At 72.7% G+C, this 56,893-nt stretch carries 53 protein-coding genes and 1 pseudogene (2 of these 54 cut by a window edge); 33 read left to right on the top strand and 21 right to left on the bottom strand.

Going from position 1 to position 56,893, the window contains the following annotated elements; genetic code table 11:
• From ACF089_RS19580 to lepB, 4 genes and pseudogenes are all read left to right on the top strand, one after another.
• Positions 1-3,979, top strand: the 3' portion of a protein-coding gene (locus ACF089_RS19580; protein ID WP_392028077.1) for a putative T7SS-secreted protein. 836 nt of this gene lie to the left of the window's left edge; 3,979 of the gene's 4,815 nt are visible here — the last part of the coding sequence; its start codon lies off the left edge, out of view; the stop codon is at positions 3,977-3,979.
• A 161-nt stretch (positions 3,980-4,140) separates the two neighbouring features.
• Positions 4,141-4,521, top strand: coding sequence for a hypothetical protein (locus tag ACF089_RS19575; RefSeq protein WP_392028075.1), 381 nt, complete (start codon positions 4,141-4,143; stop codon positions 4,519-4,521).
• 294 nt (positions 4,522-4,815) lie between these two features.
• Positions 4,816-5,011 (top strand): annotated as a pseudogene (locus ACF089_RS19570) (ATP-binding protein); the annotation flags it as partial.
• A 252-nt stretch (positions 5,012-5,263) separates the two neighbouring features.
• The gene (lepB, locus tag ACF089_RS19565; RefSeq protein WP_392028073.1) at positions 5,264-5,929 is read left to right on the top strand and encodes a signal peptidase I; all 666 of its coding nucleotides are present in this window, start codon (positions 5,264-5,266) and stop codon (positions 5,927-5,929) included.
• 497 nt (positions 5,930-6,426) lie between these two features.
• On the opposite strand, the gene ACF089_RS19560 is transcribed toward lepB, so the two are convergent.
• From ACF089_RS19560 to ACF089_RS19545, 4 genes are all read right to left on the bottom strand, one after another.
• The gene (locus tag ACF089_RS19560; RefSeq protein WP_392028071.1) at positions 6,427-7,050 is read right to left on the bottom strand and encodes a hypothetical protein; all 624 of its coding nucleotides are present in this window, start codon (positions 7,048-7,050) and stop codon (positions 6,427-6,429) included.
• Positions 7,047-8,297 (bottom strand): MAB_1171c family putative transporter, encoded by a 1,251-nt coding sequence (locus tag ACF089_RS19555; RefSeq protein ID WP_392028069.1) that lies wholly within the window; start codon positions 8,295-8,297, stop codon positions 7,047-7,049. Before ACF089_RS19555 ends, ACF089_RS19560 begins: the two co-directional genes overlap by 4 nt.
• A gap of 146 nt (positions 8,298-8,443) precedes the next feature.
• Positions 8,444-9,001 carry a toxin gene (locus ACF089_RS19550; RefSeq protein WP_392028067.1) on the bottom strand — a complete coding sequence of 186 codons (558 nt, stop codon included), beginning with the start codon at positions 8,999-9,001 and terminating at the stop codon, positions 8,444-8,446.
• Between the two features lie 87 nt (positions 9,002-9,088).
• On the bottom strand, positions 9,089-9,547 hold the full coding sequence (locus ACF089_RS19545) for a hypothetical protein (protein ID WP_392028065.1): 459 nt from the start codon (positions 9,545-9,547) through the stop codon (positions 9,089-9,091).
• A 1,056-nt stretch (positions 9,548-10,603) separates the two neighbouring features.
• On the opposite strand from ACF089_RS19545, the gene ACF089_RS19540 reads away from it, so the two are divergent.
• The gene (locus ACF089_RS19540) at positions 10,604-11,038 is read left to right on the top strand and encodes a hypothetical protein (RefSeq protein ID WP_392028063.1); all 435 of its coding nucleotides are present in this window, start codon (positions 10,604-10,606) and stop codon (positions 11,036-11,038) included.
• 135 nt (positions 11,039-11,173) lie between these two features.
• On the opposite strand, the gene ACF089_RS19535 is transcribed toward ACF089_RS19540, so the two are convergent.
• From ACF089_RS19535 to ACF089_RS19510, 6 genes are all read right to left on the bottom strand, one after another.
• Entirely contained in the window at positions 11,174-12,094 is a 921-nt protein-coding gene (locus tag ACF089_RS19535) for a trypsin-like serine peptidase (protein WP_392028061.1), read from the bottom strand.
• A gap of 455 nt (positions 12,095-12,549) precedes the next feature.
• Positions 12,550-13,758 (bottom strand): S8 family peptidase, encoded by a 1,209-nt coding sequence (locus tag ACF089_RS19530; protein WP_392028059.1) that lies wholly within the window; start codon positions 13,756-13,758, stop codon positions 12,550-12,552.
• A gap of 478 nt (positions 13,759-14,236) precedes the next feature.
• Positions 14,237-15,340, bottom strand: coding sequence for an ABC transporter permease (locus ACF089_RS19525; RefSeq protein ID WP_392028057.1), 1,104 nt, complete (start codon positions 15,338-15,340; stop codon positions 14,237-14,239).
• Positions 15,341-15,519: 179 nt separating this feature from the next.
• A complete protein-coding gene (locus ACF089_RS19520) occupies positions 15,520-16,389 on the bottom strand; it encodes an ABC transporter ATP-binding protein (RefSeq protein WP_392028055.1) in 870 nt (289 codons plus the stop codon).
• Positions 16,386-17,465 (bottom strand): peptidoglycan-binding protein, encoded by a 1,080-nt coding sequence (locus tag ACF089_RS19515; RefSeq protein ID WP_392028053.1) that lies wholly within the window; start codon positions 17,463-17,465, stop codon positions 16,386-16,388. The genes ACF089_RS19520 and ACF089_RS19515 overlap by 4 nt, the downstream gene beginning before the upstream one ends.
• A complete protein-coding gene (locus ACF089_RS19510; RefSeq protein ID WP_392028051.1) occupies positions 17,462-18,127 on the bottom strand; it encodes a hypothetical protein in 666 nt (221 codons plus the stop codon). The genes ACF089_RS19515 and ACF089_RS19510 overlap by 4 nt, the downstream gene beginning before the upstream one ends.
• A 147-nt stretch (positions 18,128-18,274) precedes the next feature.
• Between ACF089_RS19510 and ACF089_RS19505 the strand changes: the two genes are divergently transcribed.
• The 6 genes from ACF089_RS19505 (at position 18,275) to ACF089_RS19480 (ending at position 24,160) form a co-directional block, all read left to right on the top strand.
• Positions 18,275-18,982: a response regulator gene (locus tag ACF089_RS19505; RefSeq protein ID WP_392028049.1), complete on the top strand. Its 708-nt coding sequence runs from the start codon at positions 18,275-18,277 to the stop codon at positions 18,980-18,982.
• 2 nt (positions 18,983-18,984) lie between these two features.
• The gene (locus tag ACF089_RS19500) at positions 18,985-20,682 is read left to right on the top strand and encodes an ATP-binding protein (RefSeq protein WP_392028189.1); all 1,698 of its coding nucleotides are present in this window, start codon (positions 18,985-18,987) and stop codon (positions 20,680-20,682) included.
• Complete coding sequence (locus tag ACF089_RS19495) at positions 20,679-21,167, top strand: hypothetical protein (protein WP_392028047.1); 489 nt, start codon at positions 20,679-20,681, stop codon at positions 21,165-21,167. The genes ACF089_RS19500 and ACF089_RS19495 overlap by 4 nt, the downstream gene beginning before the upstream one ends.
• Before the next feature lie 437 nt (positions 21,168-21,604).
• Positions 21,605-21,808, top strand: a complete 204-nt coding sequence (locus ACF089_RS19490) for a cold-shock protein (protein ID WP_008743748.1) — start codon at positions 21,605-21,607, stop codon at positions 21,806-21,808.
• 363 nt (positions 21,809-22,171) lie between these two features.
• Positions 22,172-23,722, top strand: a complete 1,551-nt coding sequence (locus ACF089_RS19485; protein WP_392028045.1) for a DEAD/DEAH box helicase — start codon at positions 22,172-22,174, stop codon at positions 23,720-23,722.
• 126 nt (positions 23,723-23,848) lie between these two features.
• Positions 23,849-24,160 (top strand): SCO5918 family protein, encoded by a 312-nt coding sequence (locus ACF089_RS19480; RefSeq protein WP_392028043.1) that lies wholly within the window; start codon positions 23,849-23,851, stop codon positions 24,158-24,160.
• A gap of 284 nt (positions 24,161-24,444) precedes the next feature.
• Here ACF089_RS19480 and ACF089_RS19475 read toward each other — a convergent pair whose 3' ends face one another.
• Entirely contained in the window at positions 24,445-24,678 is a 234-nt protein-coding gene (locus ACF089_RS19475) for a hypothetical protein (protein ID WP_392028041.1), read from the bottom strand.
• Positions 24,679-25,246: 568 nt separating this feature from the next.
• On the opposite strand from ACF089_RS19475, the gene ACF089_RS19470 reads away from it, so the two are divergent.
• The 8 genes from ACF089_RS19470 (at position 25,247) to ACF089_RS19435 (ending at position 34,296) form a co-directional block, all read left to right on the top strand.
• Complete coding sequence (locus ACF089_RS19470) at positions 25,247-25,585, top strand: MerR family transcriptional regulator (RefSeq protein ID WP_392028039.1); 339 nt, start codon at positions 25,247-25,249, stop codon at positions 25,583-25,585.
• A 250-nt stretch (positions 25,586-25,835) separates the two neighbouring features.
• Positions 25,836-27,110, top strand: coding sequence for a cation:proton antiporter (locus tag ACF089_RS19465; RefSeq protein WP_392028037.1), 1,275 nt, complete (start codon positions 25,836-25,838; stop codon positions 27,108-27,110).
• 297 nt (positions 27,111-27,407) lie between these two features.
• Entirely contained in the window at positions 27,408-28,376 is a 969-nt protein-coding gene (locus ACF089_RS19460) for an ATP-binding cassette domain-containing protein (RefSeq protein WP_392028035.1), read from the top strand.
• The gene (locus ACF089_RS19455) at positions 28,373-29,353 is read left to right on the top strand and encodes an ABC transporter permease (RefSeq protein ID WP_392028034.1); all 981 of its coding nucleotides are present in this window, start codon (positions 28,373-28,375) and stop codon (positions 29,351-29,353) included. Before ACF089_RS19460 ends, ACF089_RS19455 begins: the two co-directional genes overlap by 4 nt.
• 31 nt (positions 29,354-29,384) lie before the next feature.
• Positions 29,385-29,783 (top strand): GntR family transcriptional regulator, encoded by a 399-nt coding sequence (locus ACF089_RS19450; protein ID WP_392028032.1) that lies wholly within the window; start codon positions 29,385-29,387, stop codon positions 29,781-29,783.
• 834 nt (positions 29,784-30,617) lie between these two features.
• Positions 30,618-31,700: an alpha/beta hydrolase gene (locus ACF089_RS19445; RefSeq protein ID WP_392028030.1), complete on the top strand. Its 1,083-nt coding sequence runs from the start codon at positions 30,618-30,620 to the stop codon at positions 31,698-31,700.
• A 173-nt stretch (positions 31,701-31,873) separates the two neighbouring features.
• Positions 31,874-33,091 (top strand): amidohydrolase, encoded by a 1,218-nt coding sequence (locus ACF089_RS19440; RefSeq protein WP_392028028.1) that lies wholly within the window; start codon positions 31,874-31,876, stop codon positions 33,089-33,091.
• Positions 33,088-34,296 carry a DUF5937 family protein gene (locus ACF089_RS19435; protein WP_392028025.1) on the top strand — a complete coding sequence of 403 codons (1,209 nt, stop codon included), beginning with the start codon at positions 33,088-33,090 and terminating at the stop codon, positions 34,294-34,296. The genes ACF089_RS19440 and ACF089_RS19435 overlap by 4 nt, the downstream gene beginning before the upstream one ends.
• A 262-nt stretch (positions 34,297-34,558) precedes the next feature.
• On the opposite strand, the gene ACF089_RS19430 is transcribed toward ACF089_RS19435, so the two are convergent.
• Together ACF089_RS19430 and ACF089_RS19425 are read right to left on the bottom strand one after the other, a co-directional pair.
• Positions 34,559-35,689, bottom strand: a complete 1,131-nt coding sequence (locus ACF089_RS19430; protein WP_392028023.1) for a YcaO-like family protein — start codon at positions 35,687-35,689, stop codon at positions 34,559-34,561.
• Positions 35,686-36,624: an aKG-HExxH-type peptide beta-hydroxylase gene (locus ACF089_RS19425; protein ID WP_392028021.1), complete on the bottom strand. Its 939-nt coding sequence runs from the start codon at positions 36,622-36,624 to the stop codon at positions 35,686-35,688. Before ACF089_RS19425 ends, ACF089_RS19430 begins: the two co-directional genes overlap by 4 nt.
• Positions 36,625-37,142: 518 nt before the next feature.
• Here ACF089_RS19425 and ACF089_RS19420 point away from each other — a divergent pair.
• The 3 genes from ACF089_RS19420 to ACF089_RS19410 all read left to right on the top strand — a co-directional run bounded on the left by ACF089_RS19420 (position 37,143) and on the right by ACF089_RS19410 (position 39,055).
• Positions 37,143-37,607, top strand: a complete 465-nt coding sequence (locus ACF089_RS19420) for a hypothetical protein (RefSeq protein WP_392028018.1) — start codon at positions 37,143-37,145, stop codon at positions 37,605-37,607.
• 40 nt (positions 37,608-37,647) lie between these two features.
• Positions 37,648-38,160, top strand: a complete 513-nt coding sequence (locus tag ACF089_RS19415) for a GNAT family N-acetyltransferase (protein WP_392028015.1) — start codon at positions 37,648-37,650, stop codon at positions 38,158-38,160.
• A gap of 169 nt (positions 38,161-38,329) precedes the next feature.
• A complete protein-coding gene (locus ACF089_RS19410) occupies positions 38,330-39,055 on the top strand; it encodes a DJ-1/PfpI family protein (protein ID WP_392028012.1) in 726 nt (241 codons plus the stop codon).
• Positions 39,056-39,238: 183 nt separating this feature from the next.
• Here the strand turns inward: ACF089_RS19410 and ACF089_RS19405 are convergent, their stop codons facing one another.
• Both ACF089_RS19405 and ACF089_RS19400 read right to left on the bottom strand, forming a co-directional pair.
• Positions 39,239-39,658: a GNAT family N-acetyltransferase gene (locus ACF089_RS19405; RefSeq protein WP_392028010.1), complete on the bottom strand. Its 420-nt coding sequence runs from the start codon at positions 39,656-39,658 to the stop codon at positions 39,239-39,241.
• A 59-nt stretch (positions 39,659-39,717) separates the two neighbouring features.
• Positions 39,718-40,125, bottom strand: coding sequence for a DUF3224 domain-containing protein (locus tag ACF089_RS19400; protein ID WP_392028007.1), 408 nt, complete (start codon positions 40,123-40,125; stop codon positions 39,718-39,720).
• 145 nt (positions 40,126-40,270) lie between these two features.
• On the opposite strand from ACF089_RS19400, the gene ACF089_RS19395 reads away from it, so the two are divergent.
• A complete protein-coding gene (locus ACF089_RS19395; protein ID WP_392028005.1) occupies positions 40,271-41,242 on the top strand; it encodes a helix-turn-helix transcriptional regulator in 972 nt (323 codons plus the stop codon).
• Between the two features lie 131 nt (positions 41,243-41,373).
• Here the strand turns inward: ACF089_RS19395 and istB are convergent, their stop codons facing one another.
• The gene (istB, locus tag ACF089_RS19390) at positions 41,374-42,789 is read right to left on the bottom strand and encodes an IS21-like element helper ATPase IstB (protein WP_392028003.1); all 1,416 of its coding nucleotides are present in this window, start codon (positions 42,787-42,789) and stop codon (positions 41,374-41,376) included.
• 732 nt (positions 42,790-43,521) lie between these two features.
• Here istB and ACF089_RS19385 point away from each other — a divergent pair.
• Positions 43,522-44,223, top strand: coding sequence for a hypothetical protein (locus ACF089_RS19385; RefSeq protein ID WP_392028001.1), 702 nt, complete (start codon positions 43,522-43,524; stop codon positions 44,221-44,223).
• Between the two features lie 110 nt (positions 44,224-44,333).
• Here the strand turns inward: ACF089_RS19385 and ACF089_RS19380 are convergent, their stop codons facing one another.
• Positions 44,334-44,861 carry a hypothetical protein gene (locus ACF089_RS19380; protein ID WP_392027999.1) on the bottom strand — a complete coding sequence of 176 codons (528 nt, stop codon included), beginning with the start codon at positions 44,859-44,861 and terminating at the stop codon, positions 44,334-44,336.
• Between the two features lie 453 nt (positions 44,862-45,314).
• Between ACF089_RS19380 and ACF089_RS19375 the strand changes: the two genes are divergently transcribed.
• On the top strand, positions 45,315-45,629 hold the full coding sequence (locus ACF089_RS19375; protein ID WP_392027996.1) for a putative quinol monooxygenase: 315 nt from the start codon (positions 45,315-45,317) through the stop codon (positions 45,627-45,629).
• A complete protein-coding gene (locus tag ACF089_RS19370) occupies positions 45,610-46,851 on the top strand; it encodes a helix-turn-helix domain-containing protein (protein WP_392027993.1) in 1,242 nt (413 codons plus the stop codon). Before ACF089_RS19375 ends, ACF089_RS19370 begins: the two co-directional genes overlap by 20 nt.
• Positions 46,852-47,142: 291 nt before the next feature.
• Here ACF089_RS19370 and ACF089_RS19365 read toward each other — a convergent pair whose 3' ends face one another.
• Positions 47,143-48,198 (bottom strand): NAD(P)/FAD-dependent oxidoreductase, encoded by a 1,056-nt coding sequence (locus ACF089_RS19365; RefSeq protein WP_392027990.1) that lies wholly within the window; start codon positions 48,196-48,198, stop codon positions 47,143-47,145.
• A 78-nt stretch (positions 48,199-48,276) separates the two neighbouring features.
• Here ACF089_RS19365 and ACF089_RS19360 point away from each other — a divergent pair, with 78 nt between their 5' ends.
• The 4 genes from ACF089_RS19360 to ACF089_RS19345 all read left to right on the top strand — a co-directional run bounded on the left by ACF089_RS19360 (position 48,277) and on the right by ACF089_RS19345 (position 50,848).
• Entirely contained in the window at positions 48,277-48,873 is a 597-nt protein-coding gene (locus ACF089_RS19360; protein WP_392027987.1) for a helix-turn-helix domain-containing protein, read from the top strand.
• 180 nt (positions 48,874-49,053) lie between these two features.
• Complete coding sequence (locus tag ACF089_RS19355; protein WP_392027983.1) at positions 49,054-49,389, top strand: hypothetical protein; 336 nt, start codon at positions 49,054-49,056, stop codon at positions 49,387-49,389.
• 131 nt (positions 49,390-49,520) lie between these two features.
• Positions 49,521-49,910, top strand: a complete 390-nt coding sequence (locus ACF089_RS19350) for a VOC family protein (RefSeq protein WP_392027980.1) — start codon at positions 49,521-49,523, stop codon at positions 49,908-49,910.
• Between the two features lie 62 nt (positions 49,911-49,972).
• On the top strand, positions 49,973-50,848 hold the full coding sequence (locus tag ACF089_RS19345; protein WP_392027978.1) for an IS5 family transposase: 876 nt from the start codon (positions 49,973-49,975) through the stop codon (positions 50,846-50,848).
• Positions 50,849-50,878: 30 nt separating this feature from the next.
• Here the strand turns inward: ACF089_RS19345 and ACF089_RS19340 are convergent, their stop codons facing one another.
• The 3 genes from ACF089_RS19340 to ACF089_RS19330 form a co-directional block, all read right to left on the bottom strand.
• Positions 50,879-51,322, bottom strand: coding sequence for a nuclear transport factor 2 family protein (locus ACF089_RS19340; protein WP_384335541.1), 444 nt, complete (start codon positions 51,320-51,322; stop codon positions 50,879-50,881).
• A 132-nt stretch (positions 51,323-51,454) separates the two neighbouring features.
• A complete protein-coding gene (locus tag ACF089_RS19335) occupies positions 51,455-53,020 on the bottom strand; it encodes an MFS transporter (protein WP_392027975.1) in 1,566 nt (521 codons plus the stop codon).
• A gap of 188 nt (positions 53,021-53,208) precedes the next feature.
• The gene (locus ACF089_RS19330; RefSeq protein WP_392027972.1) at positions 53,209-53,892 is read right to left on the bottom strand and encodes a LuxR C-terminal-related transcriptional regulator; all 684 of its coding nucleotides are present in this window, start codon (positions 53,890-53,892) and stop codon (positions 53,209-53,211) included.
• A gap of 914 nt (positions 53,893-54,806) precedes the next feature.
• Between ACF089_RS19330 and ACF089_RS19325 the strand changes: the two genes are divergently transcribed.
• The 3 genes from ACF089_RS19325 to pabB form a co-directional block, all read left to right on the top strand.
• On the top strand, positions 54,807-56,090 hold the full coding sequence (locus tag ACF089_RS19325) for a 3-deoxy-7-phosphoheptulonate synthase (protein ID WP_392027970.1): 1,284 nt from the start codon (positions 54,807-54,809) through the stop codon (positions 56,088-56,090).
• A gap of 194 nt (positions 56,091-56,284) precedes the next feature.
• Positions 56,285-56,701 (top strand): chorismate mutase, encoded by a 417-nt coding sequence (locus ACF089_RS19320; RefSeq protein ID WP_392027968.1) that lies wholly within the window; start codon positions 56,285-56,287, stop codon positions 56,699-56,701.
• On the top strand, positions 56,682-56,893 hold the beginning of the coding sequence (gene pabB, locus ACF089_RS19315) for an aminodeoxychorismate synthase component I (RefSeq protein WP_392027966.1). It continues 1,843 nt past the right edge of the window; the window shows 212 of its 2,055 coding nt (coding positions 1-212); it begins with the start codon at positions 56,682-56,684; the stop codon falls past the right edge of the window. The genes ACF089_RS19320 and pabB overlap by 20 nt, the downstream gene beginning before the upstream one ends.

The raw sequence follows: 56,893 nt of genomic DNA, 5'->3' as shown, positions 1-56,893 counted from the left end.
GGTGCTGCGGACCCACTTCGGTGCGGGGATCGTGAAGGGCACGGCGGGGCTGGTGACCTTCGCCCGCAGCCTCAACCCCCTCGACCCCTACAACCTCACCCACCCCGCCGAGTACGCCCTCGCGCTGAACAACACGGCCGCCGGGCTGGTGATGGTCGCCAACGACCCCGCGGGCGCCGGCAAACAGATGATCAGCAACTTCATGAAAGACCCCGCCGAAGGCTTCGGCCGACTCGTCCCCGACCTCCTCCTCACCGCCGCCACCGGCGGCGCGGGCGCCGGGGTCAAAGGCGCCCGGGTCGCGAAGGAGGCCGCCGACCTCGCCACCGACCTCGACCGGGCGCGCAACACCGTCGACGACGCACCACCGGGCGCCCACAACCGTACCGACGGCGAGAAGACCACCCAGGACACCGACCCCGTCGGCCTCGCCACCGACCTCAACCGGGCGCGCAACACCGTCGACGACGCACCAGCCGGTGCCCACAACCGTACCGACGGCGAGAAGACCACCAAGGGCACCGACCCCGTCGACCTCGCCACCGGCCGGATGTTCCTGCCCCAGACCGATGTAGTCCTTCCCGGCACCCTGCCTCTTGTCTTCACGCGCCGTGTCGAGTCCGGCTACACCCTCGGCCGGTTCTTCGGACCCTCCTGGGCCTCCACCGTCGACGAACGACTAGAGATCGACGCCAGCGGTGTCATCCACGTCACCGACGACGGCAGGCTGATCGCCTACCCTCACCCCGTCCCCGGACTGCCCACCCGGAGCGAGTTCGGGACCTCCCGCACCACACTCGTTCGCCTGGACGACGGTGACTACACGATCACCGACCCCGACACCAGCCGCACACACCACTTCGCGGCACCAGCAGGAAACCCCGGCGACGACGGCGACGCATGGGCCGTCCAGATCAGCGACCGCAACCACAACACCATCACCATCGATCGCACCGACGACGGCACGCCCCTGGCACTCGTCCACTCAGGCGGCTACCACCTCACGCTCACCACCGAGGAGGGCCGAATCACGGCACTGGCCCTCGCCGACGGTGAAGAGAACCACCCGATACGGCGCTACGGATACACAGCCGGCGACCTCACCACCGTCATCAAACCCTCCGGCGCCACCCTCACCTTCGAGTACGACCACCACCACCGAGTCATCGCCTGGATCGACTCCAACAACAGCCGCTACGACTACACCTACGACCACCGGCACCGCGTGATCGCCGAAGGCGGCGAAGCCGGCCACTTCCGACTCACACTCGCCTACGGTGACCCCGCCCCCGAAAGCGGCCACCGCACCACCACCCTCACCACCGCCGAAGGCCACACCACCCGCCACCTCATCGACGGCCGGTGCCGGACCCTCGCCACCACAGACCCCCTCGGCCACACCACCCGGTTCTCCTACGATGCCCGAGGCAACCGGGTCACTCGTACCGACTCCCTCGGCCGGACAACGTCCTACGCCTACGATGAACGCGGCTTCCTGACGAGAGTCACCCTCGCCGACGGAAGCGAAGCACACACTCGATACAACTCCCTGGGGCAGCCGACTGAGATGTCCGGCAGGGATGGAACCTGCAGGCGACAGGAGTACGACGACCGCGGCAACCCGGTCGTGGTCATCGATCAGGGTGGCGCCGCCACTCACCTCACCTATGACACCCGGGGCCGGCTCACCTCGGTCGCTGACCCGAGTGGAGGTGTGACCGAGGTACGGTGCGACGGTGTCGGCCTCCCGGTGCGGACGACCGACCCGCGGGGTGGGATCACTCTTCTCGAACGCGACGCCCACGGTCGGCCCGTGCGCCTCACGAACGCCCTGGGTATGACAACCCATCTCGAGTGGAGCCCCGATGGCGCTTTGTCCCGGCGAATCGGCCCGGACGGGGCGGCAGAAGCATGGGTTCATGACGGCGAGGGCAACTGCATCAGCCACACGAATGCCATCGGACGGACCACTCGGTACGAGTACACCCACTTCGACCTGATGCGCACCCGGACCGGCCCGGACGGCGTTCGTCACGAGTTCCGGCACGACAGCGAGCTACGCCTGACACAAGTGGTCAATCCACAGGGTCACACGTGGTCGTACACCTACGACGGCAACGGGTGTCTTGTCTCCGAGACCGATTTCGACGGGCGCACGCTCGCCTACACTCTCGACCCGAACGGGCAGCTCATCGCATCGACGAATGCGCTCGGCCAGACAATCTCCTATCAGCGGGACGCAGTCGGACGAGTGATCAGCAAGAACATCACCGGTGAGGTAACGGCCTACACGTACGACCGTGCGGGACGGCTGGTGCGGGCGACCGGCCCGGACAGCGAGCTGATCCAGCAATACGATCGCCGTGGGCGCCTCAAGACCGAGATGTCCGATGGCCACGTAACCACCTACACATACGACACGGCAGGCCGTCGCATTCGGCGCTCCACCCCTACCGGACATGTCACGACCTACGAGTACGGCACGACAGGTCGGCTCACGCGCCTCACCAGTGGTGAGCATCGCATCGGATTCGCTTACGATGCCGTCGGCAACGAAAAGGAGCGTCTCTACGACGATTTCCTCACCTGCGAATCCACCTGGAACGCAGCAGGCCGTCTCGCCACTCAGTTCCTCAACACCTCCGCAGGTGCTCTGAATCACCGCAGCTACACATACCGCGCCGACGGTCAACTCGTCTCATGGAACGACGCTCTGCGCGGACCGTATCGCCTGGAACTGAACACGGCGGACAGGATCACTTCCGTCACCGCAGACGACTGGACGGAAACCTACGCCTACGACACAGCGGGGAACCAGACGCAAGCGTTTTGGCCGTCCGGTCATCCGGGCCAGGAAGCCGTGGGTCCGCGTACCCACACAGGAACCGCCCTCACCCGCGCCGGGAGGGTTCGTTACGAACACGATGGCCTGGGCCGAGTTGTCCTCCGTCAGGTGACCCGGCTGTCACGCAAACCTGATACCTGGCGGTACGAATGGAACGCAGAGGACCGGCTCACAGGCGTCACCGTACCTGATGGCACTCGATGGCGATATCTCCACGACCCCCTCGGCCGTCGCGTCTCAAAGCAACGCCTCGCGGACGACGGCACGACCATCGTCGAGGAGATCCGCTTCACCTGGGACGGTGTGACTCTCTGCGAACAGACCAGCAGGTCAGCTGAGCTGCCGAATCCGGTCACCCTCACCTGGGACCACCGAGGGCGCCGCCCCCTCGCCCAGACCGAGCGCATCCTCACCGAAGGCGCTCCCGACACCATGATCGACGAACGCTTCTTCGCCATAGCCACCGATCTCATCGGCACCCCCACCGAACTCATCGGAGAAGAAGGCGACATCGCCTGGCGCACCCGCGCAACAATCTGGGGAGGCACCACATGGAACACTTCCGCCTCCGGCTACACTCCTCTGCGCTTCCCCGGCCAATACTACGACCCCGAAACCGGTTTCCACTACAATTACTTCCGCCATTACGATCCGAATACTGCCCGATATCTTTCGGCAGATCCGCTCGGGCTGGCACCGGCCCCTAATCCGGTCACTTATGTGGGCAACCCGACAATGCAGAGCGATCAATTGGGGCTGGCTCCGAACGACTACCCTCCGGATGAGAAGCCAGAAAGCAGGATACCGAGCGAAGAGCACTATTCGGCTGAGGATTTGGCCCGGGTCGCAGAACATCTGGGGACACGTGTCGATCCTTGGGAAGTCAACGATGCCATGATCGCAAATATTCGTGCGAGCATGGACGCGGGGCGTCCACTGTCCGAGGGGCAAATCTACTTCATGAGACACGAACTGACCGAGGCTAGATTAATGGACGAGGGGATGTCGTACGACGAGGCGCACAAAATCGCCTTGACGACACATCCCTATTTGAAAAATTACAGCCCGGATGTCATATCCGAATATCCGGGATGGTTCAATAAGGCATGGCGCAAGGCTTGGGGCATGGATTGATGAATGTTTTCTCAGAGGGGCCGCGCAGTGTCGCCGTCCGAGCAGACGAACCTTCCGGTTTCTATGCATCACTCGAACAAAACCGCCACCACTCTCCATCGGCATTCCATTCGGGCCGAGCTCATCGAGTCATCACGGAAGTACGTCGGAATTTCGGAGGAATGATCGCCAGAGGCCTCTTGGGGGGAGAATTCAGGCCCGCCGCGAGCGAACAGGACCTGATCACGGTGTTTGAGGTTCCCTTCGAGTCACACCTCATGGAGAGCGAAATCCAACCCGCCTGTCACAGCGAACTCGGAGCACCTCTCATCGTCGGACTTCCGGAGGAATTCGCCGAATCGGTGCTCGCCGGGCTGACGGATGAATCCGCCGGTGCCCTCCCCGCCGGTGTCCTGAGAATCGATCGCGCCGGCTTCGACATGGCGGGTTCGTCCGCGAACACCTTCAGGGATGTCGGAAGACTGCTGCGGGGCGTCATGAGCGCACTCTGCGAGGGCCGCGACCCGGAACAGACGGCGAGAGAGGCCCTGCGAAGCTGGTGACCGGACCGGATCGCGGCTTCCACGCGGCGCGACTCACGGACACCTCCCGGCGTCAATACGGACCAGCCGTGCCACAACGTGCCAGCCAGGGGGGCAGCAGAGGAGTGCCTCACTGCGCAAGCAGTCTCCAAGATCTACATATCCGCTGGTAAGCAGCACAGTCGGCGCAGGCTGCCGGGTGATTCCCAAGCTCAGAGCGCGAGTTCGATTCTCGTCACCCGCTCCATGGTGAAGCCCCGGCCGACGGCCCGGGGCTTTCATGTTGTCTAGACCACTCGCCGCTGGGCGCAGGACATCCTGAGGGATTCACCGTTCACGGACGACGCGGCGGTGATCGTCGCCGAGCTGGGCACGAACGCGTCCCTGCACACCGCCGGCGGCAGCGGTACGGGAAGCGCTCCCAGCCCGGAGCCGCCGGACGACGAGTCCGAACACGGCCGGGGCCTCGGTATGGTCAGCGAGCGCCCACCGCGTGGTCGTTCACTCCGCCCTGGACCAGCCCGCCACCGAGGCAGCTTCAGCAAGTTCAGTCCGTCTTGAACGGGGGCGGGAGTTTGCGCGAGGACGATGTGCGCAGCCGTCGTCACCAGGAAGCTCTGCCCCAAAGGCCAAGGAAACGAGCTACGACGTCCGATCCGCGTTCACTGGACACTCTCCCTTCGGGCGAGGTGCGTTCCCGCCCCGAGACCGCTTAGCCTCTACCGGTCCATTTGGCCTCGGAAGGTTCAAAGAAGGAGTGTTCATGCGGCAACGGGAAGAGGGCAGCGGGTTAAGAGTCGCGGCCTGGGTACTTGTGCCCCTCGGGCTGGTCCTGGTGCTGGGGGGTATCGGGCACTTCTTCACGAACTACCAGGGGACCACCGTCGTGAGCGAGGCGATGAGGCCCACGTACCGCCCGGGCGAGCGGCTGATCATCGAGCGCATCGGCGCGGGCGAGATACGCAGGGGTGATGTCCTACTCATCCATGTGCCCGACCGCTATCAGGACAGCCCGGCCCTGCAGCGGGTCATTGGGATGGGCGGCGATCATGTGGTGAGCGACGGCAGACGGATCACGGTGAACGGGAAGCAGCTCAACGAACCGTATGTGATGCGCGGCGAAGTGCACCCGACCACCAGACCGTACGACGTGAAGGTGCCGGACGGGCGGCTGTTCCTGCTGGGCGATCACCGGGGGAATTCGAACGACTCGCGATACTTCCTCGACACGCAGTCGGGCAGCGTCGCGGCCTCGGGGGTGCTCGGGCGAGTGCACAAGGGTTCCACCGTGCCGCCGGTGTTGGCGACGCTCGGGGGTCTCGGGATCGTGCTGACCCTGGTCGGGATCGGCCTGGGGATCGGAGGGCACGCGGCCGGGCGGCGCGCCCGGCGATCGCTCGCGGCTGTGCCGCCGCGGCCAGTGACCTAATCGCTCTTGGGCGTTTGCGCTGCGGCCGGCGTGAGCGGCGGCTCGGTGGGGCGGGGCGCGATCGGCGGCAGCGTCCGCCAGCCGACGCGGCCACGGCCGTCGTAGAAACATGCCGAGAGCCCCCGCATCGAGTTGCGGCACGCCCTCGAACCGCCCGTCGATGGGTTTCCTGGCGGCGGCGGTGGGCGGGGGCCTACCGTGCTTGTGGTTTCGAGAGCCGGAGGGGGTTCCATGATGGATTCGCGGCACCGCCCGGCAGCCCCGGCGACGACGGCGACGCCTGGAACATTCAGGTCAGCGACCGCAACACCATCACCATCGGTCGCACCCGCTGGGTAATTCGACATGCTCTGGCCCCTGGGCCACTGCCCACGCGCATGGCCGTGCACCGGTGACGGCGAGACGGTGCGGAAGCCTCGTCGTACGGTCTGTCTTTCGCCGGTCGGCCGCCCGGCCCGGGGCCGGACGATGGCGTCGGTGCGTCCGGGCGGGCGGCTTCAGACGAAGAGGAACGCGATGGTGGTGGTCGCGCCGAGGGTGGCGCCGGCGGCTGTTTGGGCGATGGTGTGGTACTTGAGGGCGACGCGGGACCAGCACACGGCGGCGGTGAGCGCGTAGGCGATGAGCCACCAGGGGGAGTGCGTCGCGGCGAGGAGGGCCGCCACGGCGGAGGCGACGGCGGAGTCCACGGAGATCTTCCAGACGGTGTTGACCGCGAGGAGGCCGATGGTCATCGCCCAGAGGCCGAGCATCGCGATCAGGATGGGTGTGGGCGCGCCGCCGAGGAGCATGATCATTGAGCCGGTGCCGATGGAACCGAGGATGACGAAGAAGATCGGCGCGCGCTGGGTGCGATCGACCACATGGCGGTCGCCCCAGGTGCCTCGTTTGCGCTCCCATTCGATGTAGCCGGCGGGTATCAGTCCGGCGCACAGGGCGCCGAGCAGGCCCCACAGCAGGCCGGTCCAGTGACCGGCCGCGGCCAGGCCGATGCCGAGCATGCCGGCGAGCAGCACATTGCGCGGCTGGAGGACGTCGGTGACGGTGCGGGCCGCGGTGGTGACGGCCGAGCCGGTGGACGCCGCGGTGGTGGTGTCGTCCGTATCGCCGATGTGGTTCACGCGCCGCGCTCCAGACCGGAGCGCAGGACGACGCGGGTCCGCTGTTCCGGGATGGCCTTGTAGGCGGCGGCCACCCGTACCAGCCAGGCGACCTCGCCGTCCTGGTCGGTGGCGTGGTTGGTCCCGAAGGCGGCGGCCTTTCCGGCGGGCGCGCCCTCGGCCTTGGCGACCAGGGCCGCCTTGATCCAGTGGGCGTCGGCGAGCGAACCGGTCTTCCCGGGGTCCGCGCCCTCGTCCGCGGCGGCCTCCTTGGCGGCGGTCAGCAGGCCGTCGGGCACATAGTGACGCAGCTTCTCGACCGCGTCTGCGATATCCGCCGCCCAGCGGTCGACGCGCAGGTCGGCGGGGGTGTCGAAGCGGGTCAGCTCGCGGGCGAGCGAGGTCGGCGGGGCGAACGGCTGGTCCGGGAAGGCGGTCATCAGCTCACGCCACAGCGGATGCAGATTCACCTGGGCCCGCCACAGCCGGACCCGCCGCCAGCCCTTGTTGAACGCGGGGACGGAGGCCCCGAGCGCGAAGAAGGCGAAGAGGACCACCTGGGCCGCCTCGGTGGCCTTGTCGAAGGTCAGCGCGAAGCTCTCGCTGGGCCGGTCGACCACGCTGATCCACAGGAACAAGGTCCTGCTGAGGGTGTAGCCCACTCCGATGAACATCGCGAAGGTCATCATGCCGAGGCCGATCCGGAGGTGGAGCAGCCGGGTGTCGGCGGTGGCCAGGGCCCATTGGTACGCGCAGACGGCGGACGCGGCGCCCAAGTACACGTAGAAGACGCTCATGTAGAGCGTGGCCCCCCACTGGCCGGCGTGTTCGGCCACGAACCGGTCCGCGGGCGTCGAGCGGTCCACCACCGTGAAGAAGAGCACGGTGAGGAGGATGAGGGTGACCACGGAGGCCTTGGTCGCGACCCGCTGGATGAGCCGGGCGAAACGGACATGGCGCGGGATCGCCCCGCCCTTCGGGAAGTGGCCGTAGATGGCGACGATGTAACTGAGGATCGCCAGGATGGCGATGGTGGAGGTGTAGTGCTTGATCAGCACCGCGAGGTCCACGACAGGGCTGTTGTTGAGGCTGGTCCGGACCACCTGGGTCTTGGTCCACAGGGCGATGGCGAAGCCCGCGTAACAGCCCCACAGGGCGCGGCGGCGCCTGTCCTCCTCGTCGCCCCAGAGCGCGGCCGGCATGCGCCACAGGGCAACGGCGGTCATGAGGCCGGCCACGAGGTAGCCGGCGAGGTCGAGCGCGGTCACGTGAGTTCCTCGGGGTGTTCTGCGGGGTTTGCGCGGGATGTTCTGCGGAGTGTGCGGCCGCGCCCTCGGGCTACGGGCCGGAGATCTCTTCGATGGTGCTGCGGGCGGTGGTGCTACAGGCGGTGGCGGCGTCGGCAGAGCCGGTGCTACGAGCGGTGGAAGAACGTGCGGAGGGAGAACGTGCGACGCCGGTGGGCGACCGGCCGGGAGAGCGAGTTCGCCAGCCGTCCCACCATGTCGTCGCTGGTCACGTCTTGGGCCATACGCGGGATGAGGGACGCGCCGAACTCGGCGAGCCGCTCGTCGTGCGTGTCGTACTGGGCCCGGGCCTGGACCGTGTCCGAGGAGAGCACCCGCTCGATCAGCGAGGTGTCGAACACCGGCAGCAGTCGCCGCAGCTGGTCCGCGTCCAGGCTGGTGCCGTGGTCGAACCACTCGTGGCACAGCTCGTGCAGGATCACGTGCTGGGTCTGGTACTCGGTGGGGCGGCGCCGATAGAGAACGTAACTGGTGGCGCCGGACTTCAGCCGCAGGCCGCAGGCGGCGTCGACGCGCGCCAGCCGTTCGGGCAGTTCTTGGAGGACGATGGTCCGGCCACGGGCCGTCTCCATGTTCGCCACCAGGCCTTCGATGGTGAAAGGCGCAGGTATCGGAAGGTCAGCCAGTCCGGCTTCACACTCTTTGCGCAGTTCACGCAGGGACATTGAGGCCTCTTGATCGTCGTCACGCCTGCATCGCAAGCGGTCGGCGAGTCTAGCCAACGCCGGTCGCCCGCACCGAGCCCGCTCGCGCTAGGGCCTGTCCGGACCACCGTCCTCCACGTCGTCGGTCCGCTGCCTGGCCTTGGTGTCCGCCAGCAGGGAGAGCGCGAACTCCAGCAATTCCGCGGGCAGTCCGTCGTCGTCGACGCCCCGGCCCGCCATACCGCCGATCTCACCGGTGCGCCGCTTGGCGAGGAACTGAAGCCCGGCGACCACGTCGCCGACGACCTCCGACTCCTCCTTGAAAAACCGCCAGTCCACGCCGAAGCCCAGTCCGAGCGCTTTGAGGATCTCCTCGGAGGGCTGTGTGACCTTGCCGGCCAGGATGTTCGAGAAGTAGCTGTGGGAGAGGGAGCCGCCGCGGTCCTTGACCAGTTCGGCGAAGATCCGTCCGGAGACCTTCTGGCCCGGGAAGGTCTTCTCCAGCATGTACTCGACCTTCTGCCGCAGCGACTGCAGTTCAGGCGTGCACTCTTCGTCGATGCCCATCCGGTTACCTACGTTCACCTCATACACCGGCGCAAGTGTCCGGCTTGCACAAACACTCTACGCCACTGTTAACTACAAAAAACACGGCCAGGGGGCCACAGGGGAGTCCCCTGTCCGTGGACAACTTCCGCTGTCCGTGGACGGCTTCCGTGCGCCGAATCCACCCGGCGTCGATCTATGGGTGTAGCCCTTCGCGACGGGGGATGCGCGAAGGGCTACACCCGTGCAGTATGCCAGCCCCTCAAGAACCGTTCCAAGCGCGCCGCCGACATCCTGCGGCTCTTCTCATTTCCCGGGCCGGGAAGCCGCCTTGATTGCCGGCGACCCTGAACGCCTGTTCTCGTTCGCGGGCCGGGCTGCGGGCCTCCTAGACGCAGTCGGCCGGGTGATGCCCGGCGGTACGGGCGGCCCGGGGCCCGCCTGCCGCATGATTCCCCGGCGATCCCGGCCGGCGGGGCGCTACGGTGCCGGTGCGGTGCGAGAGCCGGAGGGGGTTCCGCGTCGGTACGAGGCCGTCGGGGCGGGATCGCCGAGCGGCGGGCGGGGGCGGGTGGTCGGGGCGGGCCCGTACCGGTGTCCCACAGGCGCTGAAAGCATGCGGCGGAGTCGGGGTTGTGGATTGATGACGGTCTTTACAGACGGACAAAGAGGCGGGGTCGCCGTCCGAGCGGACGAACCCTCTGGTTCATACGTATCACTCGCACAGCATCGCCACCGCCACCGCCATTCGGCGCCCTTCCGCGCGGACCGGGATCTACGCCTCACGATAGAAGTGCGGCGTGACTTCGGTGGTGTGTCAGCCCGATGTCTCTTGGGTGGCGAACTCGAAGCAGCCGTGGCGGGACACGATATGACCACGGCTTTCGACGTCCCCATTCATGGCCGACCTCATGGAGAGGGAATTCGCTCAGGCAAGCCGGGAGGCTGCTGCGGGGCGTCATGAGCGCGCCCTACGAAAGCCGCGACCCGGAACAGGCCGCGCGAAGCGCCATGCGGAGCCGGTGATCGGGTCGCGGCTCGACTCGACCTCTTGAATCCTGCGAACCGAGGATCGACGTGACCGAGGAGTTCTCGTTCCGCTTCCGTCGCGGCCCCCACGGGCTCGCGGCGAATCTCCGGGCCGGAGCCCACCCGCTCGAAGAGGCCCCGGCACAGGGCGGCATCCAGATCCACGGGAGCATCCGGCTCGCCCTGCCGGAACCCGGGCTGCACTGGAAGGACGCTGCCTGGCTCGCGTTCGGCGTCTCGCTGAACGCACCGGCGCTGAGCAGGCTCCGGCCGGAGGGGACGCTCATCCGCGTCGCGGCACTCGACTACCCCTTGAGCGACTACCGAGCGGAGGTGGCGGCCCTGGCCATGGACGGATGGCTGCGCGCGCGGTTCGCCGTCGAGACGTCGGGCGCTTCGGTCGAGTACGACACCGTACGAGATCAGTACGCCTTCACCTGGGGCGATGTCGCTGATCCCTTCTCGGACGCGCCCAGGGGGTGAGGGGGTGCCCGCTCTGTCTCGGGCGCATGCGGTCGGTGTGGAGCCGGCCGCCGAGGCGATCGGTCTCGTGGTGGACGAGGCGGGCCGGGCCGCTTTCGTACTCGCGGCCCGGGCCGGGCGTCTCAGCGGCGAGTCTCAGGCGCGCTGGGCGCGGTCGTAGACCTTCTTGGCCGTGGCTCCCAGGATCTCGCCGTACATCTTGGTCGGGGCCGTGGAGTCCAGCGCGGAGTTGACCGAGACCAGGGTGCCCTTGCCGGTGGCGGCGTTGAAGTCGGCGAACCAGGGGCCGCCGCTCGCGCCGCCGCTCAGGCTGCAGGGGATGACCTGGGCGCCGTGCTCCTTCTTCGGCTTGCCGTCGCAGCGGAGGAGTTCCTCGCCGAGGTACGGGCGGGTGGCGGGGTAGCCGAGGGCGGTGACGGCGGCGCCGACGGGGCGGTTGAAGGCGATGGACTGGCCGCCCACGACGTCGGTGAGCTTGCGGCCCTTCTTGTCGGCGTCGACGGCGAGGACGGCCATGTCGTTGACGGAGTCCTCCTCCCAGCTGCGCGGGGCGGCGGCGCTGCGGACCGCGAAGACGCCGTGCGGCGTCTTGCCCTTGTGGTAGCCGGGGACGAAGACCATGTCCATGCTCGTGTTGTAGGGGGACGAGCCCCGGCGTACGCAGTGGGCCGCGGTCGTCACGGCGGACTTGTTGGCGCTCTTCACGGCGGTGGCCGAGCACCAGGTGTCGGCGCCGTTGGCGTTGACGAAGAAGAGCCTTCCCACGGTCTTCAGCGCGGCACCCTTGTACGGCTTGGCCTTCGGTCCGGTCGGGCCGAGGTCCACGGACTTGCCGACGGCCTTCATCCGGGCGTTCGTCCAGTAGCCGAGGGCCGCCTTGCGCTCCTTGGCGGTGTACTTCAGGACGGAGACCGGATCGGCCGCGGCGGGCGCCGCCTGGACGGACACGGCCGTCGCCGTGACCGGGAAGGCGAGCGCGAGGACCGTGCCGGCCGCCGCGAGCCCCGCCGCCCGGCCACGGAAGCGCCGGATCAGGGGAGTTGAGGTCTCGGTCATGGCGGGTGTCTCCTCGGCGGCGCGGTCGGCGGACGGGCTCGTCCGTTCGTACTCGGCAGGAGCGCGGGGGCGGCCTGTCCGGTTGTCCCTGTCGACGTCCTGTGACACGCGTGTGCGGATACGCGAACACGAGCGCGGCGAACCGGGGGCGGCGTGGGGGCAGAACCCGTACGGGGAGGAGGACCGGTGCGGGAGGAGGACCGGTGCGCCGAGCGCGCACACTGGAGGTCGCGGTGAACACGGCCGCCCGCGATCCGTACGGCTCGGAGAGGCCCGGCAGGCACGGAAGCGCGGGCGGCGGCTACGCGGGGCGGGCCGGGCGCGTGAGTGCGGGCGGGAACGTGGCCCGGGGATGGCGGTCCGGGGGGTTCCCGCCCGCGGGAGGAGGGCGGTCGCGGGGGCCGGGGCGCGCGGAACGGGGGGAGGTCCCGTGCGCGGCCCCGGTCCGGGCGGGGTTACGGGACGATCTTGAGGAGCTTGTTCGGGGAGCCGGTGCCGATGCCCGTGAGGACGTTGTTGGTCGCGCCGTTCACGAGTGCCGTGGCCACGGCCGCCGGGGAGGACCCGGGGTGGTTGGTCAGGTAGATCGCGGCGGCGCCGGCCACGTGCGGGGCGGCGAAGGAGGTGCCGTTGCCCGTGTAGGTGGCGCTGTCCGAGTTGTTCCAGCCGGCGGTGATGGCGGAGCCCGGTGCGAAGAGGTCGACGACGGGGCCGTAGTTCGAGTAGCTGGCCCGGGCGTCGGTCCTGGTGGTCGCGCCGATCGTGAGCGCGGTGTCGACCCTGGCGGGAGAGTAGCCGGAGGCGGGCGCGTTCGAATTCCCGGCCGCGATGGAGTAGGTCACCCCGGCCGAGATCGACCGGCGGACCGCGTTGTCCAGCGTGGTGCTGGCCCCGCCGCCGAGGGAGACGTTCGCGACGGAGGAGGAGGTGCGGTTGGCGGTGATCCAGTCGACGCCGGCGATGACTCCCGCGGTGGTGCCGGAGCCGTTGTTGCCGAGGACGCGCACCGCGACGATCTTCGCCTTCTTCGCGACGCCGTAGGTGGTCCCGGCGGCGGTCGTGGCGACATGGGTGCCGTGGCCGTAGCCGTCCTGGGCGATGTTGTCGTTGTCGATGAAGTCGTAGCCGTTGAACGCCCGGCCGCTGATGTCCTGGTGGCTGATACGGACGCCGGTGTCGAGCACGAAGATGGTGGTGGAGACGCCCGCGGAGTCCGGGTAGGTGTAGGTGCCGCTCAGCGGGAGGTTCGTCTGGTCGACGCGGTCGAGACCCCAGGGGGCGTTGGTCTGCGTCGCGGTCGAGTGGACCTTCTGGTCCTGCTCGACCGAGGCGACCGCCGGGTCGGCGGCGAGCCGCTTGGCGGCGGCGGTGCTGAGCTTGGCGGCGTAGCCGTTCAGCGCCGAGGTGTAGGTGCGCTTGATCTGGCCGCCGTAGCCGGTTATCAGCTGCTTGCCCTGGGCGGTCGACGCCTTGATCCCGGCCGACTGCTTCAGCGTCACGATGTAGCTTCCGGGCACCGCCTCGGCCGCCCCCGCGTGCAGAATTCTGCCCTCGGGCTGGGCGGCCTGGGCGGGTAAGGCCAGCGCTCCGACGGCCAATGCCACGGTCGTCGCGGTGGCGATCGCCGCGGCGATCCGTCGCTTGGTGTTGCGCACTGCTGCCATCGAGAGGTCCTCCTCGAACGGTGACGCGCGGGGTGGTCCCGCACGTCCGGCGGCTGCGGCGTACGGGGGTTCGTACGCCGCAGCCGACGATGGCGCGGCCCGCACGGGCGGAGCAAGCGATGCCGCCAAGCTGTCATGACCGCGCCACAATGACGGTCGAGCGGCAACCCGGCGTCAACACACGGCAATACGCGCTTCGCACAAGAGACACGATCCGCACCCGCGACGACGCCTCGTACGACCCGCGCGGGCCGGCCGCACCGGAGACCGGGCCGCCCGCCCGCGCCCGCGGACTCGCCCGCGCCCTCGAACTCGACCTCGTACCGGAGCGTCCGGACGTCGGCGACCGCCCGGCGCGCAGCGGACCGCCGAGGCGTGGCCGGCACCACGACCGTCTGCCGCGTCCGCACCGCTGCCCGGGGGAACCCACCGTCCTGGCACCGGAACGCGGCTCCGGGGCGGGCAGCCGGTGGCCGGGTCACGTCGCGTTCAGGGCCACGGTGGGGTGGAGGCGGGAGGCGCGGGCGGCCGGGTAGAGGCCGGCGAGGACGCCGATGAGGAGGGTGGCGGCCAGGCCGCCGGCGAGGGACCAGGGCGGGATGACCGCGGTCCAGCCCTGGACCTGGGCGAAGACAGAGGTCGCCGCCGCGCCCAGCAGCGCGCCCGTCACACCGCCCAGGCCCGACAGCAGCAGCGACTCGGTGAGGAACTGGAGGCGGATCGCGTTGCGGGTCGCGCCCAGCGAGCGGCGCAGGCCGATCTCCTGGCGGCGCTCCAGCACCGAGATGACCATGGTGTTGGCCACGCCCACCCCGCCGACCAGGAGGGCCACCGCGCCCAGCCCGAGCATCAGGGTCGTCAGTCCCTCGTCGGCGGCGGCCTTGGCGGCCAGCGCGTCCGAGGGGCGGGAGACCCGGACCTCGGAGGCCTTGCCGGGGCTGATCGTACGGGCCAGGATCGCCCGGACGTCCTCCACCGAGGCGTCCGTGGAGCGCTCGAAGACGGTGGTGGGGTGGCCGTCGAAGCCGAAGTGGCGTTCGGCGGCCGGGAATCCGATCAGCGCCACCCGGTCCAGGGTGGGCACCAGCTCGATCGGTTCGAGAATGCCGACGACGGCCACCCGGACGTCGTTCATCATGATCGTCTCGCCGGGCCGGTCGACGCCGAGACGGTCCGCCGCCACCGCGCCGAGCACCGTCGTCGGAAGGCCCGCGCCGGCCGGCGTCAGCCAGATCCCGTCCCCGACCTCGCCGCCGAGGGTGGACAGCAGATCCAGCTCGGCCGCCTGGACGATCACGCCCGCGGTGCGCTCCTGGGGGACCACGTCGCTGCGCCGGACGCGGGCGTCCACATGGGCGGTGGCCGTGGCGTGCCGCACCGGGCCGATGCGCTCGACCATCGCCACCGCGGACTTGGGGAGACTGATCGCCCTTCCGTCGGCGGCCTCGGCCGTCTCCGCGGTGAGGAGATTGGTGCCGAGACGGTCCAGCTGGGCCATCAGATCCGCGCGGCTCGACTCGGACAGACCGACGACCGCGACCATGGTCGCGATGCCGATGGCGATGCCGAGCGCCGAGAGCACGACCCGGGCCCGGCGCGCGCGCAGACCGACCGCGCCGACGCGGAGGACGTCGCGGAGGGAGAGCCGGGACGGCTTGAGATCGTTCCTCGTCCCCGTCCCCGTCCCCGTCCCCCTCCCCCTCCCTGTTCCCGTTCCCGGCCCTGTTCCCGTTCCCGGCCCTGTTCCCGTTCTCGTTCCCGTCATGGGGCGACCTCTTCCGTACGGGAGGCCGGGGCCCGGCGCGGGTGCGCACCAGGGTCCGGGCCCGGGGCCGGCGCCCGGCGGCTGTCCGAGACGATCTCGCCGTCGCGGAAGCGGACCCGGCGCGGCAGCGAGTCCGCGATCCCGCTGTCGTGGGTGATCACGCAGATGGTGGTGCCGGCCGCGTTCAGCTCGCGCAGCAGCTCCATGACGATCTCGCCGGACGCCGTGTCCAGCGCCCCGGTCGGCTCGTCCGCCAGCAGCAGCGCGGGGTCTCCCACCAGGGCGCGGGCGATGGCCACCCGCTGCTTCTCGCCGCCGGACAGCTCGTTCGGCGTATGTCCTCCGCGGTGGTCCAGACGCACCTGGGCGAGCGCCTCGCGGGCCCGCGCCCGCCGCTCCCCCAGGGGCACGCCCGCGTACAGCAGCCCGTCGGCGACGTTGTCGACCGCGTCGCGCCCGGCCGCCAGATGGAAGTGCTGGAACACGAAGCCGATGCTGCGGGCGCGCAGCGCGGACAGCCGGGAGTCGGAGAGCCGGGACACGTCGTACCCGGCGACGCGGACCGTGCCGGAGGTGGGCTTGTCGAGGGTGCCCATGATGTTGAGCATCGTGGACTTGCCGGAGCCGGAGGGGCCGACCACGGCGACCAGTTCGCCCGCCTCGATCGTGAGGCTCACTCCGCGCAGGGCGTGGACGCCTCCGGGGTACGACTTGGTCGCGTCCCGCAGTTCGATCACCGGGTCCCGCCGGCCCGGGGTGTCCGGTCGGCCCGGGATGTCCCGCCGACCCGAGGTGTCCCGCCGGCCCGGGGTGTCCGGCCCGCCCGGTATGTCCCGCCCGCCCGGCGAGGCGGTCGCCCCCCTCATGACTCCCCCGCCACTTCCACCGTGAGCCCCTCGCGCAGCTCCGGCCCGCTGACCTCGATCCGCCCGTCGGCGGTCATCCCCGTCTCCACCCGCACGGTCCTCGTCGCCCCGTCCCGGACGATCTCCAGTCCGTAGCCGCCGTTCTCGCCGCGCAGGGCGACGATCGCCTCGACGGGGACCGCGAGGACCCCCTCGCGGGCCTCGCTGACGAACTTCACGCTCGCCGTCGCGCTGGCGTCCTCGCCGGAGGCGGCGTTCGCGCCGCCGTCGAGGACGACCTCGACGGTGATGCCCTCAGGCCCGCCCTCGCCGCCCTCGGCCCCGGCCTCCTCGGGGCGGACCGTCCCGACGACCTCGCCGGACGCGGTCCTCCCGCTCGGCAGGGTCACCTCGACACCGGTGCCCTTCGCGGTGAGCGCTCCGTCGGTCTGGTCCAGCCGCGCCCGTACGACGGGCCGGGCGGAGGCGATCGTGAGGACCGGCTCCGCCGGGCCGACCTGGTCGGCGAGGGCCGCGTCGGCCTCGACCACCTTGACCCGGTCGGGCTGGAAGACGACATCGCCCTTGCCGACCCGGCCGGTGGTCTCCCGGTTCAGGGACTTCTGCCAGCGCTTGACGGCGTCCTCGGTGGCCCGGTCGTACCAGACGTCGACGTACAGCTTCGATCCGTAGCCCAGATCGCGCAGATTGCGCTCCAGCTGGAGCACATCGCTGCCCCGGTCGCCGTCCTTCATCTCGCGGAACATCGGCACCGGCCCGTAGAGCAGGGTGACGGGCTTGTCGTTCAGCTCGTACAGCGCCTGCCCCCTGGCGACCGTCCCGCCCTCGACGGCGGCCACCGTGACGGTGCCCTCGACGGCGGACTTGACGGCGCGGCGCTGCGCGAAGTCGAGTCTGCCGTCGACGGTCTTGGAGAGGACGAGGTCGGTGCGGACGACCTTCGCGGTGGCGGGCCGGCGGTCGCCGGCGCTCCCGGATGCGTCAGGGCCGCCGTCGGCGAGGAGGAGCACTCCCCCGGCGACGGCCGCGGCGACTGTCGCCGCGCCGAGGGCGAGCCAGGCGGTGCGGCCCCTCACTGCATGCCGTCCAGACCTTCGAGCAGCTTCGACTCGCACGCCTTGTCGGCCTTCTTGTACGAGGGCGACCGCGGGTCGAGCACCGGGGACGCCGGGCTCGGGTCGCCGCCGGGGATCACATTGCCGCCGGACATCGTCGGGTTGGTGAACCGGGAGACGCCGTTGTCCCGCATGCACTGCGCGTGCGCGAGCATCGACTCGTACGCCTTCTGCTGATCGATCTTGGGGGTGGCCGCCATCGCGGTCTGGATCTCGTCGCGGCACGCGCCGTTCTTGCCGCCCTTGATGCCCTCGTTGCGGCCGGGCTGGGCGCCGATCTCGTTGATCTTGTCCCAGTCGAGATGGCCGCTGAGCCTGGGGTCGGGGAAGTCCGGATAGCCGCCCTTGGCGCGCATGCACCGGACGTACTCCATCTGCGCGTCGTAGAAGGCGCTCTTGCCGCCGGGCGCGGCGCTCGCACCGCCCTTGCCCTCGTCCTTTCCCTCGCCCCTTCCGTCGCTCTCGCCCTTCGCGGGGGACGAGGTCTTTGGCGCCTCGGCGATCGCGTCGTCCGGCTTCGCTCCGGCGCCGCCGTCACCTCCGCAGGCGACGGAGAGGGCGAGTACGGGAGCGACTGCCAGGGCGGCCAGCCGCAGCCGGACCGCGGAGCGGGGGTTCGTCATCGGGAAACTCATGCACCGTACGTTCGCCACCGGGGATGACGATCCGCGCATGACCACATGATGGGAACGTAACAATGCCCCCGACCTGCGCTTCCGCCGTTCTCCGGGGTAGTCGGAAGCGGTCCCTCCGTGCTCATAATCGGCCCCATGCCGCATGTGCTTCTGATCGAGGACGACGCCTCCGTACGGGACGGGATGGAGCTTGTGCTGCGCCGGCACGGGTACGGCGTGGACACCGCCGCCACCGGTGAGCAGGCCCTCGCCCTGCTGGCCGGGGCGCAGGGCGGGCGGATCGAGCTGGCCGTACTGGACCTGATGCTGCCCGGCATGGACGGCTTCGAGGTGTGCCGCCGCATCCGGGACCGCTCGGCGAATCTGCCGATCATCATGCTGACCGCGCGCGGCGACGACTCGGACATCGTGACCGGTCTGGAGGCGGGCGCGGACGACTATGTCGTCAAGCCGGTCACCGCGCCCGTCCTGGAGGCCCGGATCCGGGCCGCGCTGCGCCGCGCGGAGCCGTCCGGGTCCGCCGCCGCCGCGCAGCCGGGCGGCCCGCCCGACCTCGGGGGCCTGCGCGTCGACCGCGCGGGGCTGACCGTCGCCAAGCACGGCGTCCCGATCGCGCTGCCGCCCACCGAGCTGCGGCTGCTGCTGGAGCTCTCGGCGTCGCCGGGCCAGGTCTTCAGCCGTGAGCAGCTCCTCGAATCCATCTGGGACCACAGCTTCCTGGGCGATTCCCGGCTGGTGGACGCGGCGGTCGCCCGGCTGCGGTCCAAGCTGGAGGACATACCGGCGAAGCCCCGGTACGTGCAGACCGTGCGGGGCTTCGGCTACCGCTTCGGGCCGCTGTGAGGCTGTGGCGCGGAAGGTCGGACGGGGGCGCCGGACCGGGCGGGCGCGGCGGAAGCGGGTCGTCCGGCGCGGGGAGCCCGACCGGCGGGGCGCGACGGGCCCCCGCCCCGAGGCGGCGTTCCTGGCGGCTGGTCGGCGGCCTGCGCGCCCGGCTGGTCAGCGCCTATGTCGTCGTCGCCCTCATCAGCGCGGTGACCGCGACCGCGCTCGCCTATCGGGAGGCCCGCACCGCCGTCCTCCAGCGCACCCAGAACGCCGCCGTGGACGATCTCCGGGAGCGGGTCGCCGCGGTCGCCGCCGATTTCGACGTACCGCCCGACCAGCGCTCGCTGTCCCGGTTCGCGGCGAAGGTCTCGGACGGCGTCGGGGTCGGCGACCGTATCGTGGTCGCCCGTTACGAGGACCTCGTCGCCGTCTCCGACTCGCTCGCCGACACGGAGGAGCGGATCACGCCCGAGCTGCGGGCCGCCGTGCACACCAAGGGCGGGACCCGCTTCCAGCGGGTGATGTGGCGGGGCGAGCCCTATCTGGTCGTCGGCATGCCGGTGAACTACGCCGACGGGGACCGCCGCGCCTCCGGTCTGGAGGTCTTCGCGATCAGCGATCTGCGGGCCGAACGCGACGACACCGCCGCCCTGCTGGACTCCGTGCGCGACGGCATCGTGCCGGTGGTGGTGCTGGCCGCCGTGCTGGCGCTGCTGGCCGCCGGAACGGTCCTGCGCCCGGTGCGGAAGCTGGGCCGGGCCACCCGCGAGCTGGCCGCCGGGGACCTCGGCAGCCGGGTCGTCGTCACCGGACACGACGAACTCGCCGATCTGGCGCGGACGTTCAACGAGACCGCCGACGCGCTCCAGGCCTCCGACGCGGAACTGCGCGAGCAGGAGGCGAAGGCGCGCCGCTTCGTGGCGGACGTCTCGCACGAACTGCGCACCCCGCTGGCGGCGATGACGATGGTGGCGACCGTCCTGGAGGAGGACGCGGACCAGCTGCCTCCGGACGCGGCGCGGGCGGCCCGTACCGTCGGCGCGGAGACGGCCCGGCTGGCCGGGCTGGTGGAGGATCTGATGGAGATCTCCCGCTTTGACGCGAAGGCGGCGCGGCTGAACGCGGCCGAGACCGATCTCGCCGACACCGTACGGGCGTCGCTGGCGCTGCGCGGCTGGACGGACCGGGTGGAGACGCGGCTCCAGGAGGGCGTACGGGCGGTGGTCGACCGGCGCCGTATCGATGTGATCGTCGCGAATCTGGTGGGCAACGCGCTGCGGCACGGGGCCCCGCCGGTCACCGTGACCCTCGCGACGGCGCCGGCGGCGGACGGGAGCGGCGCGCCGTGGGTGACGCTGGCGGTCTCCGACCACGGTCCGGGTCTGCCGCCCGGGGCCCGGGAGCGGGTCTTCGACCGCTTCTACAAGGCGGACGAGGCCCGTACGCGCGGTACGGGCGACGACAGCGGACAGGGCAGCGGCCTCGGCACGGCGATCGCGCTGGAGAACGCGCGGCTGCACGGCGGCACCATCGAGGCGGCCGACAGGGCGGGGACGGTGAACGCGATGAAGGCGAGGAAGGCGATGAACCCGTCGGACAGAGCGGGCGGATCGGGCGCGGTGAGCGGTCCGGGCGCGGCGGGCGGATCGGGGTGCGGCGGCGCGGTGTTCACGCTGCGGCTGCCCCTGCGGCGTACGGGAGAGGGTACGGAGTGAGGGTCCGGCGAGCGGTCGCGGTCGCCGCGCTGGGGACCGCGCTCATGGGCTGCGGCGTCCAGCCGACCGGGGTGATAGACGCGGGCGAGTCCGCGTCCGGGCTGACGCGCGGGGCGCGGCTGTACTACGCGTCCGCCGGCGGGCTGCGCGGGGTGCCCCTCGACCGGGAGATCGACGACCTCAACACGGTGCTGAAGCTGCTGGCCCAGGAGCCGCCGCCGGCCGAGCGCGACGAGCTGACCTCGCTGGTGCGGCTGGGCGGTTTCTCGGCGAGCGGGACGGGCGCGCGGGTCACGGTGGCCGTCTACGGCGGCTATCCGTCGACGGGCCGCGACCAGGGCACGGGGCAGCTGGTGTGCACGCTGGCGCGCGCGCAGTCCGTCATCGAGCCGAAGGTCAGGACCGAGGACGTCGAGGTCACCGTGCGGCCGACCGAGGGCGACCCGCTGGGCCCCTTCCGGTGCGCGGAGTTCCTCAACGGGTGAGGCGTGGACGGAAGAGGCGTACGGTGCCGGGGGCGCGTGACGGACGGTCCCCGGGGGCACGCGGCGGCCGACTGCCCGGGTCGCGCGGCGGCCGGCTGCCCGCGCGGCCTTCGCGGGCCGCGCCCGCACAGAAACACTTCGTTCCGGGCGAGCCAATATCTGTGACCGCCGGATGAGAATTCAACGCGAGGCGCAGTGAGGGTATCTCACACAACAGGCGGAAAGAAATAATGAGCCGTGCGGGGCGCCCATCGCCGTGCTACTGTCGATCTCAGTTGCAGTTGTGGTTCCCAAAACTTCAAGTGCCCTCACTCGAACTTCTGCGACGGTGAGAGCGCTTTTGTATTTCCGGTCTTTTCCCGGACGGGGTAATCATCGCGGCGACGCGGAGCCCGCACAGTGCGGACTCCGGCGAACTGCCCCAGAAGGAGATCAATATGGCTGCCGGTACCGTCAAGTGGTTCAACGCGGAAAAGGGCTTCGGCTTCATCGAGCAGGAGGGCGGCGGTCCCGACGTCTTCGCCCACTACTCGAACATCGCCGCCCAGGGCTTCCGCGAGCTGCTCGAGGGCCAGAAGGTGACCTTCGACATCGCGCAGGGCCAGAAGGGCCCGACGGCCGAGAACATCGTTCCCGCCTGACGCTGACGCGCACTTCGTAGCTGGGGCCCGCATCCTTGGGGGTGCGGGCCCCAGCTGCATGCATTTCGGGCAGAGTCGCCCGGTCGAGCCGTGAGTCCCGCCCGGCGAGGATTCGGACGGCTTCCCCATTTTTTTCGGGCGGATGCTCCGCCGCACGCTCCGGACATCGGTCCGTCAGAGCCACCGCAGCCGACGCACCGCCCCTTCTCATGTCTCCCGAGGTCCTCTCAGCCCTCCCGAGACCTTTCAGCGCCTGACACGCCTGACGCTTCTGTATTTCATTCGGCTCATTCTTGCGATTCTCCGTGCTGTTGATCCATACGGGAATTCCTTGATACGTGCCGCATCGAGGAAGGTTCTGCTATGAACCGCACACGCACGAACGACCGTTTCTCCCGCACCCGTGACGGCGGTTCCCGCACGGCGAAGAACGACAGCCGGTCCGGCGGCCAGAGCCGTTCGGGAGGCCAGACCCGGTCCGGCGGCCAGAGCCGTTCGGGCGGTCAGGGCCGGTCCGGCGGTCAGAGCCGTTCGGGTGGTTTCGGCCGCCGGTCCGTCTCTCCGCCGCGCGAGTTCGCGCTTCCCGTGACGACCACCCCCGCGCTGCCCCCGGTCGAGGCGTTCGCCGATCTCGACATGCCCGCGCCGCTGCTGGCGGCGCTGACCGCCGAGGGCGTGACCGTGCCGTTCCCGATCCAGGGCGCGACGCTGCCGAACACGCTCGCCGGGCGGGACGTCCTCGGACGCGGACGGACCGGCTCCGGCAAGACGCTCGCCTTCGGCCTGGCGCTGCTCGCCCGTACGGCCGGACAGCGCGCCGAGCCGCGCCAGCCGCTGGCCCTGGTCCTCGTACCGACCCGCGAGCTGGCGCAGCAGGTCACCGACGCCCTCACTCCGTACGCCCGGGCGATGCGCCTCCGGCTGACCACGGTGGTCGGCGGGATGTCGATCGGGCGGCAGGCCAGTGCGCTGCGCGGCGGGGCCGAGGTCGTCGTCGCGACCCCGGGCCGGCTCAAGGACCTCATCGACCGGGGCGACTGCCGGCTGGACCGGGTCGCCGTCACGGTCCTCGACGAGGCCGACCAGATGGCCGACATGGGCTTCATGCCGCAGGTCTCCGCGCTGCTCGACCAGGTGCGCCCCGAGGGGCAGCGGATGCTGTTCTCGGCCACCCTGGACCGCAATGTCGATCTGCTGGTGCGCCGCTATCTGACCGATCCGGTGGTCCACTCCGTCGACCCGTCCGCGGGCGCGGTGAGCACGATGGAGCACCATCTGCTCGACGTCCACGGGGCCGACAAGCAGCGGGTGGCGACCGAGATCGCCGCGCGCGACGGCCGGGTGATCATGTTCCTCGACACCAAGCACGCCGTCGACCGGCTGACCGAGCATCTGCTGAACAGCGGCGTCCGGGCGGCCGCGCTGCACGGCGGCAAGTCCCAGCCGCAGCGCACCCGCACCCTGACCCGGTTCAAGACCGGACATGTGACGGTGCTGGTGGCCACCAACGTCGCGGCCCGCGGCATCCATGTCGACCAGCTGGACCTGGTCGTCAACGTGGACCCGCCCACCGACCACAAGGACTACCTCCACCGCGGCGGCCGTACCGCCCGGGCCGGCGAGTCCGGCAGCGTCGTCACCCTGGTCACCCCGCATCAGCGGCGTGACATGGACCGTCTCATGGCGGACGCCGGCATCCGGCCGCGGAGCACCCGGGTCCGCTCGGGCGAGGAGGCGCTGCACCGCATCACCGGCGCCCGGACCCCGTCGGGCGTCCCGGTCGTCATCACCGCGCCGGAGGCCGAGCGTCCGGCCCGCCGGAGCGGCGCGGCGGCCTCCCGCAGCCGCCGCCGCGGCGGTTCGGCGTCCCGGCGCGGGCCCGCCCGCCCGTACTTCTTCGACGCGGCGGCCTGAGGCCGCAGCGTCGTGGCCGCGCCCGCCGTGCCGGCGGGCGGGGCCGCGTCCCCCGGGCGGTATCGCTCTCGCGCTCCGATCCGCCTCGTCCCGGTTCGAACGTCCCCTCTTCCCCTGTGAGGCATCATGCGCTGTGTCATCGCCCGATTCCCGTTCGAGCTGACCAAGAGCGGGGTGCTGGCTTCGATGAAGTCCGTCAAGCCCGAGCCTGTCGTGGGCGAGTACGTGATCATCGGCCGCCGCCACTACCCCGTCAAGCAGGTGGGCCAGGTCATCACCCGCCAGGACCGGCGTGACTTCAGCGCCGGAGAAGTGGTCCGGGCGATGACCATGCTCGGCTTCACCTGCCGCGACCTTCCCCGGACGGAGACGCCCGCGCCGGACCTCACCTCGCTCCAGCGGGCTTCCGCGATGCTCGGTGCGCCCGTGACCGTCTGACCGGCCGCGCCCGCGTCCGTCCGGCCGACGGTGTACGCATCCGTCCGGCCGCACGGGACGGGCGCGGGACCGGCGCGGTGACGGCGCCGGACGCAAAACGCAGCACGCAGCACGCAGCACGCCTGGGAACGACAGGAGGGCCCGACCGGCACACGCCGGTCGGGCCCTTCTCGTATGCCGTCCGGGCGGCCGGGCCCCGGGGGCGGAGCCGTACGGGAGACCCTTCGGTCAGCGGCTCGGGGGCTCAGCGGCCCGGGGGCCCGGGAAGTCGGCGGCTCAGCGGCTCAGCCCGCGGTGCGCCGATGGTGGCCGGTGCGCGGCTCGGGCACGGTCCGGAGGCGGCGCGGGGCGGTCCGCCGCGCGCCGGTCGCGCGGCGGCGGCCGGCGCTCTGCCCGGGCCGGGTCCCCCGGCGGCCCGCACGGACGCCCGGCCGGGGCAGCGCCACCGGCGGAGCGAGCACGAGAGCGGTGACGGTCACGACGACCACACCGAAGATGATCACGATACCCACGGACATGTGTCCCGTCCTTTCTATCGGTGACTCCCTCAGTCTCATTACCCAGTGTTACCTGCCGCCTCGCATGTAAACACTTTGCGTGATCCCTGGCGCACCCACGCCACCCGGAACCGCCCGTTCACCGTCCCGACCCCGATAGATTCCCCCATCGACGGGAGCGAGAAATCTATGCTCGCCAACATAGACATTGGTTGGTGACCTGACTATGGTTTCTTGTACAGCCAAGGTCGAATGAGACCGAGTGAAGCCGTACGGACCGGTGCTCGCCGGTGCGCGCGGCCCGCGGGACGGTACGGCTGTGGAGTTCCGAAGCCAGGACCGGTCCAGAACGGCGACGGGACTGACAGCCGCACCGGGCGGCCCGAGGTATTCAGGGGCGGCCACGGAGCCGCGCCGCGGTGGAGATCACCGTGGCGCGGCCGATCCGGCGGGCGGAGAGCGGGCGGGCGGCGGCGTCACGCGGCAGGTCGGCGCGGCGCCCGGACCGGCGGATGGTGTTCAATTTCCTTCGGGGCCCTGGTGCCGCACGGCATCGGGGCCCTCGACGCGTCCCCAAGAAGAGGTGCAGATGACAGCGGACGACTCGCTCGGCGGTCGGCTGGACGACGATGACTACCCCGCCTACACGATGGGCCGGGCGGCCGAACTGCTCGGCACCACCCCCGGCTTCCTCCGCGCCATCGGCGAGGCCCGGCTGATCACGCCGCTGCGCTCCGAGGGCGGGCACCGCCGCTACTCGCGCTACCAGCTGCGGATCGCGGCACGGGCCCGGGAACTCGTCGACCAGGGCACCCCGGTCGAGGCGGCCTGCCGCATCGTCATCCTGGAGGACCAGCTCGAAGAGGCCCAGCGCATCAACGCCGAGTTCCGGCGCGCGGCGGCGGCCCAGCACGACAACTCCCGCTGAGCCCGCCCACGCCCCCGCCGACGCCCAGCCCCAGGCCCGTACCCGGCCCCGCGCCCGCACTCCCCGTACCGCCGCACCGGGCCGGGGCGTGACCCCGTACCCGCGCCACTCGTGGCACTCGTGGCACCCGGGGGAATCGCCGGAGCGCCGAACCGGCCCGCCCGGCCCCCTCGGCGCAAGCTGACGGGGTGACGGGAATCGGCGCCACCGCGCGACGGGCGGCCCCGGCCGGCCCACCGGGGCGGGCCAGGTGAACTCGTGGGCGGTCATCGCGGCGGGCGCCGTGCTCGCCGGATACGCGGCGGTGTCGCGGAAGCTGTCCACGACGGCGGTGTCCGGCCCGATGGTGTTCGTCGCCTGCGGGCTCGCCGTCGGCCCCCTGGGACTCGACCTCGTCGACCGCGCCCGGGACGCGGAGGTCACCCGCGCCCTGCTGGAGAGCGCCCTGTCGCTGCTGCTGTTCTGCGGAGCCGTCGCGGTCCGGCGGCGGGATCTGCGCCGGGAGCGCGCGCTGCCCGTACGGCTGCTGGCGGCCGGGCTGCCGCTGACCATGGCGCTCGGATGGCTCGTGGCATGGGCCCTGCTGCCCGGCCTCGGCCTGTGGGAACTGGCCGTGGTGGCCATCGCCCTCGCCCCGACCGACGCCGCCCTCGGGCAGCGGGCGGTGTCGGACCGGCGGGTCCCGGCGCTGGTGCGGCACGGGCTCGACGTGGAGTCCGGGCTCAACGACGGCGTCGCCCTGCCCTTCTTCCTGCTGGCCCTCGCGGCCGCCGCCGGCGGGGAGCACGGCCACCAGGGCCCGCTCGCGGCGTTCTTCCTCGCCCTGGTGGCGAGCAGCGCGATCGGGCTCGCCGCCGGCCTGCTGGGCGCGCGGGCGCTCGGCGCGTCGGCCGCCCGGGGCTGGAGCACCCCGGGGTGGCGGCAGATCCTGGTCCTGACGGTGCCCGCCACCGCGTACGCGCTCTGCGCGGTGGTGGACGGGAGCGGATTCATCGGCGCCTGGACGGCGGGCCTGGCCTTCGGGGCCGTCCGGCGCGGCACGGCCCGCGCCCCCGGGAGCGACGTACCCCGGGAGGGCGGCGCACCCTCCGAGATCGAGTTCACCGACCGTCTCGGCGAGGTGCTGACGGCGCTGGCCTTCCTGGTCTTCGGGGCCGTGATCCTCGGCCCCACGCTGGAGCACGCCGACTGGCGGACGGTCCTGTACGCCGTGCTCAGCCTGACGGTCGTCCGGGCCGTCCCCGTCGCGCTCGCCCTCGCGGGCAGCGGATTGCGCGCGCCCACCACGGCCTACATCGGCTGGTTCGGGCCGCGCGGGCTCGCGTCCCTGGTGTTCGGGCTGATCGCGTTCGAGGAGGGGCTGCCCGGGGCGGATCTCGTCAGCCGGGTCATCGTCGTGACCGTCGCGCTCAGCGTCTGCGCGCACGGCGCGTCGGCCGCGTTCCTCGGCGCCCGCTACGGCGCCTGGTACGCCGACGCCCTGCGCCGCGACCCGGGGCTGAGGGAGAACGCCCCCGCGAGGTGACCGGCGCCCGGGACGCCTCGCGGAGCGGCCCGCGCCGGGGTCGCCGCGAGGGGTGACCCGCGCCCGCCCCCGTACGCCCCGGCCCCGGGCCCGGCAGCCCCGCGCGCCCTCGCCCCCCACGCCCCACACACCCCGCGCACCCCTCGACAACGCCCCGACAGCGCCGCTCAGGCCAAGCCATACCGGCGAAACCATCTCGAACAGGACATGACCCAAGGGCTTTTGACTTCCGCCCGGACCCTCGTCCACAATCGCCCCACACCATTCCACTAACTAACTAGTGAAACGGGGGGCTGCGTGAGCGGCGATCCTTACCCTTATGCCATCGAGGCGCTCGACCTCGGCAAGAGGTACCGGCGCGGCTGGGCGCTCCAGGAGTGCTCCTTCCGGCTGCCGGCGGGCTGCGTCAGCGCGCTCGTCGGCCCGAACGGCGCCGGGAAGTCGTCCTTCCTGCGCATGGCCGCCCGGCTCCAGCGCCCGACCCACGGAGAACTCCGGCTGTTCGGAACGGCGGTGGACGACCAGGAGGTGCTGAAGCACGTCGCGTACGTGGACCAGGAGCGCCCGCTCCACAAGGGGTTCACGGTCGCCGAGACCCTGCGCCTGGGCCGGGAGCTGAACCCGGGCTGGGACCAGGCCGCCGCCGAACGGATCGTGGAGGCCGGCCGCGTACCCTTCGGCGCCCGCGTCCGCACCCTCTCCGGCGGTCAGCGCACCCGGGTCGCCCTCGCCCTCGCCCTCGCCAAGCGGGCCCGGCTGCTGATGCTCGACGAGCCGATGGCCGATCTCGACCCGCTGGCCCGGCACGAGCTGTCGGCGCTGCTGCTCGCCGAGGCCATCGAGCACGGGCTCACCGTCCTGATGTCCTCGCACCTCCTCTCCGAACTGGAGGAGATGTGCGACCACCTGGTGGTCCTGGCGGACGGACGGCTGCGGATGGCCGGCCGCACGGACGAACTGGTCCCCGCGCACCGCCTGGTCACCGGACTCGCCGATCCCGGCGACGGCGGAAGCGGCCCCGGAGTGCTGCCCGGCGCCTTCGCCGAGAAGCACACCGTGATCGACTCCCGCTGCTCCGGCCGCCAGTTCACCGCCCTGATCCGCCCCGGCGGGCGCGTCGACGAGGCGTACGAGTCCGTGGAGCCGACGCTCGAGGAAGTGCTGCTCGGCTGTCTGCGCAACCCCGGCACGCCCGCGCTGATCACCGCCGACGCCCGGGTCCCCGAATCCGGCGTCTCCCCCCAGCAGAAGGACAGGACCGCATGAGCGCCACGACGACCGCCGCCCCGCCGAGCAGCGCCGCCGCGCCGCGCCGTACCGCGCTGCGCGGGATGACCTGGGTGATCTGGCGGAGCAACCGCACCGTCCTGCTGCTGTTGTTCGCCCTCACCGCCGTCTTCTGCGCCTACGCCCTCTACGACCGGGCCCAGCTGACGGACTTCCTGAGCGGCCCGGGACTCGGCTCGGCCGAGGAACTGCCCAACTCGCGTGCGGAGTTCATCGACAACGCCGTCTTCTTCATGAACTTCCTGCCGATCCTGATCGGCGTCTTCCTCGGCGCGCCCCTGCTCGCGGGCGAGGAGGAGAACGGCACGCTCCGGCTCGTCACGACCCAGTCCGTCGCCCGGACGCGGATCACCGTGGAGACGCTGGCCCTGCCGCTGCTGTCGGTGCTGGTCTGCGTCGGTCTGATGTCGGCCGCCCTCACCTGGCTGTGGCACCCGGTGCGCCATCTCCACTCGGGCGGGAACTGGTGGGTGAGCGGCATCCTCTACACCAGCGGGCCCGTGCCGGTGGCCTTCGCCCTCCTCAGCGCCGCCGCCGGGATCGCCGCCGGCGCCCTGCTGCGCCGCTCGGTCCCCGCGATGGGGCTCACCTTCGTCTTCCTCGCCGTATCGAGCATGCTGCTGCCGATGCGCCTCCAGAGGTGGCTCGCGTCGCCCCACACGCTCTCGTACCCGATGGAGCAGGACCCGCCCGCGCTGGAGCGCGGGGCGGTCGAGATCGACTGGGGCGTCTCCGACGCCGACGGGAAGCGGTACGAGGCCGGCGCCTGCTTCTTCCCCAGCGATGAGAAGAGCGACGCCTGCGTCGCCCAGCGCGGCATCGTGAACCACGTGGTGGACTACCTGGACTACGGTCAGCTTCACGTCATCCAGTGGTCGATCTCGGCGATACTGCTGGCGGCGGCGGCCGCGCTGGTGGCCTTCGCGGTGTGGTGGACACGCCGCAAGTCACTGTGAGGCAACACGCGGGAAGAGCGAGGCGGTAACCGTGGTCGAGTTCAGGATCGACCGGCGCAGCGGCGTCGCCACGTATCTCCAGATCGTGGCGCAGGTGAAACAGGCGCTGCGGCTCGGCATCCTGGTGGAGGGCGACCGGCTGCCGACCGCGGCCCAGGTCGCCGCGTCCACCCGGGTGAACCCCAACACCACGCTCAAGGCCTACCGGGAGCTGGAGCGCGAGGGTCTCGTCGAGCCCCGGCCCGGCGTCGGCACCTTTGTGAACCGGTCCCTCACCCGGCTGCCCTCGCGGGACGGCGACCGGCTGACGGCGGAGCTGGCCGTGTGGATGGAGAGCGCGCGCGCCGCCGGCTTCGAACGGGAGGACGTACGGGCGCTGCTGGACGCCGCCCTCGACGAGCGCTTCCCGTCGGCGGACCAACCCGGCTGACGCCCCTCCCCTCCCGCCCGGCCGCGCGACGGCGCGCGGACCCGGCTCGCGGACCCCGGACCCTCGGGGGCGGGGCGCGCCGCCGGTCGCGTCCCGGCGTGAGTGCGCCCCGATTATCGGCCATGTTGAGCCGGCGGCGGACCGTCGGGAACTCCGGGGCCGCCCCGGCCGGCGACGCGTCCGCCCCAGCGCGCGGACGGCGTGAGCGGAAGCGGTCGTACGGCCCTCTACGGCCCGGCGGCCGCCGCGTCGAGCCCCGAACCGGACATCCGGCGCCCATGGGTCTGCCGCCGTACTCCTGACAGCTTTTGGAGCATGTGTTTCACTCCCGACGACCGGGACGGGCCGGGGCCGGAACCGGGGAGGACGGCGGGCCGTATCGGCAACCGGAACGCCCGGAATGTTCGTCCACCGGACGGGTGGGAGGGAGGGACGGTCCGCCCGCATCCGACCGGCCTCCGCTCCCGACCGGCCTCCGACCCCGACCCCGGCCCCGACCGCTCAGACCCGATCCGTACCGCCCCGATCCGATCCGCCCCGATCCGATCCGTACCGAACGGCCTCCGACCCGCACCGTCCCGACCCGGCCCGTCCGACCCGACCCGGCCCGTCCGACCCGACCCGACCGACCCGGCCAGATCCTTCACGACCCGACCCGACCCGGCCCGACCCGGCCTCCGGTCGTCGAACGAGGAGATGACATGCGGCACCCCTCTCCCCCGTGGAGTCCAGAGTCGCCGGGGCCGAGCCCCCGGCGGCCCGCGCGCACCCGGCGACGCCCGCTCGGCGACGGCGCGGCCCGCACGGCCGGAACCGGGCCCGGAGGAGGGACGCGTGCGTGAATCGACGACGGTCCGGCCGCGCGGCACGGCGGCGGCGGCCGAACCCGCCGGGCCCACCGTCCCCGCCCCCCGCTCGGGCTTACGCGCCGCCTCCGGCGCGGGCTCCGGCCCGGGAGCGGGCGGGGCGGCGGCCGGTCCGGGCCGCCCCCCGACGTACCGCCCCGAACTCGCCGCGCTGATAGCGGACATACCGTATCTGGACATCGCCGACCCGCCCGCCGCCCGGCGGCTCCTGAAGGAGCTGGAGACGCGGTGGCCCGCGCCGGACACCGGCGCGCTCGTCATCACCGAGCGCGCCGTCCCCGGCCCCGGCGGCGCGCCCGACGTGCCCGTACGCGTCTACACCCCGAGGACGCCGGGCCCGCACGGCGCGCTGCTGTGGTTCCACGGCGGCGGTTTCGTCATGGGCGATCTGGAGACCGAGCACAGCCAGTGCGTCCGGTTCGCCGCCGACGCGGACTGCGTGGTGGTCGGCGTCCAGTACCGCCTCGCGCCCGAGAACCCCTTCCCCGCCGGGGTCGAGGACTGCTACGCCGCCCTGGAGTGGGTCGCCGGGAACACCGCCGGACTCGGCGTCGACCCGGGCCGGCTGGCCGTCGCCGGATGCAGCGCGGGCGGCGCGCTCGCGGCGGGCGTCTCCCTGCTCGCCCGCGACCGGGGCGGCCCGGCGCCTGTGCTCCAGGTGCTCACCTATCCGGTGATCGACGACCGGATGGACACCCCGTCGGCCCGGCGGTTCCAGGACACCCCGGTCTGGTCGACGCCCCAGTCGGCGCTGATGTGGCACCACTACCTCGGGGCGGGGCACGAACAGCGCGAGACCTCCCCGTACGCGGCCCCCGGCCGGGCCGCCGACCTGTCCGGGCTGCCGCCCGCGCACATCGTCACCGCCGAGTACGACCCGCTGCGCGACGAGGGCATCGGCTACGGGCTGCGCCTGCTGAGGGCGGGCGTGCCCGCCGGGATCAACCAGTGGGCGGGGGCCTTCCACGTCTTCGACTCCTTCGGCACACCGCTGGGCGAGCGCGTGTCGGCGGACATCGTCGCCGCCCTCCGCGCCGCCTTCGACGACTGAGCGCGCCCCGGCCCGTAGCCCTCTCCGCCTCCGGAGCCCCGCGTACCGCACCTTCGTCCCCTCCCTGCGCACACCCCCGGGGGTTACCTGCGACGCGGTAATCGGAACGGCGGAACGGCCCCGGGGGCGCAGGGTCACAGGGAACGGTCGAGCAGTCGTCGAGGGGAGACGCCGTGTCGGTGGGAACGCGCACGCTGGAGGAACTGTCCGCGGAGGTCGCCGCGGTACGCGGGCGGATGGAGGAGGTGAGCCGGTCCATCCACGCCAGGCCGGAACTGAAGTTCGCCGAGTTCCACGCGCGGGAGGTGCTGACCGGATGGCTGGCGGAGGAGGGCTTCGCGATCGCGCGGCGGCCCGGCGGGATGGAGACGGCGTTCGTCGCGGTGCACCGGGGGAGCCGGCCGGGGCCGTGTGTCGCGGTGCTCGCCGAGTACGACGCGCTGCCCGGGATCGGGCACGGCTGCGGGCACAATCTGATCGCGGCCGGGGGCGCGGCCGCCGCGATCGCCGCCGTGCGGTCCGCGCCCGGGCACCCGGGGACGATCGCGGTGATCGGCACGCCCGGTGAGGAGATGGGCGGGGCGGGGAAGGTCCGGCTCGCGGACGCCGGGGTCTTCGACGGCGTCGACGCGGCCCTGATGTTCCACCCGGCGGACCGCTCGATCACCGCCCAGCACGCGCTGGCCGCCGCGCATCTGCGGGCCCGCTTCACCGGGGTCGGCGCGCACGCCGCGAAGTCGCCGTGGGAGGGGCGCAGCGCGCTGGCGGCGGCGCAGCTCTTCCTCGGCGCGATCGACGCCATGCGGCAGTTCATGCCGCCGACGGCGCGGGTGCACGGGATCGTCTCGGACGGCGGGAAGGCTCCGAACGTGGTCCCGGACGGCGCGTCGGTCGACTTCTACGTCCGGGACCGTACGGCGGCGGCGACGCGGGAGCTGGTCGAGCGGGTCCGCAAGGCGGCCCGGGGCGCGGCGCTGGCCACCGAGACCGAGGCGGAGGTGACGGAGACGGGGCCGCTGTACGCGGAGCGGCGCAACAACGCCGTGCTCGCGGCCCGGTTCGGGGCCGTGGTCCGCGCGCTGGGTCTGGAGATCGCGCAGGGCGACCGGGACACCCCGGCCGGCTCCTCCGACATCGGGAACCTCTCCCAGCTGCTGCCCGTCATCCATCCGTACGTCCAGACGGCCGCGCCGGGCACGCCGAGCCACTCGGACGCGATGCGGGAGGCGTCGGCGACGGCCTTCGCGCACGACCGTACGGAGATCGCGGCGATCGGTCTGGCCCGGGTGGCGGTGGATCTGGTCACCGATCCGGAGCTGCTGGCGGCGGCCCGGGCGGAGTTCGCGGCGGAGGTGGGGGCGGAGGCGGCCGCCCGTACACTCCGGCCATGACGGTGGTGGTCGTGCTGGAGGGGGCGCTGCCGGGTCATTTCACGGTGGCGGTGTCCCCGCTGGCCGAGCTGGCCGCGTGTCTGCACGTGCTCACCGAGCACGATCACCACGCGGACCGGGCGCCCTGGGCCGAGCGGGTCGTCCGGGACGCCCCGGAGGAGTTCCGCGCCGGGCTGCGGCGGTTCTCGCCGCTGTGGGCGGCGCTGCGCTGGCGGGGCTTCTACACCGGGCTCGCGCCGGCGGCCCCGCCCGGCGGAGGAGGCACGGCCCCGGGCGGGCCGAACACGGCTGCGGGCGGCGGGAGTACGGCCGCGAGCGGCGGCGGCGGTGGCGGGGTCGCGGCCCCGGCGGCAGGCGTCCGGTCGTCCGCCCCGGCGGCCGGGGTCCGGTCGTCCGCCCCGGCGCGGCTCTCGCTCGACGCGTTCGCCGAACTCACCGCGTACTCCTGCGCCAGCGGCTATCTCGGCTTCGCGTTCGACCGGCTGCTGCACGAACCCCGGCAGGCCGCCGCGCTCCGGCACGCGGCCTCCGGGCTGCCGGAGCCCCATCTCGCCCTCGCCGAGGATCTGTTGCGACGGCCCAGGGAGCTGCGCGCGGAGGTGCTGGACTTCCTCGATCTGTGCCGGCCGGTCTTCTTCGGGGAGCTGTGGGCGCGGACCGAGCCGCTGCTCGCCCGGGCGGCGCACCGCATGCGGCAGCGGCTCGCGGACGACGGGCCCGCGACGGCGCTGGGCTCTCTCAGCCCGTCCGGCCAGGGCCCGGCGGGCGGCGGCCCGCTGCGGGTCGTCTTCGACAAGGTGCACCACGCGGTGATCACTCCGGTCCGCACGCCCGTGCTGCTCATCCCGACCCTGTACGGCGCTCCGCATCTGATCGTGAAGAACGAGCCGGGCCTGTCGCCCGTGGTGCACTTCCCGGTCGGCGCGCCGGTGGTGGGCGTCACGCTCGCCCGGCGGCGGATGCTGGCGCTGACCGATCCCCGCCGGGTGCGGCTGTGCCGGCTGATCGCCCGCCAGTCGATGACCACCGCCGATCTCGCGCAACGGCTCTCGATGACCCGCCCCCAGGTCTCGCGCCATCTGCGCGCCCTGCGCGATCTGGGGCTGGTGCGCACCGAGCGCCACGGCCGCTATGTGCTGTACGGGCTCGACGTGCCCGCCGTGGAACGGATCGGGCGGGACGTCGCCACAGCGCTCCAGTTCTGACGGCGCGCGGCCGGGTCCGGTACGGGGCGACCGCCCCCGTACGAGCGGGGCGTCGCCGGCCGCCCGGCCCGCCGTTCAGCCACGCCGACGCCCGCCGTTCGGCCACGTCGGCGCCCGGCGGCGACGAGCACGTTCGCCGGGACGCGGCCGTCCGCCCGCACGCCGACGGCCGACGACATCGGCAGCGGCAGCGGGTGACCGGTCGTGGGAGGCGCGAGGCCCGGCTCCGGTCCGGGATCAGGCCCGGGAGCGGCGGCGGTCGCTAGCCGAAGGGGTGCGGATGGCCCCCGCCCGCCCGGGACGGCAGCGGGAGCGCGCCGGGCGCCAGGACGCGGACCACGCGGACGCCCGCCTCGCGCGCCGTTCTCGCGGTGGTCTCGACGAGGATCACGTCCTGCCCGGTGTGCTCCCCGAGGACGGCGAGCGGATCGGTCCGTACGGGATCGTCCGCCGCCCGGGCGGCGGGGCGCGTCCGCCCGGTGCGGTGGGGGCGCAGGCCCCAGAGGCGGAGGCTGTCCTGCCGGTGGTAGGCCCACAGGGCGTGCTGGACGGCGGTGGCGGGCGGGGAGGTGGCGTGCCAGGAGGACCAGACGCGCAGGGCGGCGGGGGTGCGGACGCTCCAGCGGACCATGAGGGCCTCGTAGGCGGCCTTCTCGACCAGCTCGCCGACGGTGTCGGCCGGTCCGCAGCGGGCCCCGAAGGCCTGACCCGCGCCGTCGGGGCGGTGGAGGCAGACGACGGCGCAGACGACGCCGGGCGGCGCGGGGACGGCGAAGGCCGTGACCGTCAGCCCCCTGGCCTCGACGGCGGCGGCGAGCTGCGGCGGCAGGCCGGTCGCCAGCGGGGACGGCGGGCGCGGGTCGATCCCGTACCAGCTGCGCCGCACGAGGTCGCGTTCGAGCACCTCCCAGGCCGCGTGCCGGGCCGCCGAGGCGAGTTCGGGGTGGGCGGCGAGGCCGGTGGTGCAGGCCGTCGGCACGGCGCCGCACCCGGCGGGCGGGCGGTGGTGCAGAAAGACGCCGCCCGCCGGTACGAGCGTCTCGGCGCCCCGGGTGGTCCGCCCGCGGACCCAGAGCCGGCGGGCGTCGGTCAGGACCGCGGGCCGCAGCGCGGTCCGGCCCGCGCGCCGCAGCTCCGCGTGGGTGGCGACGGTCTCGGCGGCGGCCTCGGCCTCCCGTCCCGCCATCACATTGCCGAGGCGCTCCAGGAGTTCGCCGCGCGCCCCGGCGGCGACCCGGTCGGGGCTGTGGCCCGCCGCGCTGCCGACGAGCACCGGAGCGCCCGGGGCGGCGCCGGCCCCCTCGAAGGCGGCGGAGCGGGCGGCGACCCGGGCGATCAGCACCTCGGGATGGTCGGGGTAGGGCGGGAAGACCTGGGGGACCCACGCGGTCACAGGGGGTTCCCGAGGACCTCGGCGCACTCGGCGAGCACCGCGCGCCCGGGGGCGGTCAGCGCGCGGGAGTGCCGGTTCAGGGCGGCGACGGCCCGGCGGGCGGAGCCGAGCACCTGGTCGTGCCGGGCTTCGACGGCCGGGCCCCGGTCGGGGATCCGGCGGTAGAACTGCACGCTCCGGGCGAGGACCACCGTCTGCCGGAAGAGTCCCGTCAGCGGCCGGGGATCGGCCCGCAGCGGGGTGGCGACCAGCACTTCCCCCGGTCTCCCGGCGCTCGCCGGGGCCCGCTCGGGGAGCAGGAACGGCTCGGCGACGGCGGCCGCGTTGCAGCGGGTGTGCGCGCTCTCGTGCACCAGCGCCTCGGCGAACCGCACCGCTCCTGGCAGCCCGGCGGCGCTCGCCCGCAGCCTGCCCCGGTGGACGAAGATCGCGCCGTGGACGGTGAAGTCGGTGAAGCCGCTGAGCGCGCCGCCGTCGAGCAGCGCGATCTCCGTGACCGTCTCGCGGGCCTCGGCCGCGCAGGCCGGCCAGACGCGGGCCAGCAGGGCGACCGCCGCCGCCAGCGACTCGCGTTCGGCGTCCCGCCAGGAGGCGGCCTCGGAGGCGGCCCGGAGCCCGTCCGCGCCCGCGCGGTCCGGGGCCGACCTCAGCGCGCGGGCCACGCTGCGGCGCAGATGGTCCTGTGGATCGGCGGGGCCGAAGACGGGCGCGGGCAGCCGGTGGAGCAGCAGGGTCAGGGCCTCGCGCCGGTCCGGGTCGAGCGGTCCGGACCGCAGCGCCCGTTGTGTGGTGTGCACCGCGTCGAAGGCCGCCGGGTGGCGCAGACCGCCGCCCCGCGGAGGGGGCAGCTCCGCCCGGTCGAGCACCTCGCGCATGCGCGCCAGAAGTCCATCGCGTTCATCGACCGCTCCCCGGGCGTCCGGCTCGACGTGCATGCCGCCCTCTCCTCACACTCCTCGGCGGGGACGCGCGGCGGCACGTTCCCGGCCCCGCCGCGCGCTGCGGGCGAACGCCCGTCCCTGGTCGGGCGGAGCCGCCGGCAGCGCGGCCCGCACCCCTCGTTCACCGAGACTCCCTCCGCCTCGCCCGTCCCCGGTCGGGCCGGGCCGCCGACGCGCTTCCACCGGCGCGGCCCATCGTCGGCGAAAGGGAGCTTGATCGCCATACGTGTTCGCCCATGAACTTTGCGTAATGGCCGCTGTGGGCGTGGCCGGAACCCGACTTGCCTGACGCCCCGGTTCCGCATCGGCTCCGGCGCGGCCTGCGGACATGGGCCGCCCGGGCCCTCGCGCGGAGGCCGGACCCGGCCAAAGGCCGGTGACGACCTCCGTGTTCCCGCCGCGCGGGGGCGCGCCCCGGCCCGCAGACGGTCCAAAAGCCGGTGAACAGTCCGCCGCACAGCCGTGGTTGCGCTCACGGCGGCGGCGGGGACCGTGCGCTATCGTCCGGCCGTATGGCGATACGCAACGTGAGACTCACGGCGACGGGTCTGGCGACCGCGGCGGCGCTGCTGGTGGTGGCGCTGCCCGCGGGATACTTCCTCGTCTCGTACGGCTGCGGCGACCGGGAGGACCGGCTCGCCGCGGCGCTGGCGGGGGACCCGGTGCTGGACGCGGTCCCGGACGGGGCCGGGAAGCGCGAGGAGTACCGCAGTTGCGACGACGACGATCTGTTCGTCTCCGTCGGCGAGAGCTTCTCCTACGGCGACTCCCGGGCGGTCGTCCTCGGCCACTACCGGGAGGCCGCGCGGGCCAACGGCTGGCGGCCCCACACCTCGTCCGGCGGGAAGCCGGTCCCGGACTGCTTCACCAAGCGGCTGGACGGGACGACCGCCTACTTCGACGTGACCGTCGCGGACGGCGGGCCGGTCGAGCTGTCGATCACCGCCGACCACCAGGACGCCGACTCGTGGTGCTGAGCGTCCGGTCGCCGGCGCGCGGCCAAGGGGCCGCGGGGCCGTGCGCGACGAGGACCGGCCGGTGATCGAGACGGCGCGGCTGATCCTGCGCCCCCTGACCGGCGCGGACGTCGACGCCTTCGTCGACCTGCACGCGGACCCCGAGGTGAACCGGTTCGTCGGCGCGTACACCCGCGAGCGGGCGGCCGAGCGGCTGGCCGGCGTCGAACGCCAGTGGGCCGAGCGCGGCCACGGCCTCTGCGCCGTCGAGCTGCGGTCCACCGGCGAGTTCATCGGCCGCAGCGGACTCCAGTTCTGGGAGCGGTACGGCGAGGTCGAGCTGGGGTGGACGCTCCGCGCCTCCTCCTGGGGACACGGTTACGCGACCGAGGCCGCGCGGGCCTGTCTCGACTGGGGCTTCGCGCGGCTGGACGAGGAGTACTTCACCGCGCTGATGCGCCCCGGCAACGAGGCGTCGATCCGGGTCGCCGAACGCCTCGGCTTCGCCCCGCGCCGCGAGGACACCCTGTTCGACGAGCCCGTCACGGTGTACGCGGTCGACCGGCCGCGCTGACCCCGGCGGCCCGCGCTGACCCCGGCGGCCCGGGCGGCCTCGGCGATCCCGGCGGCCCCGGCGATTCCCGCGGCCTCCGCCGGGGCGGGGAACTTCCCGGGCCCGCGCCGCGACCAACTCCGTACAACGTGACGCGCGTTGCCCACGCCGACCGACGGAGGACCCCGCTGTGACACCCATCAACCGAAGAGACGCGCTGGTCACGGCGGCGGGCGCGGGGGCGGCTGTCGCGCTCGGCGCGGGCGCGGCCGCCGCGGCGGAGTCCGCCGGTGGCCGCCGGGGCGCGGACCGTCCGCTGCGGGTGCAGATCGTCGCCTTCGACGGGGTGGAGGAACTCGACCTCTTCGGCCCGCTCGAAGTCTTCGCGGGCGCGGCCGCCTTCGGGCATCCCGTCACCGTCGAACTGGTCACGAGCGGGCGGCCGGGCCGCGCCCGGTGCGCCTTCGGCACGGAGGTGACGGTCCCGGGAGCCTGGAACCCGCGGGCGGCGGACGTGATCGTCGTACCCGGCGGCGGCTTCCGGAAGCGCGACGGGGCCGGGGTCTGGGCCGAGATCGGGAAGGGGATCCTCACCCGCGAACTGCGGCGCGCGGCCCGGCCGTCGCTGACCCTGGCGGGCGTGTGCACGGGGGTGCTCGTGCTTCAGGAGGCCGGGCTGATCGGCGACCGGCCCTGCACCACGCACCAGGGCGCGAAGCCGTATCTCCGGGCGGCGGGCGCGGACGTCCGGAACGTCCGGGTGGTCGACGACGGGAATCTCGTCTGCGCGGGCGGCGTCAGCTCCGGCATCGACGCCGCGCTGTGGCTCCTGGAGCGCGAGCTGGGCCCGAAGGCGGCGACGGACGTCGAGTATCTGATGGAGTTCGAGCGCCGGGGCACGGTCCTGCGCACCTGACGGGACGGATTCGGGTACGCGTACGGGCGGGGGTACGGGCCCACGGGCCGGACCGGACGCGGCGGCGGATACGGGTCCGGTCCGGCCCGCGAGCCGGGCCGGACGCGGCCTGGGGACGGACCCGGGCGCGGCGACGGACCCGTCGCGGACCCGGGCCCGCGCCGGACCCCGGCGCGGGCCCGGTCAGACCAGCCGGTGCATCCCCACCGAGGCGGGCGCGGTCTCGGTGAAGCCGAACTTCGCGTACAGATGCCGGGCGTCGCCGTCGGCGATGAGCGAGACGTACGCGCCGGCGGGAGCCCGCCGCTCCATCTCGCCCACCAGCTCGGCCATGATCAGCTTGCCCAGGCCCTGCCCCTGGTGGCCGGGGAGCACACAGATGTCCACCACCTGGAAGAAACAGCCGCCGTCGCCGACGACCCGCCCCATCCCGACCGTCTCGTCCCCGTGGTGGACGGTGACTCCGTGCCAGGTGTTCGGCAGCCCGGCCTCGGCGGCGGCGACCGGCTTCGCGCCGAGCCCGGCAGCCCCGCGCAAGTGGCGGTAGGTGTCCACCGACGGCACGCCCACCCGGACCTCGTAATGACTGCTGCCCAGTTTCATGCATTACACATTAGTCGACGCGGTCCGCTCCCCGCCGCTGCCGCCGGGGCCCGGAGGACTCACTCCAGGACGTATTCGAAGGTGTACGGAACGGTCGTCTCCCCCGCCCGGGCCGTGAACGCGCCGCTCCCGCTCAGACCGGTCAGCTCTCCGGTGCCCGACCCCGCCACGACCTCGAAGACGCAGTGCACGGTGCCGTCCTCGTCGTACGTACCGCGCTCCTCGACCACGAAGGCGCCGGCCCGCCCGCCGACCCGCCCGGTCAGCAGCTCCATGCCGGCGAACGCGCCGGTCTTCTCGGTGATGTAGACGATCGTGTACTCACAGGTGGTGCCCTCGGCCTCGACGCCCCCGGAGAAGGCGTTGACGACGGAGGCGTGGGCCAGCCTGGGCCAGGCGTCGGCCGGGCCGGCCGGCCGCTCCTGCCAGTCGGCGAAGGTGAAATGGCCTGTGGTCGTCGTGGACATGGAAGCCCTCCCGGTCTCTCCGCGCGGACGGCCCGCGCGGGGCGCGCCGCCGACCGGCCGCCGTGCGGCCCCGCCGTGCGGTGCGCGATCAGCCTCACCGCCGTACCTGACACCTTCTGTCAGGTACGGGCCGGACAATGGGGCGATGCGCGCCGACCGGCTCCTCTCCCTGCTTCTGCTGCTCCAGAACCGCGGTCGGGCCACGGCCGCCGAACTCGCCGCCGAGCTGGAGGTGTCGGTCCGCACGGTCTACCGGGACGTCGAGGCGCTCGGCGCGTCCGGCATCCCGGTCCGCGCCGACCGGGGACCGCTCGGCGGCTACCGGCTGATGGACGGATACCGCACCCGGCTGACCGGGCTCACCGGGGCCGAGGCCGACTCGCTCTTCTTCGCCGGGGCCCCCGGGCCCGCGGGCGAACTGGGCCTCGGCGCGGTGCTGGCGACCGCCCAGCGGAAGCTGCGCGCCGCGCTCCCGGCCGAACTGGCCGAGCGCACCCGGCAGGTTCAGGACCGGTTCCATCTGGACGCGCCCGCCTGGTTCCGGGACGCCGACCCGGTCCCCTGTCTGCCGGCGGTCGCCCGGGCGCTCTGGGAGCAGCGGGTGCTGTGCGCGCGCTACCGGCGGCACGACCGTGAGGTGGACCGGGAGCTGCGCCCGCTGGGCATCGTCCTCAAGGGCGGGATCTGGTATCTGATGGCGCTGGCCGACGAGTCCGTACGGACCTACCGGATCTCCCGGTTCCGTTCGGCGGAGGCGACGGACGAGCGCTTCGAACGGCCGGCGGGCTTCGATCTCGCCGCCTCCTGGGCGGAGTCCTCCCGGCGGCTGGAGGCCGCGACCCGGCGGACGACCGCGGTGCTGCGGATCTCGCCCCGGGCGGCGCGGCAGCTGCCGATGCGGTTCGGGGCGGCGGGGGCCCGGGCCCTGGAGGGCGCCGGGGAGCCGGACGAGGAGGGGTGGACGCGGGTGGAGCTGGCCGTCGAGTGGGAGTCGGTCGCCGTCGGCGATCTGCTCGGCCTCGGCGCCGAGGCCGAGGTCCTCGCCCCGCCCGCCCTCCGCAGCGCCGTCGCGGCCGCCGTCACCGCCCTGTCCCTGCGGTACGGCGAGGCCCGCTGAGCGCGCCCCCGGGGCGGGGAGCCCCGGCACCGCGCCCGCCGCCGGGAGACGGGAGCGGGCCCGGGGACCCGGGGCCCTGGCTCAGCGGCTCAGCGGCTCAGCGGCTCAGCGGCTCAGCAGCTCAACGGCTCTCAGTGGCTCTCAGTGGTGGCGAGGGAGTGGTCGATGCCGTGGCCGCGCAGCCGGTAGCTGTCGCCCTTGAGCGTGATGACCTCCGCGTGGTGGGCGAGCCGGTCGATCATCGCGAAGGTGACCGGGGTGTCGCCGAACACCTCGGTCCAGCGGCCGAAGGGCTTGTCGCTGGTGACCACGACCGAGGCCCGCTCATAGCGGTGCGAGACCAGCCGGAACAGCAGATCGGTCTCCTCCGCGCCGAAGGTGAGATAGCCGATCTCGTCCACGACGATCAGCGCGTAGCGGTCGAGCGCGGCCAGCTCCTCGGTCAGCCGCCCGGCGGCCCGGGCGGCGGAGAGCCGGGCCACCCACTCGGAGCCCGTCGCGAACAGCACCTCGTGTCCGGCGCGACAGGCCCGGATGCCGAGCGCGATCGCCAGATGCGTCTTGCCGGTGCCGGGCGGGCCGAGGAAGACCGCGTTGCCCCGGGCGTCCACGAAGTCCAGCGTCCCCAGCCGGGTGATGGTCTCCCAGTCGAGGAAGCGCTGATGGTCGTCGTCGAACTCCTCCAGCAGCTTGCGGGCGGGGAAGCCCGCCGCCCGGACCCGGGCCTCGGAGCCGGAGGCGTCCAGCGCCTCCCGGGCCTCCCGCGTATCGCGCGCGCCCGGCTCCCTGGTCTCCCGGACCTCGCGGGGGCCGCCCTTGCCCTGGGCCGGGATGTACTCCCGCAGCACCACGGGGACGGCGGGCTCCCGCTCCGCCGGGGGCAGTTCCGGCCGGCCCGGACGGTCGAACAGCTCCGGGAACTCGGGCGGGTCCGGCAGATTCAGCTCCCCCGACGGCAGTGTGGCCCGCCCGCCCGGCACGGGCCCGGGGACATGGCCCTCCATGGGGCCCGACATGTAGGCGAGGATCGCGGCCGACAGGATGAAGGCCATGTGGATCACGGTCCCCCACAACAGCGAGTGCTGGGAGGTGTGGTGGACGTCGACGAACATCTGCAGCAGGTGGACGGAGGAGATGCCCACGATGGCCGTGGCCAGCTTCACCTTCAGCACATTGGAGTTGACGTGCGACAGCCACTCGGGCTGGTCCCGGTGGCCCTGGAGACCGATCCGGGAGACGAAGGTCTCGTACCCGCCGACGATCACCATGATCAGCAGATTCGCGATCATCACCACGTCGACCAGCTTGAGCACCGCGAGCATGACGTGGGTCTCGTTCACCTGACCGCTGAGCACGTGCAGCACCAGGTGCCACAGCTCGTTGAAGAACTTGTAGACATAGACGCCCTGGGCCGCCACCAGGCCGAAGTAGAGCGGGGCCTGGAGCCAGCGGGTGGCGAACAGCGCGTATCCGAGTGACGGAGCCGCGTAACTCCTGAAGTCGGGCTTGGGCGAGGCGGCGGACACGGCGTGGCCGAGCAACGGCATCTCCAAAAGGTGGCATGGCGACGAACGGGCGCAGCCCGCGTACACGCCTCCAACGACCCGGCGCGGGCGGGCGTCACGGATGCCACGCCGGTGACCGCGCGCCGAGACCCGGTCGGGTGACGCCCGCCGGACCCGGCCGGACCCCGGCCGGACCCCGGCCGGACCGGCGGCGCGGGCGAGAACGGGGGCACGGGCGGGGCGCGGTGGGCGCGGGCGGGCGCGGTGGGCGCGGGCGGGCGCGGCGGTCGCGGCGTGGCGGCGGCAGTCTCGGCGCGGGGGCTGGCGAAGGGGCGGCCATCAGGACGCGCTGAGCTTCCTTCCGGCCAATCTGCGCCTCCCCCGGGGCATCCGGGCGAAGATCGATTACGTTGAGTCCATGACCGGCTCCCCAGTGTCACTCTTTCCGGGGTCGTCCACAAGCGCCGCCGACCCGCGCTCCCCTCGGGCCGGCGACGGGCCGGAGACCCTCGAAGGCCGCGCCCGGAACGGGCGGTTCTCGGTCGCCGACGGAGCGCACGGGCCCCCGGGGGCCCCGCCCGGAGCGCGCGCCCGCGAGGCCCCGCGCGATCGCCGCCCGCACCGGCCCGACACCGCAGAATCGTTCCTTCGCATAGCGAAGGCCCCTCGGGACCCACGGCGACCGGCGCCGGCCGCACCCCGGGCGACGAGGACCATGACCACGACGACCACGACCGCGCCCACCACCACGACCACGGAAAGGCGGCGACCACGATGTCCGTGACGGCGCTGCGCGACCTCCCCCCGCATCTGCGGCTGCTGGCCTGGCCCGCGCTCAATCTGCGGGGCGAACTCCCCGGCGTACGGGTGACGGTGCCCGTCGAGCTGACGACCAGCCCCGCTTCACTGATCTGCTACAGCCGGGCCACCCGCGTCGAGTTCGACCCGGGGACGGACCCGGGGGCGGCGCTGACGGCGGCGGAGCCCGCCGAGGTGCTCGTCGAACCGATGCGGCTGGTGACCACGCTGGCCCTGTGGGACGAGGTGGTCCGCGAGACCGGCCTCCACCCGGGCGGGCTCTATCTCGCGTCGGAGGGCTCCGTCGCACGGCTGCTGAGCACCGCGCACGACTGCGCGCCGCCGTCCTCGGTGGAACTCCCCGAGCTGCTGGAGCAGTTGCACGGCCTCGAACTGATCGACCGCTTCCCGGTCGCGCCCCGGTTCCAGGGCGCGCACGGACGGGAGCGGCAGTGCCGGATCAACGCCTGGGGCCGGCTGCTCTTCCGGATGCTGGACGGCGTGAAGAGCGACCCGTACGGCATCGCCGCCGCGCGCGGCCGGCTGACCGCGCACCTCGCCGCCCACCGGGAGGCGTATCTGCGCGGGGTGGCGGCCTCATCCGACGCGGCCGGGGACGCGGGGGCCGTGCTCTGGGAGTCCATCCACGCCGAACAGCCGATTCCGGTGCTGGTCTGACCGGTACGCCGCCACCGCCTCCGGCCCGGGCTCCGGACCCGGCTCGGTCCGGAGGCGGGCGGAGGGCCGTCCGGGCGCGCGGAATCACCGAACGACACGAAAGCCGTCTCTCACATCTCGGTGGGATCGACGAGGGTGAAGCGGTCGAGCCGGACGATGAGTTGACCGGCGATGACCCATCGGACGGCCAGGCTGTCGAACGGGATGCCGACGGCGTCGACAGCGACGGGACGGGGGCCGGGCCGGTAGAGAGCGCCGTGGACGCCGACCTGGGTCCAGGACCGGACGCGCAGGGCTACGTGGCGTCGCCCCAGATGGGGGCAGCTCCTCGCGGCCAGGCTCGCGCAGGGCCGACAGACCGGTGGATGAGCGGTCTCAAGCCCCTGGGGCCAGGAGCCCGGCGCGTCGGACGCCTCACCCAGCAGCCAGAGAACACCCCGCTCATCGCGATCGGCGGGCTTTCCGCAGACCTGGCACAGTGCGTTGGCCATCGCCAGCCGCTGACGCAGCGCGTGCACCGCGCCGAAGTCGGGCTTCCCTTTCCCCGGGGTGGAGGGGATGCGCCGCCACAGAACACCCCGGGCGTCCCGGTCGTAGGAACGCTCATCGGTGTAGGCCAGCCGCCCGCGCCGCACCATCAACCGCACCTTCGAGGGCGACTCCCCACTCCACCGCGTGATGTAAGGAACGGGGCCCTTCATGCTTGCCGCTCGGGACGTCGGGTGCATCGGTACCTTCTGATCCGCCGGACTCTCCGGAGGCGGGAGGAAGCGGTCTGATCAGGGGCGGGGTCGCGGGAGCAAGCCGGAAGCAGCCCGGCGTGCGGCCTCCGGTGGTCCGGTGGTTCCTGAAAGGCGCGGCGGTAGGCCGGCATGACGTTCCTCCGTCCGTCGTGGTCCGCGGCCGTCCTTGTCGGGGCGCGTGGGTCGTCTCCCTGACACGGATCGCTATGAAACGTAGAATTAGTACTGGAGCCGTACTTAGAGTACGGCCAACTGGAGTGTGGTGCCGTACTTTTCGTGCGGGTCGCGCCCCCAAAGCGTGTGCGCCGACCCGGCTCACATCCGCGATGCCAACGGAGAGGACCCGCCATGTTCGGGCTGATGGTGCGCTTCACCTGCAAGGACGAGGCAGCGGCAGCTGCGTTCGACGACCTGGCGGCACGGACGGGGGAGCACATCCGTGCGAACGAGCCCGGCACGGTGATCTACGCGACCCATCGCGTTGACGGGCAGCCGCTTCAGCGGATCTTCTACGAGCTGTACCGCGACGCCGCAGCGTTCGAGACCCACGAATCGCAGGAGTACGTGATCGACTTCTTGGCCGAGCGTGAGCGGTACCTGTCCTCGACCGAGGTCGACCGTCTGGACCTGGTATTCGCTAAGGGTGTCCGCGTTGAGCACTGAGCAGTACGAGAAGGCACTCGGCCGTAAGATCGCGCAGCACCGGAAGCGGCGGGGCCTGTCCCAGAGGGAACTCGCGAGCCTGCTGAGCCGATCCGAGGCCTGGATGTCCCAAGTCGAGCGTGGTGTACGCCGGATCGACAGGATGACGGTGCTGGAGAAGGTGGCCGAAGTCCTCGGCGTGCCGATCGCGGAGTTGGCCGCGGAATCGCCGCTCATGGCATCGGCGGCCGACCGCGAGACTCCCGGCGCGTCACGGCTCCGCCTGGTCCTGAGCGCGGCGCACTCCCTGAGAGCGATCCTCGGCCCGTCCGAGCCGCAGGACATCGCCTCGCTGAGGGCCGGTGTGACCCGCGCCTGGTCACTCACGCACGAAGGCGGATACGAAGACCTCTTCGAACTGCTGGAGGAGCTGGTGCCACAGCTCGAATCCGCCGCGCGAGCCGAGGTCTCCGAGGAAGAGCGGGCGGAGTCGTTCAGGCTGCTGGCCGCTCTCTACCAGACGTGCAGCGCGGCGCTGGCGAACCTGGGCGAGCCGGAAACGGCCTGGGTCGCGGCGGACCGGGCGATCATGGCGGCCGAACGCGCCGGCGACCCGCTGCTCATGGCGGCTGGCGAGTTCCGCCTGTCCATCGTCTTCCTGAGCACCCGGCACTACGGTCAGGCAGCCCAGGTCTCGGGCAGCGCGGCGGACGCGCTGGCGCCCCTCGCCGAGACGGACCGGCCCGAAGCGCTGGCCCTGCGCGGAGCACTCACCCTGCAACGCGCCGTCGCGGCAGGCAGGCTGAACCGGGCCGAGGAGGCATACGCGCATCTGCGGCACGCCAGGGAGCTGGCCGATCGGATCGGCGAGGGCCGCAATGACCACAACACCGAGTTCGGCCCCGCCAACGTTTCCCTGCACGAGGTCGCCGTGGCCGTCGACCTCGGCGACGCGGGCCTTGCCCTGCGAGCGGCGCAAGCCATCGACATCTCCGGTCTGTCACCGGAACGACAGGCCCGCTTCGGCATCGACCTGGCCAAGGCGCACGCTCAGCGCAGGCAGGTCGACGAGGCCGTGTCCATGCTGGAGAGGGTGCTTCACGCCGCTCCCGAGCTGTTCCACACCAAGCCGGCGGTCAGGCAGCTCGTCACAGACCTCCAGACCATGAGCCCCCTCCCGCCGGCACGGCTTCGGGTACTGGCCCGCGAGCTGCGTCTCCCGGAAGAGCGGGCCACGTCCTGATCGGCGCGGCCCGCGCCGGGCAGTCGCCCGAGCGGGCCGCGCTGCGGGGTGTCGCCGCCGGGCTGCCCGGGGTCTCGCTGTCCCGGCCGGCGCTGATGTGGCTGCCGCGCGGAGCGAGGTGACCTGCGTCCGGGTCGGGTCCCACAGCGCCGCCCACGCGTCGGCCGGCACGGCCGCCGCCGTTCACCCGCTCACGGCCGACGACTTCGACCGCGTCGACGGCGTCCTCGCCGCCGACCCGCGCTTCGTCCGACCGGCGGCCGGGCGTCTTGGTAGCGTCCCGGGTCTCCCTCACGCGCCCGTGGGGGAGACCCCCTGCGGGGTCCGCCCGGCGCGCAGGCGTTCCACCGCGCGGGCGGTGTCCTCGGCCGCCAGGTCGTGGTGGAGGGCGATCGCGGCGGCCGAGGCGGCGCCGGCGGCGGTGATGAGCTGGGCGCGGGGGTCGACGACATTGCCCACGGCCCAGACGCCGGGAACGCCGGTGCGGCCCGAGGCGTCGACGCGTACCCGGCCGTCGTCGTCCACGGCGCAGCCGAGGCCGGTCAGCAGCCCGTCGGCCGGCGTCATGCGCGGGACGACGAAGACGGCCTCCCGGGGCGCCGTACGGCCGTCGGCGAGCCCGACCCCGTACAGCCGTCCCCCGTCGGTCGCCAGCCGCTCGACCCGGCCTTCGGCGACGGCCACGCCGCGTGCCTCCAGCCGTTCGCGGTCGTCGCCGGTCAGCTCCAGGGTGTGGGCGAAGAGGATCACGTCGGGCGACCAGTGGCGCAGCAGCAGAGCCTGGCCGACCGCGCCGGGGTGGGTTCCGAGCACGCCGAGCGGCCGGTCGGCGACCTCGTGGCCGTGGCAGTACGGGCAGTGGAGCAGGCCCTTGCCCCACTGTTCGCGGACGCCGGGGAGGTCGGGCAGCTCGTCGCGGAGTCCGGTGGCCACCAGCACCCGGCGGGCGGTGAGTCCGGCCCCGCCCGCGAGCCGTACGGAGAAGCCGCCGGGGACGGCGGCGACGCGGTCGGCGCGGGCGTCGACGAGGTGCGCGCCGTATCCGGCGGCCTCGGCGCGGCCCGCCGCGAGCAGGGCGGCCGGGGCCATGCCGTCGCGGGAGAGGAAGCCCCGCAGCGTGGCCGCGGGGGCGTTGCGCGGCTGCCCGGCGTCGACGACCGCGACCCGGAGGCGGGCCCGGCTCAGCACCAGGGCGGCGCTCAGCCCGGCGGCTCCCGCGCCGATCACCGCCGCGTCGTATCGGAAGTCGCCGTCCTCGCCGGTCCGGCCGGTCGCGCTGTTCCCGAAGGCGTCCGCGCCGGTCGCGTCGGGCCCGCTGATCTCGTTGGTCACGTCGTGGTCGCTCATGCCGGACAGGCTGCGGCGGGACCCCGGAATCAGCAACCTTTGTTGCCGTTTCCGGGATGCCGGGGTCCAATGGCATGCATGGACCACGCACCCGCCATCGCCCACGCCCTCGCCGAGGTCGGCCCCCGGCTCAAACGTCTGCGCACCGAGCGGGGTGTCACCCTCACCGCGCTGTCCGAGGCCACCGGCATCTCCAAGAGCACCCTGTCCCGGCTGGAGTCCGGCGGCCGGCGGCCCAGTCTGGAGCTGCTGCTGCCGATCTCCCAGGCCCATCAGGTCCCGCTGGACGAGCTGGTGGGCGCGCCGGAGGTGGGCGATCCGCGGGTCCGGCTCACCCCCCGCCAGGTGCGCGGCACCACGGTGCTGCCGCTGACCCGGCAGCCCGGTCCGCTCCAGTCGTTCAAGATGGTCCTGCCGCCGACCCGGAGCACGCCGGAGCCCTGCACGCACGAGGGGTACGAGTGGCTGTACGTGCTGTCCGGGCGGCTGCGGCTGATCCTGGCCGAGCACGATGTGGTGCTGGGTCCGGGCGAGGTCGTCGAGTTCGACACCCGGCTGCCGCACTGGTTCGGCAGCACCGGGGAGGGACCGGTGGAGGTGCTCAGCCTCTTCGGCCGGCAGGGCGAGCGGATGCATGTGCGCGCCAAGCCCGCCCGCCGGAGCGCCGAGGACTGACCGCCGGACGCCGACGGCCGACCGCGTGGGCGGCGAGCGGTGACGCGGTGATCGGTGACGCGGCGAGCGGCGGTCGGTGATCGCGGGTCGCCCGGCCGGACGCGTCCCGGATGCCGTCCGCCGGACGACCGGGCAGGGTGATCGTCAGCAGCGCGTTCCCGCAGAGACAAGGACCCGCCCATGTCCGTGACCCACCACCGGCGTCTCACCGGCGCGGCCGGAGCGGTGCTGCTGACCCTCGCCGTCGCGGGGTGCTCCGGCCTCGGCCGCACCGCGCCCGGGACCGTCACCTATCTCACCCCGGCGCACCGCCCGCAGCTGGTGTCGAATCCGCCGGTCACGGGCTGCCACGAGCTGGAGGGCGGCGCGGTCTCGGTGGACAACGACACGCTGGTGGACATGCAGCTGTACCCGACCGAGGACTGCTCGGGCGACTCGACGTATGTGGCGACGACGACGTCCGACGTCACCGCGCCCGGATCGGCGCCCTGGCGGGCGTACAGCCTCATCCACTGAGCCGCGCCGCCCGGCCCCGAACGTCCCCGAACGACGCCGCCGGGCACGGCGGACACGGCGGGCACGGCGGGCACGGCGGCGGACCCGCCCGTACCGCCGCGCGAAGCCGGCCCGACGCACCGGGAGCACCCATGAGAATCCATCTGACCAGCGTCTTCGTCGACGATCAGGACAAGGCCCTGCGCTTCTACACGGAGGTGCTGGGCTTCGTGAAGAAGGCCGAGGTCCCGCTCGGCGCGGACCGGTGGCTGACCGTGGTCTCGCCGGAGGACCCCGACGGGACCGAGCTGCTGCTGGAGCCGGACGGCCACCCCGCTGCGAAGCCGTACAAGACCGCGCTGTTCGAGGACGGCATCCCGGCCGCCTCCTTCGCCGTGGACGATGTGCCGGCGGAGTCCGACCGGCTGCGCGGGCTCGGTGTCCGCTTCGCCCAGGAGCCGCGGCGGACGGGGCCGGTGACCACCGCGATCCTGGACGACACCTGCGGCAATCTGATCCAGATCGTGCACAGCGACGAGTAGGTCCCGGCGGCGGGCTAGGCCGTGTATCGAAAGTGGATCTTGAGTTGTGATGATCACGGTTCATGGGACGGGGAGATCTCACGGACGAGCAGTGGGCAACACTGAAGCCGTTGTTGCCGAGGGGTATTAGGTCGGGGCGGCCGCCGGTCTGGCCTCGGCGGCAGTTGATCGACGGCATACGGTTCCGGGTCCGGACCGGAGTTCCATGGCGGGATGTCCCTGTTGAGTACGGACCGTGGGGCCGGATCTACGACCTGTTCCGCCGATGGCAGCGGAACGGCACCTGGCAGCGGATCCTCACCCGGCTCCAGTCCCTGGCCGACGCGAAGGGGGAGATCGTGTGGGACCTGAGCGTCGACTCCACTGTCTGCCGTGCCCATCAGCATGCAGCCGGGGCTCGCAAGCAGGGCGACCTGCAGAAGGAACCCCCGGGCGGCATTTTCGCCGAGCCCCGTGATCACGGGCTGGGAAGATCACGCGGCGGATTCACCACCAAGCTGCACCTGGCCGTTGAACAGGGCCAGAAGCCCATGTCGATCGTGGTGACGGCCGGGCAGCGCGGGGATTCGCCGCAGTTCGAGCCGGTGCTGGATAAGGTCCGAGTGCCGCGCATCGGGCCGGGCCGACCACGCGTCCGTCCCGATCGGGTGCGGGCCGACAAGGCGTACGCCTCTCGCAGAAACCGCGCCTACCTGCGGCGGCGCGGGATCCGCTGGACCATCCCTGACAAAACCGACCAGGCGCGCAACCGTCGGAAGCTTGGCTCTCATGGCGGCCGGCCGCCCTATTTCGACCCGGCCGACTACCGTGAGCGTCACGCGGTCGAGTGCGGGATCAACCGCCTCAAGAGGCACCGTGCTGTCGCCACGCGCTTCGACGAACTGGCGGTCCGCTACGAGGCAACCGTCCTCGTCGCGACCATCAACGAGTGGCTGTGAGCAGCTTCTTCGCGCATGGCCGGTGGTCTTTCACTGATCCTTCGCTTCGAATGCCTGGGCGACGGCCAGGCTGTCCTCGTAGACATGGTGCCGGGTGACAAGGCCGTCTGCGACGGTGATATGCAGAGCGAACCGCGCCTTGTAGGCACGTCCGGTGGGCCGAGCGGTCTGACGGATCTCGCCCAGCACGACCGCGTCGCTTCCGTCGACAAGGATGCGCTCAACCTCAGTTGCCACATGCTCCGGCACGTGGTGCTCGGCAAGCTCGCGATAGTGGGCGGCCGCGTCGGCCCGGGTAGACCGATGGCGGATCCACGGCGTGGCAGTGCGGCCGTGCTCGGCCTCCGGCCAGTCGAGCTTCCAGTCACCCTGCTCGGCATACATCTCGGCGATGCGCTCGGGGTTGCCCTCGCCAATTCTGCGCAACAACTCCTCAACCACGGTGCGCGTGTTGGCCGGTGTGGCTATGGACATGACTGACCTCTCCGTCCTGGTCCGCGTCCTCCGACGCGGACGGATCACCAACCCTGCCAGCATGGGCACGCCGAGACGATTACCTCGGACGTAAGGCGAGCAGATCACCAAGATCCACTTTCGATACACGGCCTAGTGGTCGCCGCCGGCGCGGACGGGCTCGGGGGCCGTCGGCGCGGCGGCGCCGTCGCGTCCCCGCAGGGTGAGGACGGTGGCCGCGGCGGCGGCCGCGAGGAGCAGCGCGGCCGTGACGCTGGTGACCCGGATGGCGTCGACGAAGGCGCCGTGCGCGGCGGCGGTGAGCGTGTCGCCCGCCGCGCCGGAGAGTTCGGCGGCCGTGCGGGCCGCCCCGCCCAGGGTGTCGCGGGCGGTCTCCATCGCCGAGTCCGGGACGCCGGGCACCGGGTCGAGAGCGGAGCGGTAGGAGGCCGAGAGCACACTGCCGAGCACCGCGATCCCGAGCGCCGCGCCCAGCTCGTACCCCGTCTCGGAGACCGCCGACGCGGCCCCCGCCCGGTCCTCGGGGGCGGCCGAGAGGACCGCGTCGTTGGTGAGGGTCTGGGTGAGCCCCATGCCGAGGCAGATCAGCGCGAAACCGCCGATCGCGACGGGCGCCCCGGAGTCCGCCGGGAGCGTCATCAGCAGGGCGAAGCCCAGCGCCATCAGCAGCAGTCCGGCGCAGAGCACGGCGGTCGTCCCGGCCCGGCGGGCCGCGCCCACCGCCAGGAAGCTCGCGGCCACCGCCAGCAGCAGACCGGGCAGCAGGGCGAGTCCGGCCCGCAGCGGTGAGATGCCCAGGACGATCTGGAGGTACTGGGTCAGGAAGAACAGCGCGGCGATCATCGCGAAGAGCGTGATCAGATTGAGCGCGACGCCCACGCTGAAGGCGCGGTGCGCGAAGAGGCCGATGTCGAGCATCGGATTCTCGCGGGACCGCTGGCGGCGCACGAAGAGCACCCCGCACCCGATGCCGAGCGCGAGACAGGCGAACGGCAGGGCGGCCGGGCCGTGTTCGGCGATCTTCTTCACTCCGTAGACGGCGGGGAGCATCGTCGCCGCCGACAGCAGCACGCTGACCGGGTCCATCGCGCTGGGCGAGGCCGCCTTCGACTCCCTGACCAGCACCGGGGCGAGCAGCAGGATCAGCACGGTGACGGGCGCGTTGATGAGGAAGAGCGAGCCCCACCAGTAGAACTCCAGCAGCACCCCGCCGAGGATCGGGCCGAGCGCCGAACCGGCGGAGAGGGCCGAGGCCCAGACGGCTATGGCGAATTTCCGCTGGGTGTCGTCGGGGAACATCGTGCGGATCAGGGAGAGCGTGGAGGGCATCAGGGTGCCGCCCGCGAGTCCGAGCAGCGCCCGCGCCGCGATCATGATCTCCGCGCTGGAGGCGAAGGCGGCGGCCACCGACGCGACGCCGAAGCCCGCCGCGCCCAGCAGCAGCAGCTTCCGCCGCCCGATGCGGTCGCCGAGGGATCCCATGGTGACCAGCAGCGCGGCCAGCGTGAAGGAGTAGATGTCGACGATCCACAGCAGCTGGGAGGAGCTGGGGTTCAGATCCTCGCTCAGATGCGGCACCGCGAATCCGAGCACCGTCATGTCGACGGAGATCAGGAGTACGGGGAGGGTGAGCACCGCGAGCCCGGCCCACTCCCGGGGGCCTGCCTTGGTCGCGCTCACATCGTGGGGGGAGGTCATCTCTGCCTGTCTCTCGGTCTGTTCGGCCGGCCGGCCAGCGGGCGGACGCGTGGGGTGTGGGGCGTGGGTCGTGCGTCGTGGGCGCGCGGAGGCCCGGGCGGTCCCGGCGCGGCGCGGCGGGTCGGGGGCGCGGTGGGGTCGTGGTGCGGGCGTGGTGGGGGGTGTGGGTTGTGGGGTGTGAGGTGGGCTCAGGAGGCGAGCGAGGTGTTCGCGTGCGAGGCGATGAGCGCCAGCTGCACCCGGTCGCGCGCCCCCAGCTTGGCCATCAGGCGGCTGACGTACTTCTTGGCCGTGAGCGGGCTCAGACAGAGCCGCTCGGCGATCTCGCCGTTGGTGCAGCCCTCGCCGATCAGGGCGGTGACCTCCCGTTCCCGTGCGCTGAGCAGCGAGGTGAGCGACCGTACGCCGCCGGCGGCCGCAGGCGGCCGGGGGCCGGTGCGGGAGACGTACTCGGTGATCAGCCGGCGGGTGTGCCGGGGGCCCAGCCAGGAATCGCCCCTGGCCAGCGCCCTGATGGCGGAGAGCACCACCTGGGGTTCGGTCTCGACCGCCAGGAAACCGCTCGCTCCCGAGGACAGCGCCGGGAAGAGGAACTCGTCCTCGTCCTCGGTGTAGTTGCTGTAGGCGAGCACCCGGGTGTGCTGGGGTGCGGTCCGGGCCGTGATGCGGGCGATGGCCTCCAGGCCGCTCATCCCCGAGAGCCGGACCTCCAGCAGGGCGATGTCGGGACTGGTCGCGGCGACCAGCGCGACCGCCTCGTCCCCATTGGCCGCGTCGCCCATGACCTCGATGCCCGGGTCCGACGCGAGAAGCAACGAGAGGGCTGCGCGAGCCGCTGCCCGCGGCTCGGCGATCACAACTCGGATGGACACGCGCGTTCCTCCCGCGAACAACTGTCAGTGGTGGGGGTGATCTAGCGGATAGTAAAGAGACCGTCACGGGCGTCTCAACCACGCGTCAACCAAAGGGCACCGCAAACGCCGGTGACCCATATGAATCGGCCAGATTTGTCTGGCTCACCCATCATCCGGTGTGAACGATTCCCCACAGACCCTCTCCTCACGGTCACTCAATTTGGCGTACATCTAGTACGCACCGGGGGTTGCCGCCCCACCTGGGGACGGCTCTCACCACGTCTTCTGAGGGCGCCCTCACCATGTCCCCCGGGGAGGACACCCCCGGTCACTCCGGCGGCCCACCGGGCGCGGAAGTGTCTCCCGTGGTGTCTGGTGACGCGTGCCCATGACTGCCTAACGTGCACATGTCATGAAGGTCCGGTGCCCGAACGTGACGGCGACCGGCCCTCGGACGAACGGCCTCCGCCGACCTCGGAGGCAGGGGGAGGGGGAAACGGACATGCGCACAGCCTTGCCATCACGCCTCATGGCGTCTCTCCCCGTCCGGGGCCGACGGGCCCTGGGCCCTGTCCGGGACGGACGGACCGCACGCCTCGTCCGGGACGGACGGACCGCACGCCTCGTCCGGGGCCGGCGGACCGCACGCCTCCCCGCGCCCCGGGTGATCCGTACCGCACTGCCCTGACGGCCGGCGCCGAGCCGGCGGACCGCCCCCGGGCGGACGCCCCGGCCCCCGCCCCCACACGACCCCCCACACACCGCCGGCCCTCGTTCCGCCGTCCCTCCCATTTCCCCGGCGCTCCCCCCACGCCCCCGCCCCCCACGCGTCCCGCCCCCATGTCTCCGCACGTCCGCACGCTGTGTCGCCCCCGCACGGGTCAGACCTCCACCCCGTCCGCGCGCCATCCGAAACGGAGTCCACAGCAGAGATGACAGCCGATTCCTCCAGCGCGTCCGCCCTGATGTCCCCCGCCCCGGCGGATCCGATCCCCGAGCAGCAGCCCCTCTGGCCCGACCCCGAGGCCCTCGCCCGGGTCGTGGAACGGCTGAGCGCCCTGCCCCGGCTCACCACCGAAACGGAATCCGGGCTGCTGCGCGCCGAACTGGCCGCCGCCGGGCGCGGCGAAGGACTCGTCCTGCACGGCGGCGACTGCGCCGAGCGGTTCGAGGACAGCGATCCCGCGACGGTGCTGCGGAAGACGGCGCAGCTCCGCGCCCTCGCCGACCGGATGCGGGACGGCTCCGGCGCGCCCCGGGCCACCGCGGTGGGGCGGATCGCGGGTCAGTACGCCAAGCCCCGCAGCGAGGAGTACGAGATCACCCCGGACGGCGTGCGGCTGCACAGCTACCGGGGGGACGCGGTCAACGCCCACGAGCCCGACCCGGCGCTGCGCGTCCCCGACCCCGCCCGGCTGCTCACCGCCCACGACCGCGCCGCCCGGGTGCTGCGGACCGTACGGGAGACCTGGCGCGGGATCCCGCCCGGCGACCGGGTCTTCGTCTCGCACGAACTGCTGCTGCTGCCCTACGAGCGGGCGCTCCTGAACGGCCGCGTCGGCCCCGACGGCCCGGCGGGGCCCGGCGGATTACCGGCCCCCGGCGGATTACCCGTGCCCGACGGCTCCGCGGAGCCCGACGGCCGCCACGCGGGCTCCACCCACTTCGGCTGGATCGGCGAGCGCACCCGCCGGCTCGACGGCGCGCATGTCGCCTTCGCCGCGTCGCTGAGCAATCCGGTCGGGGTCAAGCTCGGCCCCGGGGCCGAGCCCGCCGAGGCCGCCGCGCTGGTCCGCAGACTCAACCCCCGGGCCGAGGAGGGCAGACTCACCCTCGTCGTCCGGATGGGGGCCGACCGGATCGGGGACCGGCTGCCCGCGCTGGCGCGGGCGGTGATCGCCACCGGAGTGCCGGTGGTGTGGCTGTGCGATCCGATGCACGGCAACACCCTGCGCGCCCCGGGCGGCACCAAGACCCGGGCCGTGCCGTCGGTACGGGCGGAGGTCACCGCCTTCGTCCGGGTGCTGCGCTCGCTCGGCGCGCACCCCGCCGGCCTGAGTCTGGAGCTGACGCCCGACCCGGTCACCGAGTGCGTCGACGCCCGGTCCGCCTCGGCCGGTCCCGACCTCTTCCCCGACTACCGCTCGCTGTGCGACCCGCGGCTCAATCCCGCGCAGGCGAACGCGGTGGTCGGCTCCTTCCTGGCGGCGCTGTGAACGCCCCCGTCGCAGCCGCCGCCCCCGCGCCCTCCGTCGCCGTGAGCGCCCCCGCGCCCGCACCCGCCGCCCCCGCGCTCGGCACCCTGGCGCCCGCCGCCCCCGCGCCCGCCGCCGCGGCGTCCCCACCCTCACCCCCACCCGCCGCACCCGCCTCCCGGAGCGGTACCGGCCCGTCCACAGGAGAACGTCCGATGACCACCGGTGAGCAAGCGGCCCTTCAGGACGGCCCGCCCAGCCCCTGTGAGAACGCCTTCCAGGGACAGCAGGAGATGCTCCGCGAACTCCGCGCGGACCTCGACGCCGTCGACCGCATCATCCTCAACGCCCTGCTGATGCGCCATCACTGCACCCGTCGCATCGGCGTGCTCAAGAAGTCCAAGGACATCCCCGTCATGCAGTCGGGGCGGGTCCGGTTCGTCCTGGAGCGCGCCACCGACTTCGCGCTGGAGAACGGCATGAATCCGCTGGCGCTCCAGGACGTCTTCGCCACCCTCATCTCGGACGCCTGCCGGGAGGAGGAGGGCCACTCGGCCCCGGTGGACGCGGCCCGGGAGCGGATCTCCCTCATGGTCGGAGGTGTGGAGCGCGGTGCGCACCCTTCTCATTGACAACTACGACTCGTTCACCTACAACCTCCACGACCTGATGCACCGCGTGTACGGGATCCCGCCGCACGTCGTCACCAACGACACCCCGTGGCAGGAGATCGACCTCGACGCGTACGACGCCGTGGTCGTCTCCCCGGGCCCGGGCCGTCCGCAGCGCGAGGGCGATCTGGGCATCTCGGCGCAGGCGCTCCG

This window comes from Streptomyces sp. NPDC014894, assembly GCF_043080985.1.
In the GTDB taxonomy this organism is placed as follows: Bacteria; Actinomycetota; Actinomycetes; order Streptomycetales; family Streptomycetaceae; genus Streptomyces.
Note: the sequence above shows the minus strand (reverse complement) of the source record. Positions and strands in the feature narration are given on the sequence as shown.

Bases quoted from the DNA above. Each gene is read 5' to 3' on its own strand.
- ACF089_RS19510 (WP_392028051.1), bottom strand. From the start codon at position 18,127: ATGACGAACCCCCGCTCCGCGGTCCGGCTGCGGCTGGCCGCCCTGGCA.
- ACF089_RS19385 (WP_392028001.1), top strand. From the start codon at position 43,522: ATGTCCGTGACGGCGCTGCGCGACCTCCCCCCGCATCTGCGGCTGCTG.
- ACF089_RS19545 (WP_392028065.1), bottom strand. From the start codon at position 9,547: ATGGGCATCGACGAAGAGTGCACGCCTGAACTGCAGTCGCTGCGGCAG.
- ACF089_RS19400 (WP_392028007.1), bottom strand. From the start codon at position 40,125: ATGTCCACGACGACCACAGGCCATTTCACCTTCGCCGACTGGCAGGAG.
- ACF089_RS19455 (WP_392028034.1), top strand. From the start codon at position 28,373: ATGAGCGCCACGACGACCGCCGCCCCGCCGAGCAGCGCCGCCGCGCCG.
- ACF089_RS19335 (WP_392027975.1), bottom strand. From the start codon at position 53,020: ATGACCTCCCCCCACGATGTGAGCGCGACCAAGGCAGGCCCCCGGGAG.
- ACF089_RS19375 (WP_392027996.1), top strand. From the start codon at position 45,315: ATGTTCGGGCTGATGGTGCGCTTCACCTGCAAGGACGAGGCAGCGGCA.
- ACF089_RS19365 (WP_392027990.1), bottom strand. From the start codon at position 48,198: ATGAGCGACCACGACGTGACCAACGAGATCAGCGGGCCCGACGCGACC.
- ACF089_RS19405 (WP_392028010.1), bottom strand. From the start codon at position 39,658: ATGAAACTGGGCAGCAGTCATTACGAGGTCCGGGTGGGCGTGCCGTCG.
- ACF089_RS19475 (WP_392028041.1), bottom strand. From the start codon at position 24,678: ATGTCCGTGGGTATCGTGATCATCTTCGGTGTGGTCGTCGTGACCGTC.
- ACF089_RS19345 (WP_392027978.1), top strand. From the start codon at position 49,973: ATGGGACGGGGAGATCTCACGGACGAGCAGTGGGCAACACTGAAGCCG.
- ACF089_RS19470 (WP_392028039.1), top strand. From the start codon at position 25,247: ATGACAGCGGACGACTCGCTCGGCGGTCGGCTGGACGACGATGACTAC.
- ACF089_RS19355 (WP_392027983.1), top strand. From the start codon at position 49,054: ATGTCCGTGACCCACCACCGGCGTCTCACCGGCGCGGCCGGAGCGGTG.
- ACF089_RS19435 (WP_392028025.1), top strand. From the start codon at position 33,088: ATGACGGTGGTGGTCGTGCTGGAGGGGGCGCTGCCGGGTCATTTCACG.
- ACF089_RS19480 (WP_392028043.1), top strand. From the start codon at position 23,849: ATGCGCTGTGTCATCGCCCGATTCCCGTTCGAGCTGACCAAGAGCGGG.
- ACF089_RS19490 (WP_008743748.1), top strand. From the start codon at position 21,605: ATGGCTGCCGGTACCGTCAAGTGGTTCAACGCGGAAAAGGGCTTCGGC.
- ACF089_RS19380 (WP_392027999.1), bottom strand. From the start codon at position 44,861: ATGGTGCGGCGCGGGCGGCTGGCCTACACCGATGAGCGTTCCTACGAC.
- ACF089_RS19350 (WP_392027980.1), top strand. From the start codon at position 49,521: ATGAGAATCCATCTGACCAGCGTCTTCGTCGACGATCAGGACAAGGCC.
- ACF089_RS19485 (WP_392028045.1), top strand. From the start codon at position 22,172: ATGAACCGCACACGCACGAACGACCGTTTCTCCCGCACCCGTGACGGC.
- ACF089_RS19530 (WP_392028059.1), bottom strand. From the start codon at position 13,758: ATGGCAGCAGTGCGCAACACCAAGCGACGGATCGCCGCGGCGATCGCC.
- ACF089_RS19340 (WP_384335541.1), bottom strand. From the start codon at position 51,322: ATGTCCATAGCCACACCGGCCAACACGCGCACCGTGGTTGAGGAGTTG.
- ACF089_RS19535 (WP_392028061.1), bottom strand. From the start codon at position 12,094: ATGACCGAGACCTCAACTCCCCTGATCCGGCGCTTCCGTGGCCGGGCG.
- istB (WP_392028003.1), bottom strand. From the start codon at position 42,789: ATGCCGTTGCTCGGCCACGCCGTGTCCGCCGCCTCGCCCAAGCCCGAC.
- ACF089_RS19425 (WP_392028021.1), bottom strand. From the start codon at position 36,624: ATGCACGTCGAGCCGGACGCCCGGGGAGCGGTCGATGAACGCGATGGA.
- ACF089_RS19505 (WP_392028049.1), top strand. From the start codon at position 18,275: ATGCCGCATGTGCTTCTGATCGAGGACGACGCCTCCGTACGGGACGGG.
- ACF089_RS19360 (WP_392027987.1), top strand. From the start codon at position 48,277: ATGGACCACGCACCCGCCATCGCCCACGCCCTCGCCGAGGTCGGCCCC.
- ACF089_RS19325 (WP_392027970.1), top strand. From the start codon at position 54,807: ATGACAGCCGATTCCTCCAGCGCGTCCGCCCTGATGTCCCCCGCCCCG.
- ACF089_RS19320 (WP_392027968.1), top strand. From the start codon at position 56,285: ATGACCACCGGTGAGCAAGCGGCCCTTCAGGACGGCCCGCCCAGCCCC.
- ACF089_RS19420 (WP_392028018.1), top strand. From the start codon at position 37,143: ATGGCGATACGCAACGTGAGACTCACGGCGACGGGTCTGGCGACCGCG.
- ACF089_RS19395 (WP_392028005.1), top strand. From the start codon at position 40,271: ATGCGCGCCGACCGGCTCCTCTCCCTGCTTCTGCTGCTCCAGAACCGC.
- ACF089_RS19520 (WP_392028055.1), bottom strand. From the start codon at position 16,389: ATGAGGGGGGCGACCGCCTCGCCGGGCGGGCGGGACATACCGGGCGGG.
- lepB (WP_392028073.1), top strand. From the start codon at position 5,264: ATGCGGCAACGGGAAGAGGGCAGCGGGTTAAGAGTCGCGGCCTGGGTA.
- ACF089_RS19550 (WP_392028067.1), bottom strand. From the start codon at position 9,001: ATGTCCCTGCGTGAACTGCGCAAAGAGTGTGAAGCCGGACTGGCTGAC.
- ACF089_RS19575 (WP_392028075.1), top strand. From the start codon at position 4,141: ATGATCGCCAGAGGCCTCTTGGGGGGAGAATTCAGGCCCGCCGCGAGC.